35 protein-coding genes and 2 tRNA genes are annotated in these 55,634 nt (G+C 45.6%); 23 read left to right on the plus strand and 14 right to left on the minus strand.

Annotation, left to right across the window (positions count from 1 at the left end):
- Nucleotides 1-305: 305 nt before the first annotated feature.
- Nucleotides 306-2,549: a polyribonucleotide nucleotidyltransferase gene (gene pnp / locus HMPREF3034_RS05085; protein WP_062433741.1), complete on the plus strand. Its 2,244-nt coding sequence runs from the start codon at nucleotides 306-308 to the stop codon at nucleotides 2,547-2,549.
- A 331-nt stretch (nucleotides 2,550-2,880) separates the two neighbouring features.
- Nucleotides 2,881-3,255, plus strand: coding sequence for a desulfoferrodoxin (locus tag HMPREF3034_RS05090; protein ID WP_036896223.1), 375 nt, complete (start codon nucleotides 2,881-2,883; stop codon nucleotides 3,253-3,255).
- 422 nt (nucleotides 3,256-3,677) lie between these two features.
- Here the strand turns inward: HMPREF3034_RS05090 and HMPREF3034_RS05095 are convergent, their stop codons facing one another.
- The 6 genes from HMPREF3034_RS05095 to HMPREF3034_RS05120 form a co-directional block, all read right to left on the minus strand.
- Nucleotides 3,678-4,727: a TlpA family protein disulfide reductase gene (locus HMPREF3034_RS05095; protein WP_062433744.1), complete on the minus strand. Its 1,050-nt coding sequence runs from the start codon at nucleotides 4,725-4,727 to the stop codon at nucleotides 3,678-3,680.
- Nucleotides 4,728-4,847: 120 nt separating this feature from the next.
- A complete protein-coding gene (locus HMPREF3034_RS05100; protein ID WP_036896221.1) occupies nucleotides 4,848-6,485 on the minus strand; it encodes a beta-N-acetylhexosaminidase in 1,638 nt (545 codons plus the stop codon).
- 13 nt (nucleotides 6,486-6,498) lie between these two features.
- Complete coding sequence (locus HMPREF3034_RS05105; RefSeq protein WP_036896220.1) at nucleotides 6,499-7,497, minus strand: glycoside hydrolase family 130 protein; 999 nt, start codon at nucleotides 7,495-7,497, stop codon at nucleotides 6,499-6,501.
- 40 nt (nucleotides 7,498-7,537) lie between these two features.
- Entirely contained in the window at nucleotides 7,538-8,812 is a 1,275-nt protein-coding gene (locus HMPREF3034_RS12545) for an MFS transporter (RefSeq protein WP_062433747.1), read from the minus strand.
- 6 nt (nucleotides 8,813-8,818) lie between these two features.
- Nucleotides 8,819-10,249: a glycoside hydrolase family 125 protein gene (locus tag HMPREF3034_RS12550; RefSeq protein ID WP_197421735.1), complete on the minus strand. Its 1,431-nt coding sequence runs from the start codon at nucleotides 10,247-10,249 to the stop codon at nucleotides 8,819-8,821.
- 64 nt (nucleotides 10,250-10,313) lie between these two features.
- Nucleotides 10,314-12,482, minus strand: coding sequence for a GH92 family glycosyl hydrolase (locus HMPREF3034_RS05120; RefSeq protein WP_036896218.1), 2,169 nt, complete (start codon nucleotides 12,480-12,482; stop codon nucleotides 10,314-10,316).
- A gap of 137 nt (nucleotides 12,483-12,619) precedes the next feature.
- Here HMPREF3034_RS05120 and HMPREF3034_RS05125 point away from each other — a divergent pair, with 137 nt between their 5' ends.
- The 5 genes from HMPREF3034_RS05125 (at nucleotide 12,620) to HMPREF3034_RS05145 (ending at nucleotide 19,553) form a co-directional block, all read left to right on the plus strand.
- Nucleotides 12,620-14,854 carry a GH92 family glycosyl hydrolase gene (locus tag HMPREF3034_RS05125; protein WP_062433752.1) on the plus strand — a complete coding sequence of 745 codons (2,235 nt, stop codon included), beginning with the start codon at nucleotides 12,620-12,622 and terminating at the stop codon, nucleotides 14,852-14,854.
- Nucleotides 14,855-15,764: 910 nt separating this feature from the next.
- Nucleotides 15,765-16,142, plus strand: a complete 378-nt coding sequence (crcB, locus tag HMPREF3034_RS05130) for a fluoride efflux transporter CrcB (RefSeq protein ID WP_036896216.1) — start codon at nucleotides 15,765-15,767, stop codon at nucleotides 16,140-16,142.
- A gap of 144 nt (nucleotides 16,143-16,286) precedes the next feature.
- Nucleotides 16,287-17,459 carry a TlpA disulfide reductase family protein gene (locus HMPREF3034_RS05135; RefSeq protein ID WP_036896215.1) on the plus strand — a complete coding sequence of 391 codons (1,173 nt, stop codon included), beginning with the start codon at nucleotides 16,287-16,289 and terminating at the stop codon, nucleotides 17,457-17,459.
- Nucleotides 17,460-17,592: 133 nt separating this feature from the next.
- Nucleotides 17,593-19,023 (plus strand): sialate O-acetylesterase, encoded by a 1,431-nt coding sequence (locus HMPREF3034_RS05140; RefSeq protein WP_062433754.1) that lies wholly within the window; start codon nucleotides 17,593-17,595, stop codon nucleotides 19,021-19,023.
- A 2-nt stretch (nucleotides 19,024-19,025) separates the two neighbouring features.
- Nucleotides 19,026-19,553 (plus strand): NUDIX hydrolase, encoded by a 528-nt coding sequence (locus HMPREF3034_RS05145; protein ID WP_036896213.1) that lies wholly within the window; start codon nucleotides 19,026-19,028, stop codon nucleotides 19,551-19,553.
- Nucleotides 19,554-19,661: 108 nt separating this feature from the next.
- On the opposite strand, the gene HMPREF3034_RS05150 is transcribed toward HMPREF3034_RS05145, so the two are convergent.
- Entirely contained in the window at nucleotides 19,662-20,105 is a 444-nt protein-coding gene (locus tag HMPREF3034_RS05150; RefSeq protein ID WP_036896212.1) for a D-Ala-D-Ala carboxypeptidase family metallohydrolase, read from the minus strand.
- 160 nt (nucleotides 20,106-20,265) lie between these two features.
- A tRNA-Pro gene (locus HMPREF3034_RS05155) sits at nucleotides 20,266-20,338 on the minus strand.
- A 114-nt stretch (nucleotides 20,339-20,452) separates the two neighbouring features.
- Between HMPREF3034_RS05155 and HMPREF3034_RS05160 the strand changes: the two genes are divergently transcribed.
- Nucleotides 20,453-20,525 (plus strand) — tRNA-Phe (locus HMPREF3034_RS05160).
- Between the two features lie 136 nt (nucleotides 20,526-20,661).
- On the opposite strand, the gene HMPREF3034_RS05165 is transcribed toward HMPREF3034_RS05160, so the two are convergent.
- From HMPREF3034_RS05165 to HMPREF3034_RS05190, 6 genes are all read right to left on the minus strand, one after another.
- Nucleotides 20,662-21,477, minus strand: coding sequence for a DUF3108 domain-containing protein (locus tag HMPREF3034_RS05165; protein WP_036896211.1), 816 nt, complete (start codon nucleotides 21,475-21,477; stop codon nucleotides 20,662-20,664).
- A gap of 10 nt (nucleotides 21,478-21,487) precedes the next feature.
- Nucleotides 21,488-23,488, minus strand: coding sequence for an Ig-like domain-containing protein (locus tag HMPREF3034_RS05170; protein ID WP_082721701.1), 2,001 nt, complete (start codon nucleotides 23,486-23,488; stop codon nucleotides 21,488-21,490).
- A gap of 37 nt (nucleotides 23,489-23,525) precedes the next feature.
- Entirely contained in the window at nucleotides 23,526-25,067 is a 1,542-nt protein-coding gene (locus HMPREF3034_RS05175; protein ID WP_062433757.1) for a GH3 auxin-responsive promoter family protein, read from the minus strand.
- A 215-nt stretch (nucleotides 25,068-25,282) separates the two neighbouring features.
- On the minus strand, nucleotides 25,283-26,374 hold the full coding sequence (locus tag HMPREF3034_RS05180; protein WP_036896276.1) for a glycosyltransferase family protein: 1,092 nt from the start codon (nucleotides 26,372-26,374) through the stop codon (nucleotides 25,283-25,285).
- 8 nt (nucleotides 26,375-26,382) lie between these two features.
- The gene (locus HMPREF3034_RS05185) at nucleotides 26,383-27,324 is read right to left on the minus strand and encodes a glycosyltransferase (protein ID WP_052052735.1); all 942 of its coding nucleotides are present in this window, start codon (nucleotides 27,322-27,324) and stop codon (nucleotides 26,383-26,385) included.
- An 890-nt stretch (nucleotides 27,325-28,214) separates the two neighbouring features.
- Nucleotides 28,215-28,616 (minus strand): sigma-70 family RNA polymerase sigma factor, encoded by a 402-nt coding sequence (locus tag HMPREF3034_RS05190; protein WP_062433762.1) that lies wholly within the window; start codon nucleotides 28,614-28,616, stop codon nucleotides 28,215-28,217.
- A gap of 355 nt (nucleotides 28,617-28,971) precedes the next feature.
- On the opposite strand from HMPREF3034_RS05190, the gene HMPREF3034_RS05195 reads away from it, so the two are divergent.
- From HMPREF3034_RS05195 to HMPREF3034_RS05265, 15 genes are all read left to right on the plus strand, one after another.
- Complete coding sequence (locus HMPREF3034_RS05195) at nucleotides 28,972-32,103, plus strand: SusC/RagA family TonB-linked outer membrane protein (RefSeq protein WP_036896206.1); 3,132 nt, start codon at nucleotides 28,972-28,974, stop codon at nucleotides 32,101-32,103.
- Nucleotides 32,104-32,116: 13 nt separating this feature from the next.
- The gene (locus HMPREF3034_RS05200) at nucleotides 32,117-33,964 is read left to right on the plus strand and encodes a RagB/SusD family nutrient uptake outer membrane protein (RefSeq protein ID WP_036896205.1); all 1,848 of its coding nucleotides are present in this window, start codon (nucleotides 32,117-32,119) and stop codon (nucleotides 33,962-33,964) included.
- Nucleotides 33,965-33,992: 28 nt separating this feature from the next.
- Entirely contained in the window at nucleotides 33,993-36,773 is a 2,781-nt protein-coding gene (locus HMPREF3034_RS05205; protein ID WP_062433802.1) for a SusC/RagA family TonB-linked outer membrane protein, read from the plus strand.
- A 14-nt stretch (nucleotides 36,774-36,787) separates the two neighbouring features.
- Entirely contained in the window at nucleotides 36,788-38,476 is a 1,689-nt protein-coding gene (locus tag HMPREF3034_RS05210) for a RagB/SusD family nutrient uptake outer membrane protein (RefSeq protein ID WP_036896268.1), read from the plus strand.
- A 711-nt stretch (nucleotides 38,477-39,187) separates the two neighbouring features.
- Complete coding sequence (locus HMPREF3034_RS05215) at nucleotides 39,188-40,348, plus strand: DNA-binding transcriptional regulator (RefSeq protein ID WP_062433765.1); 1,161 nt, start codon at nucleotides 39,188-39,190, stop codon at nucleotides 40,346-40,348.
- A gap of 164 nt (nucleotides 40,349-40,512) precedes the next feature.
- Nucleotides 40,513-42,717 (plus strand): GH92 family glycosyl hydrolase, encoded by a 2,205-nt coding sequence (locus HMPREF3034_RS05220; RefSeq protein ID WP_062433805.1) that lies wholly within the window; start codon nucleotides 40,513-40,515, stop codon nucleotides 42,715-42,717.
- 62 nt (nucleotides 42,718-42,779) lie between these two features.
- The gene (locus HMPREF3034_RS05225) at nucleotides 42,780-45,983 is read left to right on the plus strand and encodes a SusC/RagA family TonB-linked outer membrane protein (RefSeq protein ID WP_062433778.1); all 3,204 of its coding nucleotides are present in this window, start codon (nucleotides 42,780-42,782) and stop codon (nucleotides 45,981-45,983) included.
- 47 nt (nucleotides 45,984-46,030) lie between these two features.
- The gene (locus tag HMPREF3034_RS05230; protein WP_036900461.1) at nucleotides 46,031-47,605 is read left to right on the plus strand and encodes a RagB/SusD family nutrient uptake outer membrane protein; all 1,575 of its coding nucleotides are present in this window, start codon (nucleotides 46,031-46,033) and stop codon (nucleotides 47,603-47,605) included.
- A 19-nt stretch (nucleotides 47,606-47,624) separates the two neighbouring features.
- Nucleotides 47,625-48,440 (plus strand): endonuclease/exonuclease/phosphatase family protein, encoded by an 816-nt coding sequence (locus HMPREF3034_RS05235; protein WP_036900444.1) that lies wholly within the window; start codon nucleotides 47,625-47,627, stop codon nucleotides 48,438-48,440.
- Nucleotides 48,441-48,452: 12 nt separating this feature from the next.
- On the plus strand, nucleotides 48,453-49,259 hold the full coding sequence (locus HMPREF3034_RS05240) for a hypothetical protein (protein WP_036900446.1): 807 nt from the start codon (nucleotides 48,453-48,455) through the stop codon (nucleotides 49,257-49,259).
- 92 nt (nucleotides 49,260-49,351) lie between these two features.
- Nucleotides 49,352-50,440, plus strand: coding sequence for an alkaline phosphatase (locus HMPREF3034_RS05245; RefSeq protein ID WP_231725613.1), 1,089 nt, complete (start codon nucleotides 49,352-49,354; stop codon nucleotides 50,438-50,440).
- 13 nt (nucleotides 50,441-50,453) lie between these two features.
- Nucleotides 50,454-52,064, plus strand: coding sequence for an MGH1-like glycoside hydrolase domain-containing protein (locus HMPREF3034_RS05250; protein ID WP_036900450.1), 1,611 nt, complete (start codon nucleotides 50,454-50,456; stop codon nucleotides 52,062-52,064).
- Between the two features lie 4 nt (nucleotides 52,065-52,068).
- Nucleotides 52,069-52,983 (plus strand): metallophosphoesterase, encoded by a 915-nt coding sequence (locus tag HMPREF3034_RS05255; protein ID WP_062433782.1) that lies wholly within the window; start codon nucleotides 52,069-52,071, stop codon nucleotides 52,981-52,983.
- Nucleotides 52,984-52,987: 4 nt separating this feature from the next.
- The gene (locus HMPREF3034_RS05260) at nucleotides 52,988-53,812 is read left to right on the plus strand and encodes an ROK family protein (protein WP_062433785.1); all 825 of its coding nucleotides are present in this window, start codon (nucleotides 52,988-52,990) and stop codon (nucleotides 53,810-53,812) included.
- A 10-nt stretch (nucleotides 53,813-53,822) separates the two neighbouring features.
- Nucleotides 53,823-55,250: a PA14 domain-containing metallophosphoesterase gene (locus tag HMPREF3034_RS05265; protein ID WP_036900458.1), complete on the plus strand. Its 1,428-nt coding sequence runs from the start codon at nucleotides 53,823-53,825 to the stop codon at nucleotides 55,248-55,250.
- Nucleotides 55,251-55,634 lie beyond the last annotated feature (384 nt).

Raw genomic sequence — 55,634 nt, forward strand, 5'->3', positions numbered from 1 at the left:
AATCTTTTCTGCTTCATAATTTAAGAACTTATCAACTCGAAAACTTAATTCCTATTCCCCTTTTTATTCCCCTCCCCTTTTGGGGAGGGCTGGGGTGGGGCTGTTGCAGCGCCTCTTCAACATTGCTGACTCGGCCATGCACAAAAACTGGGGAGGTTAGGCAAGATTGCTGTTATGCCCTTGCAGTAATGTGATAAATTACAAAATAATTGACCATTTAGTCTTTACTTCCCTATTAAATCAGTATCTTTGTCACGAAATATTTTTTAGATGTAAGTCAAAACAATAAAGTTTTAATTTTTTAGATGAACGTAATTACAAAAACAGTTCAATTGCCTGATGGAAGAACCATCACAATTGAGACCGGAAAAGTTGCAAAACAAGCCGATGGTGCTGCGGTACTCCGCATGGGCAACACCGTACTCCTCGCAACCGTTTGTGCAGCTAAGGATGCCGTTCCGGGTACAGATTTCATGCCTTTGCAAGTAGATTATCGCGAGCAGTACAGTGCTGCCGGTCGATTCCCCGGTGGATTTACCAAGCGCGAAGGCAAAGCTAGTGACAACGAGATTCTTACTTCACGTTTGATAGACCGTGCACTACGTCCCCTTTTCCCCTCTAATTACCATGCTGAAGTTTATGTACAAGTGATGCTTCTTTCAGCCGATGGCGTAGACCAACCAGATGCTCTGGCTGGTTTTGCAGCTTCTGCAGCCATGGCTTGTTCAGATATTCCCTTCGATTATTTTATCTCTGAGGTTCGCGTAGCACGCATTAATGGTGAGTACGTGATTAATCCTACTTTCCAACAGATGGCAGATGCCGATATGGACTTGATGGTGGGTGCTACTAAGGACAACATCATGATGGTGGAAGGTGAGATGAAAGAAGTCTCAGAGCAAGATTTGATTGGTGCATTGAAGGTTGCTGCCGAGGCTATCAAGCCTATGTGCGAGTTGCAAGACGAACTCTCTAAGGAGTTGGGCAAAGACACCAAGCGCGAATATTGCCACGAAGTGAACGACGAAGATTTGCGTAAGCAGATGAACGACGAGCTGTATCAGCCCGTATATGATATTAACAAGCAGGCTTTGGAAAAGCACGTACGCCACGATGCTTTCGACAAAATACTGGCCGACTTCATCGAGAAGTACGATGCAGCTCATACCGATCTGACAGCCGATGAGCTGGAAGAAAAGCATGCCGAAGCTGCTCGCTACTACGAAGATGTATTGCGCGATGCCATGCGTCGTTGCATTTTGGACGAAGGAATACGCTTGGATGGTCGTAAGACCACCGATATTCGTCCTATTTGGTGTGAGGTTTCGCCTCTTCCAATGCCTCATGGAAGTGCGCTCTTCCAGCGTGGTGAGACCATGTCTCTGTCTACTTGTACACTTGGTACAAAGCTTGACGAGAAGATGGTGGACGACGTATTAGAGAAGAGTTACATGCGTTTCCTCCTTCACTACAATTTCCCACCGTTCTCTACAGGCGAGGCTAAGGCTCAACGTGGCGTAGGTCGCCGTGAAATCGGGCACGGTCACTTGGCATGGCGCGGTCTGAAGGATCAGATTCCAGCTGAGTTCCCCTACACAGTTCGCTTGGTAAGCCAGATTTTGGAGTCTAACGGTTCTTCTTCTATGGCTACCGTATGTGCCGGAACATTGGCATTGATGGATGCCGGTGTACCTATGAAGAAGCCTGTTTCGGGTATCGCTATGGGATTGATTAAGAATCCGGGCGAAGACAAGTTTGCTATCTTGAGTGATATTCTCGGCGATGAGGACCACTTGGGCGATATGGACTTCAAGACCACCGGTACAAAGGATGGTTTGACAGCTACTCAGATGGATATCAAGTGCGACGGTTTGAGTTTTGAAATCTTGGAACAAGCCCTGATGCAGGCAAAGGCTGGACGCGAACATATTCTTGGTAAGATGATGGAAACCATCTCTGAGCCACGCGCAGAAATGAAGCCACAGGTTCCTCGTATCGAGGCTTTCGATATTCCTAAGGAATTTATTGGTGCTATCATCGGCCCCGGTGGAAAGATTATCCAGCAGATGCAGGAAGATACGGGCGCTACGATTACCATTGACGAGAGCGACGGTAAGGGTCACGTACAGGTATCGGCTCCTAACAAAGACGCTATTGATGCAGCGTTGGCTAAGATTAAGGCTATCGTGGCTATCCCCGAAGTAGGTGAGGTTTACGACGGTACTGTTCGTTCGATCATGCCTTATGGTTGCTTCGTAGAAATTCTCCCGGGCAAGGACGGATTGCTCCACATCAGCGAAATCGACTGGAAGCGTCTTGAGACTGTCGAAGAGGCAGGCATCAAGGAAGGCGATAAGATTCAGGTGAAGTTGGTTGATATTGACCCCAAGACTGGTAAATACAAGCTCTCTCGCCGTGCATTGTTGCCTAAACCTGAAGGTTATGTAGAGCGCGAGCGCCGCCCTCGTCGCGAAAACAACGGCGAACGCCGTCCTCGTAGAGATGGTGATCGTCAGCCACGTCACGAGCATAACGAGAACAACGACTAACTATCGTGTACAGAACTCACGTCGAACATTCATGTTCGATGCTGAAGTTATCGGGAGATAACGGAAGATAAAAGGAGTTAACAGACATTTGTCCGACAACTCCTGCTAACTTCCAATAACTTCTCATAACTCCAAATTACACACCAACTTGCGAAAAGCATATATATAATAAGGTGTAATAAATCCTCCTCATGGTTTGCTGAAAACTGCGAGGAGGATTTTTATTTTTGCTAAAATATTTGCATGTATTGTTTTTTTTATTATCTTTGCAATATCGAATGAGATATATTTTTTAAAATAAACATTATACATTAAAATAAAAACGAACTAGATTATGAAGTTAAATGAAATTTATCGTTCTACTAAATGTGGAAGCCTCGTAGAAGTATTGAATCCTACAGATGGTGAGTTGGCTTGTTGTGGCGAACCTATGGAGCTCCTAAAAGAGAATAGTGTAGACGCAGCCAAAGAGAAACACGTACCTGTTGTAGAGAAGATTGAGGGCGGATACAGAGTAACTGTTGGTTCTGTAGCTCATCCAATGTTGGAAGAACACTCTATCCAGTGGATTGAACTCATCGCTGGCGATATGGTAATGCGTAAATACTTGAAGCCGGGTGAGGCTCCTGTAGCTGAATTCAAGACTGACGCTACCGATGTTTATGCTCGCGAATATTGCAACCTTCACGGTTTGTGGCGTTCATAATACTGTAGAAATATAGAAACTCCCTGCAATCATTCATAAGATTGTAGGGAGTTTTTTTATTGATATACGGGGCAAAATGGGATTCATCCGTGAAATCATATAATAGTATGGGCATTAACAGTCCGTAGGACTACCCATTTCATAGCCGTGGCCTTTTAAACCTACGATGTTGTGTGATGGCAAGTATTCAGTCTGATAAGACTGCCCATCAGCATGATTATCAAAGGGGGACTCTTTCAGACTTGAATATCTTTACCCTTATTTCCGTAGGTTTTCGCTTCGCTCCAACACTACGCCGATTGATAGGGCTGTCCTCCGGACAGTCATTATTCCATCACGCAATTCTTCGGATGAGTGTAATATTTTATAGAAAAACTATTGTATTTGCCTTATATGATTTTGTATATTTGCACATTATTGATTTATAGATTGCCTTTTTGACCAAACAATTTGTCTATGAATTCATAGATACCGTGGCCTCGCGGAGCATTTATTACTTTTCCCTCTGGTGTTATCAGTATCTTTGTGGGAAACTGCAATACGCCATATTGTTGTGTAGTCTTGCCGTCTTTGGGCTGTATGAGATTAAGCCATGACAACTCATGTTTATCAATACACTGTTTCCAGCTATCTGTCTTGTCGTTGCAAGCCACACCGATAACCATCATTCGGTCTTGGTATTGTGTGGCATATTGTTTCAGCCTAGGTAGATCCTTGACGCATGCTCCGCACCAAGTTCCCCAAAAATCCAAGAGTATATACTTGCCACGATAGTCGCTAAGACGATGTATACGACCGTTCGTATCGGGCAAAGCGAAGTCGGGAGCAGACTGGTTTACAATACCGGATTCGGTCTGTTGAGCCTCTTGTACTTTGTTTTCGAAGTCTCTTTTCCATTGCACCAAATCGTAAAAAAACTCTTTCAGTCGTCCTTGCTGTATATCGGGCGACAGCTTCTTATACGTCTCTTCCATCTCGTCGCTCGTCAACAAATAATTTGTTCGCCATTCTGACAAGGCTATGACCGCATTTTCTGAGTCAGCATGAGCCAATGCGTAGTCGATGATAGACTCTCGTGTAACCGGCTTATCTTTGTCTCTTATAACGTGGTTGAGCGTCTGTTCATATACTTGATAGAAGGAGCTGCCCGCAAGATGGCCTTCTTTGTAATCTAACGTTTCCCCCGGAACGGCCAAAAAGCGTTCTATCTGTTCATGGTTGATATTTCTCAGTGCGGATAACGATACAATGTCTACTAGCGTGGAAGTTTTGATGGGAAGTAGGAAGTCGAATGTTCCGTTATGTCGAATAATGGTATCAGCGTATTCCGGATGCATGGGTTGCATTACAACGAGGGTGTCTCCCCACGTTGTTAATGTTCCATGGAAATGGAAATCGTTGTTTTGAGCAGTTGTACCTTGTAAGCATAAAAAAGCTAGAATAATAGTGAAATAGATGCGTAAACCTTTCATGAGTTATAGTTATATTATATATAAATGTCGGAAAAAAATGTAGATAATAACTTGAAATACAGTAAATAAAGGCAAAAAAATCCCAACAATCGAGCAAAAGATTGCTGGGTGAAAGAAGATTTACTTCTTTTCTTGTTGCCAAGCTTCCTTGCAATAAGCCCAACCCTTGGTATCGTAGAGTTTGGTTAGATTGCCTTCGCGCTGCTTAAACGAATTGAAATCTTTCTTATCATTGGCTGTCCAGCCAGTCTCAGCCATTGCCGCGAGACGAGGAAGAAGCTGATATTCTGCCACAGATGCACATGGAATATACTCAGTCCATAGGTTAGCTTGTACACCCACTACATGCTTCTTCAGATTAGCAGAAGCGTCGTCGGGCACTGGATTATAACTATATGTCTTCTCTACAGGGAGGTTTCCACCAATCAACAAGAGGTTGCTCTTGTCCTTTGTCTGATAATAGTCGAGATAATAGTAAGTGGTAGGCGACATGATAACATTCAGACCACGATCAGAAGCGGTCTTTCCGCCCTCAACACCACGCCAACTCATGACGGTAGTAGCAGGGTCTATGTCATCGCCTTCAAGTATTTCATCCCATCCAATAACGTTGCGTCCCTTACCCTTAAGGTATTTAGCAACACGGTTCAGGAAGTACACTTGCAATTGAGCTTCGGCCGAGAAACCATTCTTACCGGTGATGTTGAGATCCTTAATACGCTTCTGACAGAGTGGACATTTCTCCCAACGAACACGCGGAGCTTCGTCTCCACCAAGATGTATGGTCTTAGATGGGAAGATATCGCAGAGTTCGTCAAGAACGTTTTCTACGAATTTAAATGTCTCTTCTTTACCTGCACAGAGGATATCAGGGAATACTCCCCACTCTTCAGCTACTTTGTAAGGACCACCGGTACAACCTAATTCGGGATAAGCACGCAATGCTCCAAGCATGTGACCGGGCATATCTATCTCAGGAATTACAGTTATATAGCGCTTAGCAGCATAGTCTACAATCTCTCGCATCTGCGCTTCTGTGTAGTACATGCCCTCACCATAGGGAGTACCATCGTACAATCCACTACCATAATGTCCCGCCAATGTCTGCTCACGGATAGCACCCAACTGTGTCAACTTAGGATATTTCTTCACTTCCATACGCCATCCCTGATCCTCGGTAAGGTGCCAGTGGAAGGTATTGAGATTGTGGAGAGCCAACATATCAATGTATTGCTTCACAAAAGAAACTGGGAAGAAGTGACGAGCACAATCCAACATACCACCACGATAGCCGAAACGAGGTGCATCGGAAATCTTTGTTGCGGGCAAGTTGACGCTGGCCTCAGTACCTACGGGCAATGATTTGCGTAGTGTCTGGATGCCGTAGAACACACCAGCCGGGGTTAATGCCTCGATAGTGACGTTCTTTCCGTCTACCGTTAATTGGTATCCTTCATTATTGGTGAGCTTCTTATTTAAGCGTAATATGATGTTTCCACTCTTTGCTTTGGTTTTACCTTGAGCCACGGAAACTTGGATTCCGGTGGTCTCTTTGATGAAATCAGCCAAGAATTGAGCATTGCGCTGCATGTCAGCATCGGCATCTGCAACGATAACAGTGTTGGCATCGAGCACAAAAGCCTTGCCTTTGACCATCTCAATGTTTTGAGGTAGCGGCACTACGTTGTAGTTAGCATCAGCTGCCTGCAATGATAATGAGGCCATCATGATAGCTACTGATAATAATGTTTTTTTCATGTTTATAGGTTGATTAAATAATACTGTTCTTCTTAGTGAACTCAATAATCTCAGGGATGTAGCCAAATGCGAGGCCGGTTACGGTGTCAGCGCATCCGTAATAGATGGCTACGCGACCGGTTTCGGGGTCGTGTAACTCGGCACAAGGGAAACAAACGTTAGGTACATCGCCCATACATTCGTAAGGAGTTTGCGGTGTGATGAGGTAAGGACCGCTGCGATAGATGGGTTTCCAAGGCTGTTCAAGGTCGAGAAGAGCCGAACCAAAGGCATATACATAGCCGTTACAAGAATGCAATACACCATGGTAGAAGAGCAACCAACCCTCACTTGTTTCAATAGGAATAGGTCCGGCACCTATCTTCATACACTGCCAAGCACTCTGTTCAAAGGGAGCCGGTGCCATAACATGGCGATGGTGCCCCCAGAATTCCATATCAGGCGATTCGCTGTAGAAAATGTCTCCAAAAGCCGTATGCCCAGTATCGGATGGGCGACTCAACATGGCGAAGTTGCCATTGATTTTCTTTGGGAATAGTACACCGTTACGGTTATAGGGCAAGAAAGCATTTTCCAGCTGGTGGAAAGTCTTGAAATCCTTGGTCCAAGCCACTCCGATGGTAGGTCCATGATAGCCATTGCACCATGTTACATAGTAACGATCCTCGATAAAACAAACGCGTGGATCGTATCCATACACCCATTCGCCTATCTCGGCATTGTCACATTCAAAGCGAAGAGGTTCTTCATTGATGTTCCACTTTACACCGTCGTCGCTGAAACCAACGTGTAATACCATGCGTCGATTAGTGTCGTCGCAGCGGAAAACACCCGCAAAGCCCTTACCAAAGGGTACTACTGCACTATTAAATATACTGTTGCTGGTAGGCAAAAGGTCGCGTGGAATGATAGGATTGCGCTCACTACGCCATACGGTTGTCTTACAGTTGGCGGGACGTTCTTCCCAAGGCATGTTGGGCAATGGCTGCCCTTGGATGATAAGTTTTGTCATAAGGTTATTGAGTTTTTATTTCTTATGTAATTGAATAATCTTATTTTTGGTCTTCGTAAGTGAATGGAACAAACTTCGTAATCAGCAAAGCCGGGATGGTACATACCAATACAAAGACGAAAAACATCTTGTATCCGATGGCATCACTCACCAATCCGCTGAGCATACCGGGCAACATTACGCCCAGATTCATGATGCCGCTGGCGAATGCATAATGCGACATTTGGTGCTTACCGGGAGCTATCTGTTGCATCATAAAGAGCGTCAAACCTACAAATCCGAATCCATAACCGAAGTATTCGAGCGTGATGGCACTACCGATGAAGAACATATTCTCTGGCTGTTCAAACGCTAAGAAAGTGTAAGCCACAAATGGTAGGTTGAACACCAAGGCTAGCGAGAAGAGCGATTTCTTCAATCCGCGGTGGGCAATGTAATATCCTCCGAGGATGGAGCCGATGACAAAGGCTGCCGCTCCAAACGTTCCGTAGCACAGACCGATTTGTTGTTCTGTCATTCCTAGGCCTTGATCGGCACGTGAAGCTTTCAGGAATAACGGCACAATCTTCATCACGAAGCCCTCTGCAAAGCGATAGAGAATAATAAAGAAAACGTAATAAATAATGTGTTTCTTTTGGAAGAACTCCACGAAAACACCCCATAATTCGGTCAACGACTCCTTTAATGTCTTACTGGTTTCAGCTTGTTTCCCCCCCGAAGGGAGTATAAAGATGTGATAAACGCCCAATACTACCATGATAACAGCAATGATGAGCATGATAATCGTCCATGCCTGAGCCACTCCGTAATGGTCGATGAAGAAGCCAGCAAGATACACCAAGCCACCCGTTGCAGCTAATTTGGCGATATTGTAGAATGCTCCTTGCCAACCAATCCATTGTGCTTGCTCCTCGTTATTGAGCACCGACATATACGTTCCGTCCGCTGCTATGTCGTGGGTAGAACCACTTAGCGCCACCACAAAGAGCATAGCAATGGTGATAGCGAAGAAGTCGGGCAGGTGTAAAGCAAATGCTATAAGGGCAAAAAGGAGTCCGGAAAGCAACTGTGTCAATACTACGAAAAACTTCTTGGTGCGATACATCTCTAAGAAAGGACTCCATAGAGGTTTCAATGTCCATGGAAGCATGATGCTACTTGTCCAAAATGCAATCTGCGTATCACTCACGCCGAGTCCTTTATACATCAATGTACACACCATATTGAGTACCACAAAAGGCATTCCCATGGCGAAATAGAGGGTCGGAACCCATGCTATCGGACTGATCTTCTTTTGATTTTCGTTAGTCATCATGTTCCTTTATTTAGCGTTTAGACAGTTCACGAGCACATCGGTCTTACCATCATCAATAAGTTTCAGCACCAGTTCACCGAACAAAGTGTTCTGCCATGCAAACCAAGCACGCGAATAATCCTTCGCATCGTCTTTGTTGAAAGACTCGTGGATAAATCCTGTTCCGGCGTCAGTGGTCAGTAACATGCGCATACATTGGCTGATTTCGGCATCGTCTTTCGATGTGAATGCCTTCATCATAATGCTCATCGGCCACACCATATTCAATCCAACGTGTGGTCCACCGATACCTTCACCTGCCTTACCGCGGAAGAACCATGGGTTATCTTCGCTCCAAACGAAACGTCGAGTATTCTGATAAATGGGGTCGTCAAGGCTTACATCGCCCAAATAACCCATACCTAAGAGACTTGGAACATTCGCATCGTCGGCCAACAAGTGGTTTCCAAATCCGTCAACTTCAAACGCATAGATCTTTCCATACTTCGGATGATTGTATACAGCGTACTTCTTTAAAGCTGCCTCTACTTCGTTGGCGAGTTCTGTACATGCCTTTGCCGTGGTCTCATCCTTATTCACTTTGGTAAGAATCTCTGCTGATTTGCGTAATGAACTTACCGCCATGAAGTTAGAAGGAATAAGGAACGGATAGGTCGTTGCATCGTCCGAAGGACGGAAAACAGACGCTATCAGTCCTACAGGCTTCACCGGTGCACCGTAACCTCCCCATCCCACGGTATCGTAAGTGCGGTCGGTGACACGTAAGAAATGGTATGTACCGCAATCGTTCTTGCGTTGTTGCTCCTTAAAAGTCTTCAGTACGTTGGCGATGGCGGCTTGCCATTCCGAACCAAAGATGCTGCTGTCGCCCGTCACGAACCAATAGTAATAAGCCAGACGAATGGGATAGCAGAGCGAGTCAATCTCGTATTTGCGCTCATACACCTCTTTCTTCATATCGGTCTCATCGTTCTGCCAGCCGTCACCCGTTGGTCCGGGATTGAAAGCATTGGCATACGGATCGATATTAATACACTTAAACTGGCGCAAGATGACACCGCGAATCATCTTGGCAAGCTTCTTATCTTTCTTGGCCAACTGCACATAAGGCCATACTTGAGCCCCCGAATCGCGCAACCACATGGCATGTATGTCGCCCGTATAGACGAATGTATCGTCATCACCCGACGCATTGCTGTAGTGTACGGTGGTCTCTAAGGTGTTTGGAAAGCAGTTACCAAACATCCAAGCAAGCTTCGGATTATCTGCCAGAAGCTTTTGTACTTCCTTAATCTTTTTATCCACAGCCTCCGATCGGAACAGTCTTTCGCTCTCAGGGTGCCGTTTCGATACGTAGTTCGTGGTATTATCAGGAACTACGGTCAAGTATCTTTGCTCTACTTTTACGTCTTGTGCCCACGTCTTCGTGGTGGGCATAGCAAGCAGCAAACCCATGCTTGCTGCTGTTAATAACTGTTTATTACGATTATTCATATCTTCTTTAAGGTCTGTCTTTCTTTGCTGTACCGAATGTAGAAGGCTTGTTGCCCATGGTGAATTCCAATGTTCCACCCTTCACGATGTCGGTATAGTTGATGTACGACTTCGTATATTTCTTTCCATTCAGTTTCACCGACTGGATATAGATATTCTCCTTGCTGTTGTTAACCGTCGTGATACGGAAAGTCTTTCCGCTGCCTACGTTCAACGTAGCTTCATTCCAAATGGGTGAACCGAATACATATTTACCACCGGATGGGTCTACTTGATACAAGCCCATGCTTGAAATCACGTACCAAGCCGACATAGCACCCACGTCTTCGTTACCGCTCAAACCATCAATATCGGTGGTGTACATCTCGTCCATGGTCTGTCTCATGAGCTTGGCACCCTTCCATGGCTGTCCCACATAGTTGTACATATAGAGTACATGGTGACTTGGCTCATTGCCATGAGCGTATTGTCCAATCAAACCTGATATATCCGGAGAAGCCTCTTCACCAAGATCACCTGTCACAACGAACAAAGAATCAAACTTATTCACGAATGCTTTCTCCGATGGGAACAAGTTTACGAGGCCGTGAACATCCTGTGGTACGAGCCAAGTATATTGCCATGCGTTGCCTTCTGTATAGTCGTCTTGGCGGTGAATGGTCTTGAATGGGTTGAATTCTTGACGGAATATACCCTTGGAATCACGTCCGCGCATGAATTCTACAGTTGGGTCGAAGAGGTTACGATACGACTGACTGCGCTTGGTAAATAGCTTGTAGTCGGCTGTCTTGCCCAAGAGCTTCGCTACTTTGGCCACACCGGCGTCGGCAATGGCGTATTCCATGGTCTTAGCCACGGTCTCCATGGTCTCGTCTTTGTCGTAAGGTATGTAGTTGTATTGCTTTAAGAAGCTCTGTCCGCGGTCGTCTTTAAGCGATGTGTTCTTCAAGGCTTCGAAAGCAGCAGTGCGGTCTTTCACAAAACCTTTGAGCACTAAGTCGGCCAACATGATGCTTCCGGGATTACCAACCATACAGTCTGTCTCATTACCTACAAGGTGCCAAACGGGCAGTTTGCCTTGTTCGCGGTAGATATTCATGAAAGTTTGTGCCACATCGCCCATCAGTTTAGGCTGAATCAAGGTCATTAGCGGCCCCCATGAACGATAAGTATCCCACAGCGAGAAAGTGGTATAGTTGACAGAATTACCACTGTGTACTTGTCCGTCTGCACCACGATACTGTCCATTCACGTCGCTGAATACCGATGGAGCGGTCATGGTGTGGTACATAGCTGTATAGAAAATAGTCTTTTGAGCTTCGTTGTCGCTTTGCACGGTGATACGACTTAATTCGTCTTGCCATGCCTTTTGTGCATCAGCCACCACTTGATTGAAGTTCCATCCTGCGATTTCTGCTTTCAAATTTTCTCGTGCATTCTCTACACTTACGGCCGATAAGCCGACCTTTAGAAGCAGTGGTGTACCATTGTTTTCAAATGCAAAAACACCCACAGAGTCTTGATTCTGCACCAATTTCACTGGCTGTGAAAACTCGACAGCAAAATACATCTGCTGATTCTTGGCCCATCCGCTCGACATACGATAACCGCTGATGGTGGTAGCACCGTCTTGTGTGAACTTGCAACTGGTCATTTTGTCCCATCCAATACCCTGTTTCAGGTTCAAAGCGATAAGTCCTTGTTTCACGTTGGCACCGTAATAATAACGGTGAAAACCTGCACGTTTGGTAGCGGTAAGCTCCACCAACACGTTGGGATGCTGCAATTTCACGGTGTAATAGCCCGGACGAACGGTCTCGGCAGCATGTGAGAACTTCACATCTTTCTGGTTTTTGTCGGCCACAGGCAGAAAAGCAATGTCGCCCAAATCACCGATTCCGGTTCCACTCAAGTGGGTATGACCGAACCCTACGAGCACAGAATCGCTGTAATGATAGCCCGAACACCAGTCCCAACCACGGGTATATTCCGTCGGACCTAGCTGTACGAAGCCGAAAGGCACGTTGGCTCCCACGAATACATGCCCGTGACCACCTGCCCCTATCATCGGATTGACGTAATCAATTGCTTGTTTTTCGTTATTCTGAACAGTCGCCATAAGCCCCATAGGCACAATAATGGCTAATGATAACAATATTTTTTTCCTTAATATCATGACTAGGTTTTATAGTTTATAATGACTGCAAATATACTAAAAATAAAGAAAATCGGGTGATGCAAAAGTTCTAAATTTGGGCGATTACCATTTTTTACGTAATTTTACGCTTAAATTTTAACTATCAATCGAACTGCATGAAATTTAAAACCTTATTACCTCTGCTGCTGTTGACAGCTATGCCGATGATGGCAGAGCGAAATGTGGACTATGTAGACCCGTTTATCGGGACAACCAATTTCAGTGTCTGTAATCCGGGGGCAGTACTTCCTCATGGACTGATGTCGGTCGTTCCGTTCAATGTGATGGGCTCCGACCTCAATCAATATGACAAGGATGCTCGCTGGTGGTCGGCTCCTTACGAATACAACAACAAGTTTTTTACCGGTTTTGCACATGTCACTTTAAGTGGTGTGGGATGTCCCGAACTCGGTACATTGCTCACTATGCCCACTGCAGGTAAGCTCGATGTCGACTATCATAACTACGGTTCTGAATATACCGACGAAAAAGCATCGCCCGGTTATTACGCCGTGAAACTCAAGAAATATGGTATCGGCTGCGAAGCAACATCTACCCTGCGCTCTTCGCGCGAACGCTATACTTTCCCAAAGGGTGAAGGTCACATTTTATTGAACGTCGGCGACGGTCTCACCAACGAAGTGGGTGGCATGGTACGCCGCGTTTCCGACACTGAGATAGAGGGCTATCGACTACTTGGCAATTTCTGTTATACCGCGCAAGCAGTGTTCCCCATGTACTTCGTGATGCGTGTGAACAAGGCTCCCAAAAGCTCCGGATACTGGAAAAAGCAGCCGAAGATGACAGGCGTAGAGGGACAATGGGATAAAGACAATGGCCGCTACAAGCTCTATACATCTTATGGTCGCGAACTAGCAGGCGACCAAGTGGGCTATTATTTCGACTTCGACTGCGCTGAGGGCGAACAGATAGAGGTGTCGATGGGTGTCTCTTTCGTTTCCATAGCCAATGCCCGACAGAATCTGGAAGCCGAACAGCCGTCGCTTTCGTTCGACGATATTCGTGCCAAAGCGGTCGAAGCTTGGTCTCAATGCCTTGACCGTATCACGGTAGAGGGCGGTACCGAGGCACAACGTCGGGTCTTCTATACAGCTCTTTACCACAGTCAGATACACCCCAATATCCTTCAAGACGTCAACGGTGAATATCCATTGATGGAGAATAGTGGCAACGGTAAGACCACCACTAATCGCTATACGGTGTTCTCATTGTGGGATACATACCGCAACGTACATCAATTTGAAACTTTGCTCTATCCCGACCGACAGCTCGATATGGTACGCTCAATGGTAGATATGTACCGTGAATGGGGATGGATGCCTAAGTGGGAGCTGTTCGGGCGCGAGACTTGGACCATGGAGGGCGACCCTTCCATCCCTGCCATCACCGATACTTACCTCAAAGGATTGCGCGATTTCGACATCAACACAGCCTATGCTGCTTTCGTTAAGTCAGCTACCACGGCGAGCAAAGACAACAAGATGCGCCCCGACATAGACCCTTACTTGCAGCGCGGTTACGTGCCTCTGGGCGAATATGCAGCCGATGAGTCGGGCGACAACAGCGTTTCCCACGCTTTGGAGTACTATGTGGCCGACAATGCTTTGGCTAATTTGGCCGATGCACTCGGCAAAAAAGACGATGCAAAACGCTTCCGTAAGCAGAGTTTAGGTTATCGTCATTATTACTCAAAAGAGTTTGGAACACTGCGACCTATCAAGGCCGACGGCACATTCCTGACTCCTTTCAATCCCAAAGATGGCGCCGATTTCTCGAATGCGCCCGGTTTCCACGAGGGAAGTGCGTGGAATTATACCTTCTATGTACCCCACGATGTCAAAGGATTGGCTAAACTGATGGGGGGCAATAAGAAGTTTGTAGACCGTCTGCAAATGGTGTTCGACCAAAAACTATACGACCCTGCCAACGAACCGGATATTGCTTATCCTTATCTTTTCTGCCAATTCCCCGGTGAGGAATGGCGCACTCAGAAAGAGGTAACACGTCTTTTGGCACAGCATTTCACCGATAAGCCCGACGGAATTCCCGGAAACGACGATACCGGAACAATGTCTACATGGGCTCTCTTCTCTATGATGGGCTTCTATCCCGACTGTCCCGGCAGTCCGTATTACAGCATTACGATGCCTACTTTCGACAAAGTGACGTTACATCTCGACCAAAAGTATTATCCACAGGGCGATCTCGTGATAGAAAAACAGACCAAAGGTGAACGCATTCGTCGTATGGCACTGGGCGGAAAACCGCTTACCAAGTACCGCATATCGCACGATGAGTTGGTCAAAGGTGGCCGTCTCGTCATCCAATAAGATTATCATTAATTGAGTGCTAAGGCTTTGCAGCGATACTGCAAAGCCTTAGCTGTTTTGTTGAAGAGGCGGAGCAGCAATGCTGAAAAGGCGTTGCAACAGCCCCACCCCAACCCTCCCCAAAAGGGAAAGGGGAATAAAAAGGGGAATAGGGGTCAAGTTTTTGAGTTAATAAGTTTTTAAGTTGTGGGACGGCAAAGGCCCATTTCTTTCTCCCTCTCCCTTTGGAGAGGGCTGGGGTGAGGCCTCTGTAGCGACAGAAAATGAGGGAGATAATGGCTTGGGAGAGGCTTCTGTAGAAACGGAAAAGGTTCATCTTTATCTCCCTCCCCTTTATGGGGAGGGTTGGGGTAGGGCTTTTTATCACCTTAAAATCTACACACTTTCGCATCCCCGAAAGAAATTCTCGTCTTCGTTATACACATTCTCAAGGTCGAAATCGTCCTCATGATGCATCTTCGGTTGTCTTTTCATAACGCATCTCCTTTCTTTGGTTAAACGTATGCAAATATACAAAATACTCTCATACAGGTTGTCAATAAACAAGAAAAAAGCAGGTCTTATTCCTTTAGTGGAATAAAAACCTGCCACATACACAATACGTCATGTAACTTGAGTCATCTATCTTCTAACCCTTAAGAGGTTAACCTAATACCTATGATCAACAGTCTTATCCTGAATTTTATAACTCTCTAATTCTTTATGTTTACTCTCTAATCTTTGTCCGTTGACTGTTTGATGGTTGCAAAGTTACGTAGGTTATGCATCATAGACAAAGGGTTTTCCATATACATAAGGGGGATTTTCCCTATTCTTTCAGAGGTTTTCCCGCACAAGACACTTCCTCTCTACATAAAAAAGTGGCTCCATCGACACGTAAACCCATGAAAATGACTACCTTTACACACTGATGATACGAACTATATTAATAGTAGCTTTGGGCGGAGCCATAGGAACGGTGCTTCGCTTTTTGCTTTCGCGCTTTATTCAGGGCACCATTCTCTCGGCGTTCCCTTACGGTACATTGGTGGTCAATCTGTTGGGTTGTCTACTCATAGGTATCTTCTATGCCCTGTCGGCACGCGTGGCATGGGTGAGTGGCGACATGAAGTTGTTCCTCACAGTAGGCCTATGTGGCGGACTCACTACATTCTCTACCTTCTGTAACGAGAATCTCACGCTTCTACGCGACGGCCATCCGTTCACGGCAGCTCTCTATGCCGGCGTGAGCATAACGGTGGGAATACTGGCTGTCTATGCCGGTTATACACTAATGAAACAATTCTGATAAGTCGGTGGAACGATTCTGATGGAGAACCATGTCATAATGGTTGTTGGTGTCTGTAAAATGGTGTAAAAAACAAAACAATTAATTTTGTGTTTCGCCCCATTTCTATTACTTTTGTATGCAAATCATGAAATAGCCTAATAAATGAGTATATCTAAATTCCACATTGCAGCTGTCATCGTGCTGGCAAGTTTGAGCTTAGTCTCTTGTAACAACAAGAAGTTCCATGTCAACGGCGAAATTACCGATGCTAAAGATTCTATTCTCTACTTTGAAAATATGAGTCTGAATGGTCCGGTAGTCACCGACTCAGTAAAACTAGATGCCGATGGCTCTTTTAGTTTCGACGAAAAAGCCACCAATGCGCCTGAGTTCTACCGCTTACGCATAGCTGGACAGATTATCAATCTGTCTATTGACTCTACCGAAACTGTAAATGTGAAGGCATCATACCCCACGATGGCTTCTAAATACGAAGTAAGCGGAAGTGACAACTGTACGAAGATAAAAGAGTTGGCTTTGATGCAAATGGGACTTCAAGCGCAGGTTAACGCCATCGCCAACAACCCTAGTTTAGGCGTAGAAGCTGTAGAAGACAGTATAGGCAAGGTACTCACAGCTTACAAAGACAATGTAAAGACACGTTATATCTTCAAAGAACCCATGAAGGCATACAGCTATTTCGCACTCTTTCAGGCTTTCACACTGGGCAATATAAACTCGCTTATCTTCAATCCTCGCAATAATAAAGACGACATCAAGGTATTTGCTGCTGTAGCAACTAGCTGGGATACTTATTATCCCAAGGCCGAACGAGGACTGAACCTACACAATATCGCCATCGAAGGAATGAAAGACGTGCGCATACTCGAAGCCAAACAGCAAGCCGCTACCATTGATGCCAGCAAGGTAAAGCTAGCCGGTTTGATTGACGTTCCATTGCGTGACAACCATGGTAACATGCGTAGCCTGACTCAACTAGCCGGAAAAGTAGTGTTACTCGACTTCCATGTGTTCAGTACTCCCGAGAGTCCGAAACGTATTATGATGATGCGCTCGCTCTATAACAAGTATCATGCTGCCGGATTTGAGATTTATCAGGTATCTATCGACCCCGATGAACACTTTTGGAAGACACAAACTGCCGCGTTACCTTGGGTTAGTGTACGCGACGAAAATGGCTTGAACAGCTCTATATTATCGCAGTACAACGTACAAAGCATCCCTACCTTCTTCCTCATTGGTCGCGATAATACACTTGTCAAGCGCGATGCTCAGGTAAAAGACTTGGATGCAGAGATTAAGGCTTTGTTATAAAAGGAATCAAAAACTATTTATATACAAAAGAGACGATGTTTCTACATCGTCTCTTTTGTAATGGTATATAAGAATAAAGATAGCAATTTTTTTCGTAATATTGCATTTGATATATCGTAATAAATAAACGACCATGCTAAAACGAATCGCATTATTATCAGCAGTATTGGCTACCACACTAGGCAACTATGCCAAAGTGAAGCTTCCACAGATGATTGGAGACAACATGATTCTCCAGCAAAATACCAACGCGCGACTATGGGGCTGGGATCGTCCGGGGTCATCTATCAAGGTAACAACATCGTGGAACGGTAAGAGTTATCAAGTAAAAGCAGATAGAAATGGGCGTTGGCTGGTAGAAGTAGCAACCCCAAAAGCTAGTTATACACCCTTCCAAATCACCTTCGACGATGGCGATATTACCACCATCAAGGATGTATTGTCCGGCGAAGTATGGGTATGTGCAGGACAAAGCAATATGGAGATGCCCGTCAAAGGGTTCGGTAACTGCCCGGTAGAAGGCTATAATAAGGCTGTAACAGAAGCTCGTCAATATAGTAGTATCCACTATCTACCCATCCCCAGTACCATGGCTATGAAGCCACAAGAGGACACCCGCCCTTGCGAGTGGAAAGTTATCGGTTCTGAAACAGTTGCCAATGCTTCGGCCACAGGCTATTTCTTCGCACAAGTAGTGAATAAAACTCTTGATATTCCAGTAGGTATCATCATGGCAAACAAAGGTGGCACACGCGTAGAAAGTTGGCTCGACGAAGCCAATTTAAAGAAATACACGCACGAACCCATGGACTCCATACAGATAGTGAAAAAGTTTAGCTATGACTATCACCGTCCGTTACTTTGGGGTAACGGCACTTTCCACCCTATACTCAACTACACCGTCAAGGGAATCATTTATTATCAAGGTTGCTCTAACGTAGGCGATCCGGCCGGACAATATACCAATCGACTGAAGATGTTGGTAGAACAATGGCGTCGCGACTTCAAACTGGGCGAACTGCCTTTCTACTTTGTGCAAATAGCTCCATACAATTACGGTAAGAAAGATGGTGATGACGGAGCCTTGTTACGCGAACAACAATATAACGCTTCGCTTGTTATACCTAACAGTGGCATTATTTGTACCGACGATTTAGTATATCCTTACGAGAGTCAACAGATACATCCGGCACAGAAACAACAAGTAGGGGAGCGACTGGCATGGCAAGCTTTGAACAAAACTTATGGTATGAAGGAGATTATGTGTGAGAGTCCTGCCTTCAAAGACTTTACAATTAGCAACGACACTTGTTATGTCCACTTGAAGAACGACTATAACAGTATCAATCGATACGAGGATTTACAAGGATTTGAAGTGGCCGGTGAAGATCGCGTTTTCCATAAAGCCAATGCATATTATCACTACACCAAGGGTATCATTATCACTTGTCCGGAGGTGAAGAAGCCTGTTGCCGTGCGCTACGCATTCAATAATTGGGGCTATGGTAATGTGAAGAATCGTGCACTACTGCCACTATTCCCCTTTAGAACTGACAATTGGTAAACATGATGTTGCTCGATAAATATAATTATTGTCCTGTCTGTGGCAGCCAAAAGTTTATTGCCAACAGCGAGAAAAGTAAGGTTTGCGGTGATTGCGGATTTGAATTATTCATGAATCCAAGCAGTGCTAACGCAGCCATCATCACCAATGAGCAAGGCGAAATGCTCGTGGTACGTCGTAAAAAGGAACCTGCCAAGGGTACATTAGACCTTCCGGGAGGATTCGCCGACGTACAAGAGACCGTAGAAGAAGGTGTATGTCGCGAAGTAAAAGAGGAGACCGGACTCCATGTAACACGGGCGGAATACCTCTTCAGTCTGCCCAATCAATATGTCTACAGCGGTTTGACAATACCCACACTCGACCTATTTTTCCGTTGTCATGTGGACAATATCACTGACTTAAAGGCTTCTGATGATGCTGCAGAGTGTCTATGGATACCAATAAAAGAGGTTAATCCGGCCGACTTCGGACTACATTCTATTCGGAAAGGAGTAGAGAAATATATTAGAAAATTAAAAAGGGAGTAAAAAAAGAGGATAATAGGAGTTATCAGACATATGTCCATTATCTCCTATTTACTCCCTTTTAACTCCCTATTTACTCCCTTTTAACTTCTCCTAACTCCGTCTTAAACGTCATTTCAGACTTACTACGCCAATCTTTCTTCGATTGTTTCGTGCCCGGTAACTTACGTGTAACCACAGACAACCATTGCTCAGTTTACGCTCAAAGAGCAATTGGTCGAACACTAGATGGTCTTTAATAAAATTAAAGTAGCGCATACTTGTCTCTCGATTCGATATATGTATATCGGCAGCTTGCCCATGTAAATGCTGTGAAGTGGCTACTCCTTTCACCCGATTATTCAATGATTCACACCTGAATCCACTCGTAATGATGATGCGACCGAAACGTTCTCGCAATGGTTCCAACACATTTTTACACAGCAATTTCAAGTTTTCTACTTCTTCATCATTAGGTATATTCTTGATACCTAAGCGTTCTGCTGTCCCCGAACGAGTCATTTCCCAAAGTGAAAAATGAGGAGACAACATCGTGTTTTGATTTTTGTTATCCATACAATGTTACTTTTTGATTTGTTAGTATCACTGCAAAGATATTCTCGTTTGGTCAAAACCATACGCTCGTATCGCATACACTTGTGCATACATAGGGCATAGATACGAAAAAAGACAGCTTGCTTCGCTAATTTAACAACGCTTGCAAACTGTCTAAAAGTCGGGATGAGGCGACTCGAACGCCCGACCCCTACGTCCCGAACGTAGTGCGCTACCAACTGCGCTACATCCCGATTGGTGTTGCAAAGGTACAGTATTTTTTTGAATAAGTATATTTTCTATCTTAAAAATTTGCCAGACTTACGTAAAAACAGTATCTTTGCACTCGCTTTTAAAAAGCTATGTTTGGTGCCATAGCTCAGTTGGTAGAGCAAAGGACTGAAAATCCTTGTGTCCCCGGTTCGATTCCTGGTGGCACCACTCCTCCTTTCATTAGGTCGCTATTTCTCTTCGGAGGGTAGCGGCTTTTTTCTTTTTAAAAGAATAAGAAGTTAACAGACAAATATCCATTAACTCCCTTTTTACTCCAATTAACTCCTACTTACTCCTGTAAAATTTACTTGACTATTGACTGGATAGGATTTCTTAGCCCTTTGGCACTAACTAAAAAGGCCTTGGCAGAACCGAATTTAAGAAACATATCAAGTCTCACAGGCACATGATTAACATCATCTGTGACGTAAAAATCTACTATACGCCTGAATTTTCCTTCATCCCATTCCATATAAGCAAGACGCAAACAGCGGTATTTCACACCGTTATCCCCCTTGACAACGCTCACTCCATCGAAACGAATCTGTGCCGGTGTGCGTCCTTTTCCATCAGCAATAAGGAACTTCACCACGTTTCCTTTCTTCCAATTGGTAGGATCAAACGAGCGAGCACGCATAAAAATACTCACCATATCATAGATACAATCGCTGTAAGAATGACGTTCCCATGAGTGCGTACCGTCGTTGTGCTGACGATGTTGGCGCACATTACACTTGCCACCATCGTAATTATAAAACACCTCGTCAACTGTATAGCGTTTGCCTTCGCGTGCTCCTTTACGATAATAGATGGGTTCCAAATCGAGTGAATTGTAACAAAGTAGTGTATCACGCAGCACAAACAAATTGTCTACTTTATCATTTCCACGTGTGGTAAGACTGCATCTATAAACCGATTTACTCTCAAAACTACTCTGAACTGTCGACATGGAAGCTGTACCGGCCTTGACCCAAACAAACTTCCAGTTATAATATAGATTATAAGAGAGGAACTCTCCCGACTTAAAAGCTGTGTTTCGAAATGAACACTGAGCACGACCGGCTGTTGTAATAAGCAACAACAGCATTGCTCCTATGATTTTTCTAGTGAGTCTGTCCATATATATTCGTTTAAATTCTAGGTATATACTGTTTACCTAATTTCCTTGCTCGTTCAGCATTTCTATGCTGAACGGTGCGTTTCTTATCTGTTTTTTGCTTCGTTATTTCCGCAGGTTTCTGTCTATAGAGAACGGTAGACTTAGGATTCCATGTCTGTGTTATATCCCATTTAGCACGGCATTCCAACTTCTGAGGGTAATAATACACCTCCTCAGCTTGCCTATCTTCATCGTATTTACCGGTATCCCACACACCATTATTATTACTATCTACAAACAATCTCATATAGTATTCGCCCGGAGAGAGGTAAAAAAACTCGGCTTGACCATTATTTGCTTTCACTTCTTTTACCACTTTATCGCCTGAATCAAGCAGTTGTACCACCATATTCAGTGAATCCATACCCTGTAAAGTCACCAATAACGTGCTGTATTCGTCGTTCGATTTCACTTTGAATCCGTTCTTCGACTTACCCGATATATTGCCGTAGATATCTACAAATGCAGCACTATCCACTTCAAGACTATACTCTATATTCGGTCTCCATTCACCTATAAGCTCATATTTCAATCCGTGTCGCAGGCTATCGGGCTGTATCATGGTACCATCGGTAGCTCGTTTTGCTAACTGTCGGAATAAGAATGGAGCCTTATACCACAGTGAGTCGTGCTTAGAATAGAGATGTATTTTCGTAGTATCAACCATCTCTAATGGGGTAGGCGATATGAATCGTATGTTCTTATCGGGGTCTAATTGAGCACTTACTTTAATATCCATAGCCAATGGTTTGAGCGGCATAATACTGTCAAAAGGTTCACCTTTCTTCTTCGCCTTTTCTATTTTCTTCTTCCAATCGGCTATTTCTTTCTGCTTCTCACGCATGCGCTTGGCATAAGGTTGCTTGGAGAGTATTTCCAAAGGTTCGGTTTGACTGACCAGTTTACCCAAACTATCGGTCATCAAATAAGTCATCTCCATACGCAATGTATCTTGATTCACCAGCGCCGTATCCTTCAACCAATAAGTAATCGTATCTTGTTTCACAGTGGTATTAATGATGAAAGCGTCTTTCTCATTGAAGTTAAGTCCGTGAATTTGAGGCAATTGTGCATTACCATAACTAAAAAATAGCGTAAATCTATCAGGGTTCTGTCGCTCATTCTTGATGTAATAACGGTCGGTCAACACCTCGGTAAAGGCCTTCAACACCACATCATCGGGCATATAATGATGATATTGCACTCTGTCGATGGCCGCAATATGCAACGAATCGGTCCATGTAGTATCTTGACGAACATCTTCTTTCACCGATGGAGTGATCATATCATGACTGAAAGCTATCATCTCGCTCTTCTGATTGAATGTATAATTCCCATCCATATCTTGTAAAGCATAGATACGATATTGTCCCGGTTTCACACCTTTGACAACAAAATGGCCACGACTATCAGTTCTACTCACACGTAACATAGGAAGTTTTTGAAAAGCAGAATCGGCCATATTCGCATAGAGACCTACCAAAATACCTTTTACTGGCTCCAAATTTTCGGCCTGTAACACATAACCCGACACCTCCATCGTGTCTATATCACTGCCTGTAGAAAAACTATATGTATAGTTACCAAGCGGATTTCCCTCATTATTATCGCTGATGGCATCGCTGAAATCCACCGTATACGTAGTATTAGGTTTCAACGAATCTATCAGTTTCACGTCTATATATTTGCCCGAAGCTTTAATCTCCGGTGTCTCCAATTGCGGTGGAGAGACAATAACATTTTCACTGGCGTTCTCTATTTTGATGAATTCATCAAACTGAATACGAATATTTTTTGAAGTCACATTCGTACCTCTATCAGCCGGAGTAGCTCCCAACACCTTCGGAGGAGTCTCGTCATACCATCCACCATCTGGATTTCCCATCCTTGCACAAGACACTATTCCGGCAACCACAGCCAATATCACTACGATATATAACTGATTGAAGAGTCGTCTATTTATTCCTTTCATTCGATTCATATATATGTATTGCCGGTTTTGCTTATTCTTACTGTACCTTTGAAGCAGCATCGTAGACCGATGAATTTTGTATTTCAAGTATCTCGTCTATAAACTTTCGCGTATTACTGAGGCGTGGAACCTTATGTTGCCCACCCATCTTACCCTTCGATTTCAACCAGTCGTTGAATAAATTCGGACGTGCTTTCACTATTTCCAAGTGTTGTAGTGTGATGTCGTGGAAACGCTTTGCCTCGTAATCGCTATTGAGTTCCTGCAACTTTTGGTCAAGCAAATCGCCAAATTTGTTTAAGTCGGTCGGCTCTTTGGCAAACTCTATCACCCATTGATGACAACACTTAGCCCGACTATCCATGAATACGGGAGCAGCAGTATATTCAGATACCTCTGCTCCGGTTTGCTCACAAGCATACGCCAAACCCTTTTCGGCATTATCCATGATGAGTTCTTCGCCGAAAGCATTAATGAAATACTTCGTTCGTCCGGTGATAACAAACTTATAAGGATTCTTACTTGTGAAACTCACCGTGTCGCCTATCATATATCGCCACAGTCCACACGAGGTACTAATAAGCATAGCATAATTCTTCCCCACTTCTATTCCTTCGAGCGGAACAATTGTAGGATTATCGCTACCAAATTCATCCATTGGCATAAACTCATAGAAAACGTCGTAGTCAAGCATTAACAACATCGACTTATCCTGTGGATTATCTTGTATACCAAAGAATCCTTCGCTGGCATTATACGTCTCCATATAGTGCATACCGGGCGATGTTATCAATTGTTCATACTGCGAACGGTAAGGCGTAAAAGCAATACCTCCATGGAAGAACACCTCCAAATTAGGCCATACCTCTTCTAGATGCTTCTTTCCACTCAACTCCATGACACGCACCAACACACTCAACATCCACGATGGAACACCTGATATATTGGTAACATTCTTGTTGAATGTCTCACGAGCTATACGGTCGCGCTTCACTTCAAAGTCGCTTAATAGGGCCGTTTGCTTCTTTGGTACACGCACCAAGTTAGCAAATGGGTTGATATTTTCTATCAAGATAGCACTCAAATCGCCCACCATCGAACCGGGCAGGTTGTAGTTTGGCGAGTGACTACCACCGAGAATCAAGCTCTTACCATCAAATAATCGACTATTGGGATTATTGCGTAGATACAACGCCACAACATCTTTTCCCCCTTGATAGTGTATTCTGTGTAGTCCGTTAGACGACACCGGGATGAATTTACTTTTATCGTTGGTTGTTCCCGACGACTTGGCATACCATTTCACTGTACCCGGCCACAACACATCGGGTTCTCCATGACGCATCCGATCGATGTCTTCTTTCAGATCTTCGTACGTATTGACCGGTACGTTTTTTATAAATTCTTCGTATGTATGGGTATGATTGAGTAAATGTTTCCGTCCATATTCCGTGTCCTTACCATGATGAAGTAGTTGTTGCAACACTGCATGTTGCAAATCCATACCTCGCTCTTGATGAAGTTCCAAAGATTTTTGACGCGGAAGAAAAACCTTTCCTACAATACTTGTTAAACTCATGATTGGATAGTTCTCGGTTTAAATTGCAAATTTACCCCAAACTTTTGGAATATAGGGACAATTCACTTAATTTAATAAAGAGTGGAGATTATCAGAAGTTAAGGAATAAAGGAGTTAGAGAGTTAAGCCAAATGTATAGAGTCTTTGATATTCTTGTATGATTTAATACCATGTTTATAAGCATTTGGCTTAACTTCCTAACTTCTTAACTCCCACTAATTCCTAAGAAAAAAATCCTCATATTGCCGTGCCACCTTGATATAATCATGGTGTCGACACACATATATCACGCTTTCTCGTTTTAATTGTGAGATACGTTCAGGATGCAAAACGAGTTGTTCCAAGGCCTCGTACACACTCTCATAATTAGGCAATACATTGATGATGGGACGCAATTCCTCTTCGTTCAATATCTTATAATTCTCAGGTTCTCCACCTCCCACACAGACAATACCTTTCTTCATGGCTTCCAGTGGATTCATCGAAGGTGTGTAACTATATAGTTGATCAAGAATCACATCACTGCCATCCATTCGCTTCCGATACTCCTTAAAAGACAAATCTTCTGCTATCTGTAGTTCCACTTGATTGGGATAACGCTCCTTGACTGCCTTTGCTGCCCGCAACATGATATCTGTTCCTTTATATTCCGAACGTTTTCGGTCAATACCTATGAACAATTTAAGCGGTTCATGAACCGTATAATCAGGCTCATTTTCCAAAGGTACAATTGGAAAAGGGATAAATGTAGTCTTCTTTGGGAACTCCGGATAATAGCAAACCCAATACTCATACAGTCCGGCAATGATACCATCGCAATCATCGGCAATCATTTTATTGAGTAGTCCCTTCTCCGTTCCAAGCCATTCTTCTTTGAATTTGAGGGCATCTTTGGTATTTCGAAGTTCTTTTCCCATATTGAAATCACTGTAACGAAGCGGCATCGTGGTACAACAAGTGTTCACCCAGTAATAGTCATTGCCGTAAGCACCGAGGAAAATCTTCCTATTATATTTGCGTAAATAGCGATAAAACAGAAATATTCGTTCTGCCTTCAATTCTAAAAAGTCAGGATTTATCAGTTGTACTACATCATATCCACGCATTTTAGGTAACAAACTGAGCAGTCTGAATATATAACATAATGTACCCCATTTACCCGGTCGACGTGTTATATCAATATCGCGTGGATAATCTCTCCAATTATTACCATCACTCATGACCGTAACCTCATGTCCCAAAGCTCTCAATCCGTGAGCCAATGTATTGTGAACATTACTGTATTCACCAATAAGAAGTATTTTCATTTTTTGCTTCATACCTTCACAATACTAAACAATCTACATACAAATTTGATTCCCAACAAGCGCAACAAAACTATTTTCAACTTTCCTATCCAATTGAATTCATTCAAAACCTTTGCTCGATAATCAAGAAGGATAGGCTGCTTACCAGTCAACCGGCACACGGTTATCTGTATATTTAATAGGTGTAGATAATAACGGCTCAATGCTTCTGAGTCTTTATAATTCACTAAACCATTGAAAACATTCAGTTGGGCATCGAGCAATGCTTCATAAGCAGCTCCGTCAGCCAATGCTGTTAATCCTTTCGGATTATCATGATAACCATACAATCCTTGTGAAGTGGTAGCCACGCACGATGCTTTCTTTAATAGAATAGGTAATGTATAGATATCTTCAAACAATCTACCTACAGGATACTTGACATCATCAAACAAACTTTTTCTATATATCTTATTCCACGCATAAGCATGTCGATAAGCTTCGGTCTGAAACCAATACATCGTCATATCGGTATAAACAGCCTCTTGAAATGATAATACACATTGGTCATCACTATCATGATGTAGCGACACAGGATATTCCAACATATCGTATTCAGCATGCTGCGCGAGTATATTGAGCAATTGAGAATAAGTATGATCGCTTACTACATCGTCGGAATCGACAAAAGTAATATACCGACCATGCGCTATTGCGATGCCGACATTACGAGCTGCACTCAGTCCAGCATTTGATTGATGCACCACAACGACTCGATCATCCTTTTCCTTCCATTGATGACAGATATCGGCCGAACCGTCTGTAGATCCATCGTCAACCAAAATAATCTCCATAGCAAGTATCTGTTGTCCGGCAATACTTTCCAGACAACGATTTAAAGTATCTTCCACATTGTACACAGGAACAATGACACTTAACTCGATATTTGTTTTTGTCGACTTTTCCAACACAACTTTATTATAATATTTCCTTTTCTTTCTTTTTAAAAAAGAGAAAATGAAGAGTATGATATAGCGTGGATAAGTTGATAACTTTTATCCTTATTTTTTGCTATTTTGCTTATCAACCTTTTACATAAGGTTATACACAGATAGTTTTATATCTTTTCTTTGATAATCAATATATTACGATAGTTTTCCATAAAACTATTGATTTACGTACAAAGTTAATAAGTTTATATCTTTTTTCGGCGTATATCTGTGGAAAACTTACTGAAATCACCGTGATAAACATGTGGATATCCACGATTTAATGGGACTACTAAATAGGATGTGGATATCCACATAGTTATCCTTGAATTATTAGATGAGTTATCCACAGAGTTTTCAACAGATTGTTGATAAATCCGTAATGAGCTATGAATAGGCTATTATTCAGACAAATATATGGTATTCGTTCCCATATATTGAAATTGTCTGATGATATAATATTAATCGTAAGGACGCGACATGTCACGTCAGCAAACTGTATATATACTACAATAGTGGAATAAAGATAGCTATGAATTCCGTGCGGACGCGGCATGCCGCATCCCTACAGAAGCCCCACACCAGCCATTATCTCCCTCATTTTCTGTCGCACCGGATCAGCCGACAACGACAATTCGGTCGATGACCGATGGTTCTCCAAAGGGAGAGGGAGATAGAAATGGCGCTTTTCAGTCCTATAAATAAAAAACTTATCAATTCAAAAACTTAACTCCTATTTCCCTTTTTATTTCCCCTCCCCAAAAGGGGAGGGAGGGGTGGGGCTATTGCAGCGCCTTTTCAGCCTTACTGCCCCGCCCATTCAGCAATGCTGAAGAGACGATGCAGCGATGGTGGGAAGTCTTTGCAGTAATTCAATAATTACCATATCCCCAAATCATAAAGGATAAGATAAGGGCAATATCGGGTTGATTAGCAGCAAAATCTTTAAAGGTTGAGAGGGCACGACTGATATGTCGTTCCACCACTTTAATAGAGATACCGAGTTGTTCGGCTATTTCTCTATTTTTCATACCTTCAAGTCGGCTCATCGTAAAGATTTGTTTTGAACGTTCGGGGAGTGTGTCTAGCACATCATCTATTTGTCTACGCAATTCATTATAGAGTAATTCGTGTTCGGCATCATTGATAAGATTCAATTGGTAGAGAGCTTCACTACCCGGAGATTCAGGTATATGAGTAGAAGGGAAACGGCTGATAAGTGCCTCATGACGAAGATGGTTGAGACATCGGTTGCGGGGGGGAAAAGTAATCAATAGTATGATTGCTCCCTTTTATCGTTTTTAAATGTTACATACTTTCGTATTTTAGAAAGGTGTTTTTATCTTCATTATACGTATTTTCGCTCCTTTTATAACGATGTTAGCATCTTTCCGAAGAGTATAACTGTGTACTATCTTTTGTAAAAAATATGATTATTTATAGTGTGTAAACCACTGTGAGAATGCGGTTTTGTACGATATTGGTATTTTATTGTACGATATTGGTATATAATATATGTATTAGGTTATTATATTTGCAAAAAAGATTATGTCTAATACCTGTTTTTAGGCCTCTCAATTTGAATTGAAGTGGAACTGGGAACATATTTTAAATTTATCAATATATCTAATGAAAAGACGATTTTTTCAATGTAGCATCTTGATGCTATCAATGGGATTTCTACCCTTTTCTGCTGCAAATGCATCACCGAAACCTGTGAATAGCATCACACAAAACGATCAGTTAACTGAGATTCGAGGTACTGTGACAGACGAAATGGGAGCTATTGTAGGAGCTACGGTGAGAGTGGTAGGAGCCAAATCGGGAACTGTGACCGACGCTAATGGTAACTTCCGACTCAAAGCGAAACCGGGTTCGAAAATCGAAATCTCGTGTGTAGGGTATGAGACAAGGACCGTTGTCGTGAAAAACAATGTACCTTTAAAAATTAATCTAAGAGAAGACGCCGTGGCATTGGCCGATGTTCAGGTGATTGCCTACGGTACTACACGTAAGGTTACCGTTACCGGTGCACTCGCATCTGTCAATCAAGGCGAATTGTTGAAGACACCAGTAGCCAGTTTGTCGAACGCGTTGGCCGGTAAAATTTCCGGTTTGGCCAGTATCCAGAGTAGCGGTCAGCCCGGAGCCGACGGTGCCGCGCTGTTCATTCGCGGTGTAGGTTCGTTGAGTACATCACTCTCTCAACCGTTGATATTGGTTGATGGTGTGGAAAGAGCGTTCTCTCAAATCGACCCGAACGAAGTAGACGACATCACAGTATTGAAAGATGCGTCGGCTACAGCGGTGTTTGGTGTACGTGGTGCCAATGGTGTTATCCTCGTAACAACGAAGCGTGGTAGCAAGGAGAGTCCCAAAATGAACTTCTCTACGTCTTTGGCATGGCAGATTCCGGCTCGTTTGCCTGAATTTGTAAACAGCTACGAGTGGGCAAGTCAGTACAACCAAGCTCAGATACACGACGGTGTGGGCGAGGATATGCTAGCCTTCAAGCCCGACGATTTGGAGAAATTCCGCACGCATAGCAGTCCGCTTACCCATCCGGATGTAGATTGGGTAGATATGTTAGTGCGCAAAGCATCGCTCCAAACACAACATAACTTTAATATATCTGGTGGTACCGACCGCGTGAAATACTTCGCATCGTTGAGTGCTTTCACTCAGGATGGCCACTTTAAGGTATTCAAGAATCGTAACGATAAAGGTTTCAACTACAACCGTTACAACTATCGTGTGAACTTGGATGTAAATGTAACGAAGACAACGGCGTTGCAGGTGAATCTCGGTGGATATTTTGGTAACCGACAGGAGCCTTGCTATAACGACGGTACTACGAAGGATATTAACTCACTCTACCGCTATATCTATGCTTCGCCTCCTTTCAGTGGTGCAGGTATTGTAGACGGAAAGCGTATTCGTATCGGCTCCGGAATGTTGCCCATCGGTAACCTTCAGGATGCATTGAACACTTATTATGGTAAGGGTTATGCCACTACAGCTAATAATGTGTTGAACTTTGACTTCAAACTTTCGCAGAAGTTGGATTTCCTGACCAAAGGTTTGACTGTACATTTGAAAGGTGCATATAATAGTGGTGTAACTATCTATAAGCGCCGCGAAGGTCGCGAACCACTCTATGAGTCGATACTTGATGCCGACGGAAAGCCCGACTTGAAGTTGGTTACCAGCTATCAGAAACTTGATTTTAAAGAGTCCGACGGCTTATCGCGCAACTGGTACATTGAAGGAGCGTTGAACTACAAGCGCAACTTTGGTCCTCACCACGTGTCGGGTCTTGCTATGTACAACCAGACGATGAAGTATTATCCCGGTGGAAACTTCATAGGTATCCCTCGTGGTTACATCGGTTTCGTGGGAAGAGGTACATACGACTACATGACAAAGTACTTGGTAGACTTCAGTGTGGGCTATAACGGTTCCGAAAACTTTGCCAAAGGTCATCGATTCGGATTCTTCCCGGCCGGTTCGTTGGGTTGGATTGTATCTGAAGAGAATTTCTTCAAGCCGTTGAAACCGGTTGTAGGCTATCTCAAACTGAGAGCTTCTTACGGTAAGGTGGGTAACGATATTACGAGCGATAACTCTCGTTTCCTCTATCTGCCCGATACTTATAAGATCGTCGACGGACAGTATAGCTTTGGTGTGAACACCAGTACATCGGTCAAGGGTGCCTCTGAAGGTAAGATAGGTAACCGCGACGTAACTTGGGAAACGGCTGTAAAGCAAAACTTCGGTATCGACATGAAACTCTTCAAAGACCGATTGAGCTTGAATTTCGACTATTTCACCGAGCATCGTACCAATATCTTGATTTCTCGTGGAGTGATTCCCGGATACTTGGCAGTACAACTTCCTACAGTCAATCTGGGTAAGGTAGACAACCACGGCTACGAAGTGAGCGTGCGTTGGCAAGACCGTTTCAAGGATTTTAAGTATCATATAGGTGCTAATCTCTCGTATGCAAAGAACAAAATCGTGTTCAAAGACGAAATTAACTATGAATACGAGTGGATGAAACAGACTGGAAAGCCTGTCGGTCAGAACTTCGGTTATGTGTTTGACGGTTACTTCACCGAGAAAGATGTGGCCGACTATGCTGCTAATAAGGGCAAGCCGGGTGCCATTGCCGACCAAGGTAGCGGTTATATCCCTCTTGTCGGCGACGTGATATTTAAGGACTTGAATGGTGATGGAGTCATCAACGAAAAGGATATTCGCGACATCGGCTATTCCATTTATCCTCGCTACACCCTCGGTGTGAACATGGGATTCTCTTGGCGTGGGCTTGATTTGAGCGTTACATTTGCCGGTGCATTCCAGACTTCGCGTATGTTGAGCTCTGTTTATCGCACTCCGTTCGGCGAAATGGACAACTATAGTTTAATGAGATATATGGTAGACGATGCCTGGACACCCGAAAAGGGAAACAGCGCAAAGGCTCCTGCCATCTCTATCCGTAACAAATCGCACAACTATCAGAACTCAAGTCTGTGGTTGCGTAATGCTTCTTACTTGAGATTGAAGAACGTCGAACTGGGTTATAGTTTTCCCAAGACCATTACGAGAGCGCTTCGTCTGAACTCGTTGCGTGTGGCTTTGTCGGGATACAACTTGCTTACATTCGACAATCTGAAAGTCAGTGATCCCGAAGCTAATCCCGATGGTAAGGCATATCCATTGATGAAGGTTATTAACTTTGGCTTAAGAGTTGGATTCTAAAAACGAAATAATCATGAAACTATTTAAACATACAGCAGCAATCGTTACGACTCTGCTACTCTCAGGGTTCGCCGCTTCGTGCGAAGACCTAGCTATTGGAAACGATTTTTTGCAGAAACCACCTAGCACAGACGTTACTATCGATACGATATTTGGCAAGGCTGAGTATGCTCGTCGTGTGCTTTGGCGTTGCTATGAGAACCTGCCTTACGGTATGGAGACCAATGGTCGACGCACGCAGATGTGTTTGAGTACTATCGAAGGACTTACTGATTTGAATTTTGATAATATCGGTTGGTCGTCGTTGGGGAAGACTTATTATCCCGGTCTCTATAATGCATCGATAGAAGACAATACAAATGATAATGGCAGAGTGACCAAGATGCAGTTTACAAGGGCTGGTATTTGGACGGCTGTGCGCCACGCTTGGCTCTTCAAAGAGAATGTAGACCGCGTTCCCGATATGGATGCTGCGGAGAAATCTCGCATGAAATCAGAGGCAGATATGATGGTGGCAGTGCTTTATGCGCACATGCTGCGCCACTACGGAGCTATGCCTATCATCGACCATGCTCTCTCTTCTGAGGATGCGGAGTTCCCTAAGCGTGCTACTTTGCAAGAGACGGTCGACTTTATCGTGAAGCTTCTAGATTCTGTCATAGCCAATAAAGACTTCCCATGGAGTATTCCTGCCGATGAATTGGGCAACTGGGACGGTCGATTTACCAAGGCCGGAGCCATGGCTTTGAAGACTCGTGTGCTGCTATTTGTGGCTAGTCCACTCTTCAACAGTCCTACACCGTTTGCCGAGGGTGAGGCTTCTGAGAAGAAGATGACGTGGTTTGGTAATTACGATAAGAATCGTTGGAAACAAGCAGCCGATGCTTGTAAGACTTTCTTCGATGAATTGAAAAAGGGTGGAAATGGTTATTATAAGCTTGTAGAGAATGGCGATCCCGGCATTAAGTCGGTGCGTGACGCTTATACCAGTGCTTACTTTGATCGTGGCAACACTGAGACGCTCATTTCATCGCGTCGTAATATTCTTATGTTGAAGAACAATAAGACGTTCGATCAAGGACTTCGTTGGGGTGCATATTGCCCCACCAAAGAGTTCTTCGATATGTTTGAAATGAAGGATGGAACCAAGTTTAATTGGGATAATCCGAAACATAAGAAAGCTCCTTTCAAAAATCGTGATCCTCGTCTGTACGAAAATTTCATCCTTGATGGTGACGATTACAATGGACGTAAAGCTGATATGGTGGAGCCAAAGCCCAATGACCCGAAGAAAGAATATCCGAAGGGTAAGGACTGGAGTCAAGGAAGGATTCATAATCTAAGTATCATTACGGGATTGGTATGTCGTAAATGGGGTCTCGACCGCAACAACGCGGCTTACAACCGCCCCGTACAATGGCCTATCATACGCCTAGCTGAGGTTTATCTGAACTATGCTGAGGCTCTCAACGAATACAATGGTGGCCCCACACCGGAGGCTTACGAGGCTGTGAATAAGGTAAGAGCGCGTGTCGATATGCCTCCATTGAAATCGGGCATGACACAGGAAGAGTTCCGCGAAGCTCTCCTTCACGAGCGTGCTGTAGAGTTCGCTTACGAGGAAGTACGCTTCTTCGACCTCATCAGATGGAAAAAATACGATGTCTTCGAGACGCAGTTGCACGGCTTGCATGTGTATCGTCATAAGAAGACAAGGGCTTATGAGTGCGTTCCCTTCAAACTGACCAAGTACTCACGTAGTTGGTGGAAGACCGGATGGCAGCCTCGTATGTGCCTCAGTGCTTTCCCCTCAAGAGAAGTAAGCAAGGGATATGGACTTGTTCAGAATCCCGGTTGGTAATTCCATTCTAACAAAAACGAATAGTAATATGACATTCAAAACATATCTGGTAGGCTTGATAGCCCTGCCGTTATCCCTTCCCTTGCAGGCTCAGACACAGACCGATAGTCTGCAGCGTAGCAAGGATTCATATCCCATCGAGTACGGACGTAATCTCTCGTTCGACTTAAAGGAGTCGACCACAGCAACTGCCTTTACTACCAAAGAGATGCTCTCGCATCGTAAAGGCATCAATCCTCGTGACGGATTCTATGGTTTGATACCCGGTCTTCAATCGTTGCAAAGTCAAGGAACTGCATGGGAGACCTCTGCAGGATTGACCATTCGAGGTCGCAATACGCTCAATGCAAATGCACCATTGTTGTTGATTGACGGTTTCGAGCGTGACCCCGGACAGCTTTCTGTCGATGAGATTGAGTCGGTAACCATTCTCAAAGACGCTCCATCTACGGCTCTCTACGGTATGCGTGGAGCCAATGGAGTGGTCTTGGTAAAGACAAAACGCGGCTTTTTAGGGAAACCTGTGATTAACTTCTCGTACGAGTTTAACATGGCAAAGCCTTTCCGTACGCCGAAGTTGGTCGATAGTTACACCTATGCCAAGGCTCTGAACGAGGGTAGAGTAAGCGATGGTCTCACACCACGATACAATGATGACGAACTGGCTGCGTTCCAAAATGGTAGCGTTCCGGGCATGTATCCCAATATAGATTGGTGGGGCGAGTCGCTACGTGACTATAGTAATGGTCACAATGCCACCTTCTCTGTGACCGGTGGTGGTTCGTTTGTGAAGTATTTCACGCAGTTGAATTACCTTTATGACGATGGTATTCTGAAGCCGGTGAACGACAATGGCGGTTATTCTACGCAGTTTAAGTTCTCTAATCTTAACGTGCGTAGCAACTTGGATATTCACTTGAATCGTAATACCGACTTGCAATTGAATATCTTCGGAGCATTCTCTGAGCACAATCGACCCGGAGCCAGCATTGCCAATATTTTCAATGCGCTGTATAATGTGCCTGCCGGTGCGTTCCCTATTCGCAATGAGAACGGTATATGGGCAGGTACGAAAGACATCGGAACCAACCCCGTTGCCATGATTTCGGGTACCGGTTACGCTCGTTCACAGCAGCGAAACCTCTATGCCGACATGAATATTGTGCATCGATTGGATGCACTTTTGCCCGGTTTGTCGGTGGGAGTACGTGTAGGATTGGATAATATGGCTTCTTATTGGGACAGCAACACGCGCAATTATGGTTACGAACAGACCGATTATGATTGGACAAATAAGAGCTATTCGTATAAGAATCTACGCAACGAAACAGCTCTTAGTTTCAGCCGTTCGGTAGGTTCGTCGCGCAATCACTTCTATCTTGGAGCCTTTGCTAAGTTCGATCGTACTTGGGGCGACCATGCTTTAAAGAGCACATTGCAATATTCCATGGATAAACTTACGGCTAAGGGGCAGAATACTTCTTATGCTTTCATCGACGCCGTGGGGCAAGTACACTACTCATACAAGCAGCGCTACATTGCCGACTTGTCGTTGACGGGTTCTGCTTCGAGCATCCTTGCTCCCGGACATCGTTGGGGTATCTTCCCATCAGTGGGTGCGGCATGGCTCATTTCTGAAGAAAATTTCATGAAAGACACTGCCATCGACCTCTTGAAACTGCGTGCTAGCTATGGTATTTCAGGTGCTGCCGACTTCAATAACGACCTATATATAGATATGTATGGTAACGGTGGAGGCTTCTTCTTCGGCAAGACTCCGAAGAAAGATGGTGGTCTGAAGCTTACACAAGTGGGTATGACCGACCTTACTTATGAAAAATCTCACAAGTGGAATCTAGGTTTCGACCTTCGCGCTTTCCGTCATTTGGCTGTTACGCTCGACCTGTTCTACGATCACCGTACAGATATTCTCGTTGGAGCCAACGGTAAAGTATCGTCTATCTTCGGTAGTCCTATCTCGAAACAGAATGCTGGTGTAGTTGACAATAAGGGCATTGAGACCGACATTCATTGGACAGATGGCAGCCGAGACTTTAAGTATTCGTTTGGCGGAACATTCACCTTTACACGCAACAAGATTGTACAGCAGAACGAAGAGTATCGTCCTTACGACTATCTCTACCGTACCAACGGGCGCATGGGACAGTATTTCGGCTATGTAGTAGAGGGAATTTATCAGAATCAGGACGAGATTGACAACCGCGGTGTCAAGCAGACGCTGTCTGAAGTACGCCCCGGCGACTTGAAATACAAAGACCTTAATGGGGACAAGGTAATCGATGCTCACGACCAAATGGCCATAGGTTATAGCAATTTCCCTGAAATCTACTACTCTGTAGACTTGAATTTGGAATATAAGGGATTCGGTCTCTTCGCCATGTTCCAAGGTGTTGGCAACAGGAGTGTGCTGGCCAGCACGCCTAGCATCTATTGGCCGCTGTACAACAACCGCACTGTTTCGACCGAATATTACAATAATCGCTGGACAGCCGAGAATCCGATGGCCAAGTATCCACGCCTCACATCGACAGGTTCGAGCAACAATTACGTCACTAACTCGTTGTGGGTGCAGGATGGTTCGTTCTTCAAGCTGCGCACACTTGAACTCTATTACCAGTTCAATGCACGTCAATTGAAGTCTCTGCGCTGTGTTCACGGTGCCAAAGTCTATGTTCGTGGCTACGATTTATTCTGCCTCGACCATATCAAAGTGATGGATCCTGAGAATATGGGTACCGGTCATCCATCGATGAGTCGCTATGCTATCGGTTTCAACTTAACATTCTAATGACAATGAGGATTATGAAAAAAAGATATATCCCTACGCTGATGGCAGGCTTGCTCTTTGCCACAGCGTTCACAAGCTGCGACTTTCTTGATACAAGCGAGTCGACCTACTACGATAAAGATGAGATACTCTACGACCCGTCGCGCGTGTATCAGCTCTGTACACAAGTATATACCTACTTGCCAAATGGCCTGACAGGCCTTTCAGGAGCCCTACAAGATGCGGCAACCGACGATGCTATACATGTTTATCCCACTGCTAATGTGCAGCGTTTCGTTAATGGTTCGTGGTCGGCAAACCGTACTGTCGACGATGTTTTCTCTGATTATTATCAGGCAATACACGATGCCAACTTCTATTTGGAGAACTGTTTGGGACTGACATACGACGATTGGAAGAACTCTGATGGTTTCCAAGACACCTATAATAGTTATCTGAATTATGAGCATGAGGTAAGATTGCTGCGTGCTTTCTACTATTTTGAATTGGCTAAGCGTTACGGTAATGTGCCACTTGTCACCAAGACATTAAGTGCCGAAGAAGCTTCTGCCGTGAAACCTACCAATGCTGAGAGCATATTGAAGTTCGTTATCGACGAATGTACGGCTGTTGCTGAGAAGTTACCTGCTAAGGTTACCACGCTTCCCGGAGCCGCTGCCAACATGCAACGTGTAAGTAAAGGTACGGCATTGGCGCTCAAATCGCGTGCAACGTTGTATTTGGCCAGTCCGCTCTTCAATCCTAATAAAGATGTGAAGCGGTGGGAAGATGCTGCCAAAGCGGCTTACGATGTCATTGACAAGTCGTCCGAATTCGGCTACAAACTTGATAGTAAATATAACAATCTATTTGGTCCGACCAACAACCAAAGCAGCGAAGTCATCATGTGTGTACCCGGTGGTGAGACCACATCGTTCGAGTCGAACAACTTCCCTATTGGTGTGAACAAGGGTAATGGTAACACTTGCCCCACCGAGAATCTTGTTGATGCCTACGAGATGGCCAATGGCGATGTCTTCGATTGGAATAATCCTGCGCACGCAGCCAATCCTTACAAGAGTCGCGACCCTCGTATGAAGATGACGATTGTATGTAATGGTGATAAATGGCCAGCTAAAGAAGCTGTCGAAACCTTTATAGGGGGAAAGAACGGACAGCCCCTCCTCAATGCCACTACCACGGGTTACTATCTGCGTAAGTACGTAAATAACAAGGTAACATTTGAAGCCGGACAGACAACCAAAAACTTCCATCACAACTGGGTAGTAATGCGTTACGCCGAGATATTGCTCAATTACGCTGAAGCAGCAGCCGAAGCCTATGGGCCAGACGCAACTCCGGCCGGCTTTACGCTATCGGCTTGCGAGGCTGTCAATATGGTTCGCCAGCGTCCGGAAGTCAAGATGCCTAAGTTCCCCAAGGGTATGACGAAGGAAGCTTTCATCAAACGACTTCGCAATGAGCGCCGAGTAGAGTTCGCATTCGAGGGACAACGTTTCTGGGACTTGCGTCGTTGGAAGGCTCTCGACGAGATGAAGAACATCTATAAGGTAGAGATTAAGAAGGGTAGCGACGGCAAACTCAGTTACGAGCGTCTGCCTTTGACTACCTATGACATCCAAGATAAGTTGTATTTCTATCCTTTTGCCAATGCCGAGCTTTATAAGAATAGAAACTTGAAGCAAAATCCCGGCTGGGAATAACTTTACTATTGATAGTCAAAAATATCGTGTGTCGACTTCTATCGGCACACGATTTCTTTTTATATATAGTCCTTATATATGGGGGCCGTGAGCGGTTATTGGTCTTTAGTAGTTTCTCCGCATAAAGATTTTTGCCGTTATCTATCCTTGCATTCCAGCTTCTTTGATTCATAGAGAAGAGATTGGAATAAGTAGTAAAGCTCTCTTTTCCTTTTGTTGGAGATTAGGGTGAGGCTGTTGCAGCGCCTCTCCACTCTTGCTGTCTCACCCTTTCAGTATTGCTATTCAGCCTCGGCAGGAAGATTGCGGAGCCTTGGCAGCAAATTCATAGAAACTTTATTGGCTATGAATATCATATATATAGCAAGATGAAACCCCTGATATTGATAGCTACTAAACTTATAAATCTTCACTATCTGCAATGTCCCTGTCTTGTATTTTAAGAAGTATGAGAGTGTTAAGGGAGGTTTTCAGGGTGCTTTACTCATAAATGAGGATTGTGTGAATAAGAAAAAGTACATATCTTTGCAACAATCACTTAGTGATTGGAACTTATTATTTAACTGAATATATAGAGGCACGGGACGACTAGAATCGTTTCCGTGTTTTCTTTTTATAAGCCAATATGCGATGAAAAGTGCAGAGAATCAGACGCTAGTTTGGAGTTTTCGACTAAAAAATATAAATTTGTAGATTGCTTATTTCTAGCTTATGATACGACTGATACTATTAACCGACTTTACCGAAGGCTTCTCCCACCGGTTGCTACAAGGCATTTTGCGGTACGCCAAAAAGCTGTCGCACGATGCTTGGGTGGTTTGTCGTATGCCTCCATCGTATAAAGAGAAGAATGGTATTCAGGGCGTGGTCGACTGGGCTTTAAACTGGAAAGCCGATGCCATCGTGGGACAATTCAATCACGATGAAGATGTGGAACTATTTGCCAAGAACGGTATTTTGGCCGTAGCACAAGACTATAAACAGCGGTTCTCACAGCTCTCCAACATCACAAGCGACTACATCACAACGGGTCGTATGGTAGCACGTTATTTCCTCGGCAAGGGCTTTCGCCACTTCGCTTTCTGCGGTTATGAAGACACGGTGTGGAGCGATGAGCGGTGCGAGGGGTATTTCCGGTGTATCGAGGAAGCCGGTTTTGCCGACCATTTCTATACCTATAAGAAGCAGATATTGGAGACGCTGTGGTATTATGACTCCTCCACGCTGACCGAATGGCTCAAGTCTTTGCCACCCCACACGGCTCTCTTCTGCTGCGACGATAACCAAGGCAACAAGATAGAGGAGGCTTGTAAGTCGATAGGCATCTCTATTCCGGGCGACATTGCGGTAATGGGAGTAGACAACGACGAAATTATATGCGAACTATCCGACCCTACACTGTCGAGCGTGAACTTGGATATCGAGACCGGCGGATACCTGACGGCACGGCTCATAGCCGAACACCTGAAGACCCCGGAGGCTCCACTGCACGATGTAGTGATACAGCCGACGGCCATCGTGAGCCGCGATTCCACCAATCTCTTTGCTACCGACGACCCTTATGTGTTCAAGGCACTGGAGCTGATACATCGCAATATCTGCACACAACTCACGGTAAGCGACCTGCTGAAAGAACTTCCACTGTCGCGCCGACTGCTCGAAATGAAGTTCAAACAGGTCACCGGGCAATCTATCTATAACTATATCACCGGCAAACGCATCGACCTTTTCGCCCGTATGTTGGAAGAAAGCGACACGCCAATCAAGGAGTTGGCTTCTACAATGCATGTGGGTAACTACAGCAGTTTGATGAGTCTGTTTAAGAAGATGAAAGGTTGTACACCCTCAGAATATCGCAATCAGCACCGATAATCGTCTTTGTGCGCAAATCATGTACTAAATTACGCAAATGCGTAACTTCTATATAATCCAACCTTGTTATATTTGCAATCAGACTATTAACTATGCCTTTAATACCTACCTAAATGACGAAAAGAATCTATTATCTGTTAACCACGTTTCTACTGTTGCTTCCTATGGGGCTGACAGCAGCCAGCGTTTCAAAGGATTATACCAAATATGTAGATCCGCTGATAGGTTCCGATGGACACGGACACGTGTTTGTGGGTGCCAATGTGCCTTTTGGTGCCGTACAGCTAGGACCTATGAACATCTATAAAGGTTGGGACTGGGTGTCGGGCTACCATTATAGCGACAGCATCATCATCGGATTCAGCCACAATCATCTGAGTGGTACGGGCTGTTCAGACCTTGGCGACGTCAGTCTGATGCCTTATACAGGGACAGAACGTACCCTGCGTGGTGAGCAAAACAACATTAAAGGTTCTGTGGCCTCTTATTTTAAGCACAGCAATGAGCGTGTATCACCGGGCTATTATGCCGTAAAGATGGACAATGGAGTAGACGTAGAACTCACTTCTACCGAACGTGTGGGGCTACACCATTATATATATAAGGAGGCAGGAACGCCGCGCGTGCTAGTCGATTTGGTCAACGACATCGACAGCCGGGTATACGAATCGTATATAAGAAAGGTAGACGACTATACCATCGAAGGCTATCGGTTTGTGAAAGGATGGTCTCCATTGCATAAGACCTTTTTCTATTTGAAGACCGATCGTCCTATCCATGCACTTCGATTGTACGCAGGTGACAAATTCGTATGCACCGATGAGCTACAGACACAAGGCGTGAAAGGCGTCATGACGTTTGCCGATGATACGCGAGAGGTAAATATCAAGGTAGCTCTTTCGTCGGTGAGTTGCACTAATGCACGCATGAATATGGAGGCCGAAGCACCTGTATGGGATTTCGACAGAGTGCATCGCGCTGCTGTGGAGAAGTGGAATCAAGAGCTTGCCTGCATCGATATAGACGGCACGCAGGTGCAGAAGACCATCTTCTATACTGCCCTCTACCACATGATGATAGCTCCCAATCTGTATTGCGACGTCAATGGCGACTTCCGAGGTATCGGAGATAAGGTGATGACGGGCAATCAGTTCCGTAATTACACCATCTTCTCTACATGGGATACTTACCGCACCTTGCATCCACTTTTCACCATCATCAAGCCCGAACGAGTGCCCGACATGGTGAACTCGATGCTGAGCATCTACGACCAAAACGGCAAATTACCTATTTGGCCGCTCCATGCAGGCGAGACCAACTGCATGCCCGGCTACAGCTCGGTACCTATTATAGCCGACGCTTACCTGAAGGGTATCGGTGGATTTGATGCCCATCGCGCCCTCGACGCGATGATAGGGACTGCCACTAATCCCGCCCAAAACGGCATATCGCTGCTCATGAAGTACGGTTATATACCTGCCGACTCGCTACAGGAAGCCACTTCTATTTCGCAGGAATATGCTGCCGACGACTGGAGTATCGCCCTTATGGCCAAGAAGATGGGGCGTATGGACGACTACAAGACCTTCATCCGCCGCGGCCATGCATACGAACACTACTGGGACAAGCGCATCAACAAGATTCATCCGAAGATGGCCGACGGCTCATGGTACGAGCCTTACGACCCGTTCTCGGCCGAACACCATGGCAACGTGGGCGACTTTACCGAGGGAAACGGTTGGCAATACACCTTCATGGTGCCGCAAAACCCTGACGGACTAGTGGCTCTACACGGCGGAGATGAGGCTTTCGTGAAGAATCTGGACTCGCTCTTCGTGGCCGAAGGCGACCTCGGAGCTACGGCAGCGCCCGATGTTTCGGGACTCGTAGGGCAATATGCGCACGGCAACGAACCCAATCATCATATACCATATTTATATGCTTATGCCGGCACACAGTGGAAGACGGCCGCCCGTGTACGCATGTTGCAGAAGGAATTCTACACAGCTAAACCCGACGGACTGTGTGGAAACGAAGATTGTGGACAGATGTCGGCATGGCATGTCATGTCGGCTCTGGGCTTCTATCAGGTCAATCCGTCGAACGGAGTGTACGTGTTTGGCAGTCCGGAATACCGTCGTGCCTCTGTCAAGTTGCCCGGTGGGAAGACATTTACCGTCGTTGCCCGCAACAACAGCGACCGGCATGTGTATATCAAGAGCGCAAAACTCAACGGTAAACCCTACACAAAGGCTTTCATAACCTATCAAGATATCATGAGAGGAGGGACGTTGGAATTCGTCATGAGCGACCGTCCCAACAAGCGATTCGGCCAAGCTCGCGCTGCCAGACCTAAGAGTGCGGAGTGAGAAACCGAAAAGCAATTCATAACAAAAACCTTAGTATATAATTTTAACCAACCTTACTATTAATGAAAAAGAGCAATTTTGTATTAGAGGGCAAGCATCGGCTATTGGGAATAGCTGCCTTGTCATCCCTTACACTGGCTGTACCGATGGTCGCATTTGGCCACGGTTCGGTTTCGACAAGTGTTGTACAGCAAAACGAACGTACAGTAAAGGGTGTAGTAAAGGATTCTCAGGGAGAACCCATTATTGGTGCAACCGTCACGGTTGTAGGTAAGACTGGTGGTACTGTAACTGATATTGATGGCAAGTTCCAGCTACAGGCAGCACGTAACAGCGAACTTAAGATTTCTTCTATCGGCTTTGTCTCACAAACAGTAAAAGCCACTTCGGACAACCTTAACGTCATCTTGAAAGACGACAACCATTCATTGAACGAAATCGTGGTGATAGGTTATGGCAGCCAGCGCAAGCAAGATCTCTCCACAGCCGTATCTTCGGTGAAGCTGGATCAGTCTATGAAGAGCCGTCCGGCCAACATCGCTTCCATGCTACAAGGCCAGATGCCGGGCGTCATGGTGCAGAACAACGGAGGCGACCCGCTTGCTGAATCATCGCTATCTATCCGCGGACGCGGTTCGCGCGGTACGGATGACAGCTACAATAGCGGCGATGGTGTACTCTATGTTGTCGACGGTGTACCCGGCGCACCATACAATGTGGAAGACATCGAGAGCATCACTGTGTTGAAAGATGCCGCTTCGGCAGCCATCTATGGTGCGAGTGTAGGTTCGGGCGGTGTGGTAGTCATCACCACAAAGCAGGCCAAAGCCGGCAAGATAAGAGTAAACTTGAATGTCTCAAAGGGTTTCAAAGCAGCCATGAATAAGCCCTCTACGCTGACATCGGAGCAGTATAATCAAGTGTGGAGCGACGCAGTGAGATTGTATGGAGGCTCATTGCCACTGACAGCCGACGCTACGAAGTATCCTTACGGGGCCGTAACACGTACCGACTGGGTGGATGCTATCTTCCGTCCCGGCTACTTGGAACATTACGCCCTGTCCCTGTCGGGAGGTAGCGAAAACCTGAAGGCATTCACTTCGTTCAACTTCGACAGAGACAAAGGTATCTTGCTGAACACCTTTGCCCGCAAGTTTGGCGGCAAAGCCAATGTAGACTTCCAGATATCCAAGGCCGTGAAGTTCAGCGAACAAGTCACTTATCAGTTCTCAGACGGTCAAGGCAATGTCAACACCGGACACGAGGGAGCATTGGCAAACTCTATTTTCTTCCCGCGTTCGGCAACGGTTTACGACTATGACAAGGAAGGAAATGTAGTGCTGGACAGCCGAGGTGCTCCGCTTTATCATGGCACATTACCCCGCTGGGCAGCTGTCGAGGGCATCAGCGGATACGGTGAATTCCGCAACCCTGTGGCTCTTCTGGAGCGTCTGGACCAAAAACGTCCGTCGCATAAACTCTATTCTACCTCCACGCTGGAGGTTAAACCGATGGCAGCCTTGACGTTGAAGTCGCAGTTTACGGCAGGTATTGTCTCCAACGAGTTCGACGAATTCGTGCATAAAGTGCCGGAACCGGGAAACCCCTCTAACGAGAACAGACATAATATAGAGCACTCTAACCAGTACAACTGGCTGTGGGAGACGACAGCCACCTATGCCCAAGTGTTCGGAGAGCACCACATTAGTGCCATGGCCGGATATACCATGAAGTATGATAAATACAAGATGTATGGTGTATATACATCGGGTTATGATCTGGAAGACCGCCACTCTTCTACTCTCGGACAAGCGAGTGATTGGTCGAAGTATAAACCTACGGAAGAGATTTGGGAAGAATCGCTCATCTCTATGTTCGGCAGGGTGGGATATTCTTGGAACGACCGCTATTTTGCTACGGCCAGCTTGCGTCGCGATGCATCTTCAAAACTTTACAAGGACAATAACTCCGGCATCTTCCCGGCGGCGTCTGCATCGTGGAAAATTTCTTCCGAGCCGTTCTTTGCACCGCTGAAGTCTACCATCAACATGCTGAAATTGCGTGGTAGCTGGGGACAAGTGGGTAACGTGGCATTGGTACCCCGCTACTCATGGAACGTACCGATGGGTAATACAGACTATCCGGTAATCTATGGTAAGATGCTGGCCAAAGAGGCATATGGTACTTATGCCAAGTCTATAGGTACGAAGAACCTGAAGTGGGAAACCACTGAACAGTGGGGTGTAGGTCTGGATCTGGGCATGTTCAACAACGAGTTGACCATTACCGTAGACTACTTCAACAAGCGCACCAAGGATTTGATAGAGCGCGTACCGGTAGCCTCTGTATCGGGTATCGAGATAGAACCATATGGAAACATCGGCGATGTAGTGAACCGCGGTTGGGAATTTGGTGCATCATACAATAAGAAGCTGGGCGATTTCTCATTTGGTTTGAATGCCAACCTCTCTACCGTTCACAACGAAGTGTTGAGCCTTGGTTCGCGCGAAACGCTGGAACACAATGTCGTAGTAAACAGCCAACGGCCGCTAAGATCTACCGTCGGGCATGCATGGTACTCTTATTATGTATTGAAGACAGACGGTATCTTCCAGTCGCAGGAAGAAATCAACAGCTATAAGTGGACTGATCCTAAGACCGGTCTTACCAAGCTGGTGCAGCCAAATGCCAAACCCGGCGACCTGAAATATGTAGATTTCAACCAAGACGGACAGATAAACTCCGACGATAACCAGTATATGGGCAGCTACATGCCGAAGATAACGTTTGCCTTCGGTGGCAATATGGCTTACAAAGGTTTCGACTTCAGTTTCCAATTCCAAGGTGTAGGAAAGTCTACTATCTACAATGCCTTCAAGCAGATGGCGCTGACCGGACGCCAGCAAGGAGGTAATATGCTGAGCGATATACTCAATGCTTGGGACTATGACAAGAATTCCGGTATCCCTCGTCTGGCACTGGTTGACGATAGCAACGGTAACTTCACCAACCCATCCGACTTCTATCTGGAGAATGGCAGTTACTTGCGCCTGAAGAATGTAACCCTTGGTTACACCCTACCGCAGGCTTGGTTGAGAAGTATCGGACTTGGTAATTCTACCCTGCGTCTATACATGAATGCTGAGAATCTGTTCACGGCAACCGACTATACCGGCATTGATCCGGAAGTAGGCAACTTCGGTTTGGACGGTGGTACATATCCTATAGCTCGTACAATAACCGTAGGTTTGAACTTTGGTTTCTAATATTACCCTTAAAACATAATAAGATGAATACTTTGAAAATAAAAAATATGATCCTGACAGCTATGGCAGTGACCTGCCTGAGTAGCTGTAATGACTTCTTGGAGTATGAACCCTACGGGCTTCAGGGGTCTGTAAACTTCTGGAAGACGGAATCAGACGTGCAGAAAGCATTGGACGCTTTTCACGCATTTACGTATGAAGAAGGCGTAACGGGGCGTGGTTTCATGTGGTTCGAGAACTGTAGCGACAACATGGTTACAGGCCGTAATCAGGCAGAAGCTCGCCAGATTAAGAACTTCCAGATGTCTGCTTCGAACGGTCGAGACGCCAAAGACAACTGGCCGGCAATGTATCAGCTCATCGCAAAAGCCAATGATGTGCTGCGCAACGTACCCGGTATGGACGTATCAAGCGAGGTGAAGAACAAGGCCATAGGGCAAGCTCGCTTCTACCGCGCCTTTGCTTATCTGTGGCTGTCTCCTTTCTATGGGGACAATGGACCGAACGGCGGACTGCCTATTGTGACCGAGAAGACACCCACGGCGGAGATAGATCAGCCGCGTCCGGCATCGGTATTGGCCAACTACGATATGATTATCGAAGACATGAAGGCGGCCGGAGAGCTGTTACCTGCTTTCTCTCAATTGGCGGAAGACGATTACGGGCGTCCTCATAAGGCTGCCGCGTGGGCCTTTGCTGCACGTGCTGCCCTCTATGCTGCGCAGTGGAATCCTAAATACTACGACACAGTGATAGAGTATTGTGATAAGGTGATGGGGCTTACCGGTAGCGATAAGCGTGCCTTGTATCCTGATTTTACAAAGCTGTTCCGTCCCGAAAACAACTTCAGTTCAGAGTATATCTTCTCCTTATTGGGCAATGCCACCGAGGGACCTAAGTTCCATGGCATGTCGTTCGAGAATGGCGGATGGGGTTACTACAACACTTGGGGATACTTCCAGCCCACAATGGAGCTCTACAATGCGTATGAAGCGGGAGATGTTCGTCGCGATGCCACCATCTTGTCTCCCGGCCAACATATCACATTTATAGGCCGTAACATTCATTTCGGAGTCAATCCTCAGAAGATATCAAGCCAGTCCGGTATGACATTCCGTAAGTTCATGTCTCCCTTCGAGGCTGCCGATTGCATTGGTAAGACACTGAATCCTAACGGAAACAATGCTAGTAACACCCTCGGAACCGTGCTGATACGTTTTGCAGATGTACTCTTGATGAAGGCAGAGGCCTTGATCTGGTCTAAGGGCGAAGGCAATGCCGAGGCCAAGAATCTGTTGAATCAGATTCGTCAGCGTGCCGGTCTGCCTGCTAACAGCGGAGCCACAAAGGAGCAATTGAAGAATGAGCGTCGTTGCGAACTGGCATTTGAGTTCCAGCCCAGCCGCCATTTGGACTTGGTAAGATGGGGCGATGCAAAGGCCACTTATGCGAAACCGCTTCATGGTTTAAAAACAACGAACGACGGAACACAGATTATCAGTCGTAAGATAGTGGAAATCTGGGAGTCTCGTGTGTTTGATCCGGTGAAGAATCAGGTATTCCCTATTCCTTCGGCAGAAGTGAATAAGAGTAAGAACCTTACTCAGAATCAAGGTTATTAATATAAAAATTAAGAAGCAAATGAAATTAAGAAATATCATCTCTGCAGCCATCTTCCTGTTTGCTCTTCCCCTGTCTATGATGGGACAAGACCAACTGAAGATTGTCACATTCAACATCCGGTCGTTCGAACCCAACTTCGATTTGCAGCCGTATGCCGACAAGTTGAAATCCGAAACGCCCGATATCATCTGTCTGAACGAGGTGGAGAACAGGAGTTCTCGCCAGCAGAAGGACGGAAAATACAGAGATATGGTTGCGGAATTGGCCAACAAGTTGCGTATGTTCAATGTTTATGGCTATTCGTATAATCTCTCTAACAAGGACGGAAAGTTGCCTGAGGCACAGTTCCGTTACAGTACCAACGAGCTTTATGGCAATGCCATCTTGAGCAGATACCCCATTATGTCGGTACAGGCCATACAGTTGCCTCGCCCGGCAGGCTCTGCCGACCAGCGCGGTGTGGTGACTGCCGACATCTTATTGCCTTCTGGTAAGATGATACGCGTGGCATGTTCCCATCTCGACCATATGGGTGGCCAGCTTGAGCAGGCCGAAGTCCTCGTTACGGACAAGGTGAAGAGCACCACCATTCCCACCATCCTTTGCGGTGATATGAATATGGGGCCCGGCTCGGTTGTCATCAATAAGTTGCTTACTGCGTACGATCGCTTGGACAGCAACGAGGGAACTTTTCAGCATGTTGCCAAAATTGACTTCATTCTCGGTTCTAAAGGCCATTGGAAGATGAGCGAGTGTCGTGTGCTTGATAACTATCAGGGCAGGCTTGAACTTTCCGACCACTGCCCTGTAGTCTCTGTTGTTTCACTTAAATAAAGTAATAATAAAATGAAAAACAAGTATATTTCTATAGCGTTCTGCCTTGGTTGTATGTTGCTGTCTTCATGTATCAAAGAAGACTGGGGCGTCATTCCACAGAACGAAAGCATGGCAGAGAATGGCAACGAATGGAATAAGAACAAGACCATAGATGTTTATTTCGTCACCGATTTGAAAGATCAGCAGGCCAATAATATCCCGGCTATTGCCGATTACTTGAAGACAACGAAAGACTTTTCGATTGCCGTTGTCGACCGTACCGACGTAGAATACTATTCATGGGCGGACTATACGACGAACCATTCCACGGAGTTGATGCTTGCCGCAAATCGTTTTAGCACATTCGCTTTCAATCGCTATACCGATATGAATATCGAAGGTAGCACCGTATTATTCAATCATAAGATTAATTCGGCTACCAGTTTTAAGGTCACCGACGATTGCTATATCCAGTTTGTTCCGGTCTTGGCTAAGTCTAATGTCGAGACTCCGGTAGATATAGAGGTGCCGTTTGCAACCACCAGATTCAATAGCGAAGACCAAGTTTCGGCTGCTACCGAAGCCCTCAAATCGTTATCCGACAATACCCATCAGGCTGTTATCATCGGTACAGTGAAGACCACTGCCGTAGAAAAGTTGAAAGCTGTGGCCGAATCTATATCCGGCTATGCCTATACGCCGGTCATCAAAGACGAATCGAATGCTTACTCTCTGTTCATGATAGCTCCCAAGTCATGGGTACTTCGCGAGACAGAGATGAAGTCTACCGGCGGTAGCAATGCTTACCACTTGTCTATCGAGGCAAGCGTAGAATAACCATCATGAGGGGGAGACGGGACCGTTGGTGCCGTCTCCCCCTATGTTTTATAACCTCATTTGATATGAAGAGAAATATTACATTTGCTTTCATGCTGTTGTTTTCAGCAGCTCTCTTTGCGCAAACCACTCAAACCTATATTTTAGACAAGCCTTACAAGGTAGAGCGCATCGCTCCGCCGAAAGGCAAGAAAGTGAAGAATGTCATCCTGATGATAGGCGATGGCATGAGCCTCATGCACATCTATTCGGCTTGGACGGCCAACCGCGGCCATTTATGGCTCGAGAATGCACAGTATACAGGACTTTCCAAGACTTATTGTACCAACAAGTTGATTACCGATTCGGGTGCTGGTGGAACGGCATTAGCCACTGGTCATAAGACTAAATACCATGCCGTGGGGGTCGATCCCGATGGCAAACCGTTGGAATCTCTTTGTACCTTGGCCAAGAAAAAGGGATTGGCAACTGGTATCGCCGTCACTTGCCGACTATGGGATGCCACACCTGCCGACTTCCTCTGCCACAATATAGACCGCGATCAAGAACAAGAGATTACCGCAGATTATGCCAATGTCGACGTAGACTACGTATTTGGAGGTGGTGCTAAGTTCTTTGAACATCGCGACGATGGTCGCAATATCTTCAACGAACTGCAGCAGAAGGGCTATCACATCTCCCGTTCGTGGAACGATTTGCAGCAGTGGAACGGCGGTAAAGTGTTTGCAGTGCCTTATGATGTAGACACGCCGCTGCCCGACGAACGTGGCGATCTCTTGGCACGAGCATCCATGAAGGGCATTGAACTGATGAATCGAAACAAGAAGGGATTCTTTATGATGGTCGAAGGATCGCAACTCGACGATTACGGACACTTCAACCAGCTTGACATGTTGATGAAAGAAACCCACGATTTCGACCGTACCATTGGCCGTATCATGCAATGGGCCGCACAAGACGGTGAGACCCTTGTCGTTGTAACTGCCGACCACGAGACCGGTGGACTTACCCTCTTGGGAGGTGATTTAGCGCAAGGCAAGATAGAGTGCAACTTCTCTACCAAGAGCCACTCAGGCGTTATGGTTCCTGTCTATGCCTTCGGTCCCGGCTCGGAGAATTTCTCCGGCTTCATGGAGAACAGCGATATATTCTGGAAAATCAAGAAACTCATGAACCTCTAACAGCTATTTTGGAATGAGAAAAGTTACCATCATCACAGCCTTATTGCTACAATGCAATCTCTATATGGGCGCACAAAACCTGATACCATCGGGATCTCCGCTCTACAAACTGCCGTATAAGAACACCTATATCATGCAAACCTTGGTGGCCGAGAATAGTTATCGCACCGCCAAAATGGTGCGTACGAAGCCCGGAACCTTTGAACAGGCGCGTCGTATCTTACCCAATCCGCACTGGGAAGGACATGCCAAGGAGATAGAGATGTATTGGAAGGCGTGGCAGATAGGCATATCCAACATCTCACAACCGCTGGATGATTCCGGCTTCATCACGAGTTACATCGGGCCGGCCTACAATGGTAACATCTTCATGTGGGACGATGCCTTCATCACCATGTTCTGTCGGTATGGTCGTAACTTTTTCCCATTTCAGAGTACGCTTGATAATTTCTACGCCAAACAGCATCCCGATGGTTTTATTTGTCGAGAGATACGTGCCGACGGAAGCGATTGTTTCAGTCGTTACGACCCCACCAGTACCGGTCCGAACATCCTTCCATGGTCCGAATGGATGTATTATCAACAGACCGGTGACGACAATCGACTTAACAAAGTGTTCCCCGCTTTGGCGGCATATTATAAATGGTTGAAGCTCAATCGTACGTGGCGCAACGGTATGTATTGGTCTAGTGGATGGGGAACGGGCATGGACAACATGCCGCGAGTACCTGAAGGCTACAATACTATCTATAGTAATGGACACATGATATGGCTCGACGCTTGTCTGCAACAAATTATGATGGCCAATATTCTACTCAAGATGGGCTTCTATTTGGAGCGTTGGCAAGAGATAGAAGACTTTGAAGACGATATCAAAAAGCTCTCGGCTTACATCAATCGGAATATGTGGAGCGAGCGCGATAAGTTCCTCTACGACCAGTTCGACAACGATAGTCTGAGCACTACACAGGGCATTTATGCCTATTGGGCGCTACATACCGATGTGCTACCCAAGTCTCGTCTCGACGCGCTCGTGGCTCATTTGCAAGACACGGCCAAGTTTAATCGGCCGCATCGCGTACCGTCTTTGGCGGCCGATAATCCTAAATATCGCACCAACGGACGCTATTGGGAAGGTGGCGTGTGGCCGGGAACCAATTATATGGTGGTTAGCGGACTGTGGGACAAGGGGTATCTAGACCTCGCACGCAGTATCGCACGCAATCACTACGATAATGTGTTGAAAGTCTATGAGAAGACCGGTACGTTCTGGGAGTACTATGCTCCGGAGTCGGCCGAGCCGGGATTCATGGCTCGTAAAGACTTTGTGGGCTGGACAGGATTGCCGCCTATCTCTTATCTTTTGGAGTATATCTTTGGCATTCATACCAATGCTGTGGAACGACAGATGACCCTTGACGTCACATTGACCGATGGTTACGGCATCTCGCGCTATCCTTTTGGCGAGAAAGGCAGTGTGGATATCAATGTGGCTCGTCGTTCATCGACCACCGATAAACCCCGTATAAACATTCAATCTACCGCACCTTTCACGCTTACCGTGCTTTGGGGTAATGGGCAGAAAGCCACTTATAATGTGAAAGCAGGTACCAATAAATTCTAATTTGATGAAAATTACATATCTTATCATGGCCTTGGCCATGACCGTAAACATAGCGCATGCCGAACGAAAGAGCGATGAATGTACTGTCATCATCGCTTCCGACCTACACTTCGACATGCCTCCTGAGACCGATCAATACGTGAATGTCTTGGCCATGAACCGTTTGGGAGCACAGCAGAAACACGTAGACGGACTCTTGCTTTTGGGCGATTTGTGCGACAAAGCACATCCCGACATCCTCAATCTTTTCCGCCAACGCTATGAGAAAGGAACGGGCGAGCGTACCATCCACTACGATGTGTATCCTACACTAGGCAATCACGATGTGGCACCGGCCAAAGGTCGCCCTTATACCGACCGTTCAGGCAATGAGATTAACATGCATTACATGGACTCAATACTCCATCGTAAGTTGCAACAAAAGCAGATATTAAACCTCGACGAATCAAGCCTCAGCTACTCTTTCAATCTAGGTCATGTGCATTTTGTGAACTGTCAGCTCAGTGCTGGCGAGACTTCTTATTGCCAAAGCAACTTTGAATGGCTCGAAAACGACTTGCAAAAATATGCTTCGCATGGCGAGCCGGTAGTCTATATGCAGCACTATGGCTTCGACGACGACGGACTTACATGGTGGGAAGAGACCAACCGCGACCGATTGATGGAGTTGCTCGGTCGGTATAATCTTGCCGGCTTTTTCGTTGGGCACGCCCATGCCGCCACCCTACGATACTATCGTAAGACGCCTATTTTCCAAGTTAACAACGGTTGGAAAGACGGCGATGGGCAGTCATCGTTCGTATTATTACACATCAAAGGAAACCAAGTCACCGTGAAGAATTATCGCATAGAAGATAAGCAGGGACATGTTCGCCTCGAACAGCCCGTTCTTCGCATGACAGCACCGGTAAATCGATAACTCCATGTCAACAATCGCAATAGATTTAGGTGGCACTAACATCCGTGCAGCCCGTGTAGATAACGGCATTATTTTGGCACAGAATACGGTTGAATGCAAGGCCGATGGCACACAGCAAGAGGTGCTCGACCAGATATTCGAGCTGGTAGATGCGGTCGTCGACGACTCGGTAGAGCGCATAGGCGTAGGAGTTCCGTCGGTGGTCGACTATCGGTCGGGTACCGTTTTCGACGTTCAGAACATCCCTTCGTGGCGCGAGGTGCATCTCAAAGCGTTGATGGAAGCACGCTATCACATCCCTGTATCGGTGGATAACGACGTGAACTGCTACGTACTGGGCGAGAAACACTTTGGTATAGCCGCTCCCTACGATAGCTTTGTTGGCATCACACTGGGCACAGGTGTGGGAGCTGGTATCTTTGTCGATGGTCGCTTGTATCGCGGACACAACACCGGTGCCGGCGAAATAGGTTGTCTTCCTTATCTTCAAGGCAACTACGAACAGTATTGTAGCAGCCAGCTCTTCAAGCAGATGAGGCTTACCGGCTACGAGCTATCGCGGAGTGCGGCACAAGGTAATACCGATGCTCTCCGCATTTGGCAGGTGTTTGGTCAACATTTGGGAAAACTCTTGCAAGTGATACTCTACACCTACGACCCACAGGCCATCGTCATCGGTGGCGGTATAGCGGCTTCGTCTCCTTATTTTGAGGATGCCATGCTGGCCTCAATGCGCCACGGTTTCCCTTATCCACATGTGGCCGAGCGTGTCAAAATACATTTTTCTACCTTGCAACACAGTAATTTGCTGGGTGCCTCGACATTATAATCAATCTGTTATGTTACGCAAAATACTTTTCATATTATCGTTTTTAACGACCACAGTCTACGCACAACAACGCCTCATGTTCCACAATGGGACGTTCAAAATAGCACAGTTCACCGACATTCATTGGGATGAGAAATCGCCTAACTGCCCTCAGACCATCGCAGCCATCAACTCTGTAATAGCCGATGAGCATCCCGATATGGCCATGTTGACGGGCGATATAGTGACCGAAAAGCCGGGTGTGCAGGGTTGGAAATCAATTATAGCCATCTTCGAGCGTGCCCGATTGCCCTTCGCCGTGATGATGGGCAACCACGATGCCGAAGTAATGGACAAAGATTCTATCTACACCATGCTGCTGGCTTCGCCTTACTATGTGGGCAAGCGAGGCGATACCGACATCTTCGGGCGCGGCAATTGTGCCATTCCTGTGTATGGCGGACAGGGCATCGAGGCCTTGCTTTACTGCTTGGATTCTAACGATTACCAGCCTGTGAAGGAGTTTGGACATTACGACTGGATTCACTTCGACCAAATACAGTGGTATCGCGAGCAGAGTCGACGATTCACTCAAGCGCATGCAGGCAAGCCGCTGCCGGCCTTGGCATTCTTCCATATCCCCTTGGTAGAGTATAAGGACATGCTCAAAGCAGGCACTTATCTAGGCCATTATGAGGACGAAGGCGTGGCATCGGCTAAGTTGAACAGTGGTATGTTCAATGCTTTTGCTGAACAGGGCGACGTGATGGGCGTGTTCACTGGGCACGATCACAGCAACGACTTGATAGATACGTATAGCACCATCGCCTTGGCGTACGGCAGGGTGAGCGGATTCGACGCTTATGGTAAGCTGCCACGAGGCGGCAGAATCATCCAACTTTACGAGGGAAAGCGTAAGTTCGATACGTGGATTCGCGCTGCCGGCAAGCAAGAAGACATTTTCTACTATCCTTCGGGCATCACTTCGCGCGACGAAGAAATACTCCCCTTCTTGGCAGGAGTGGATAGAAAACCGCGCCGACAGGGTGTGGCCTACACTTACTATGAGGGCGTGTGCAAGAAGATTTCGCAAATATCGCATTGCATGCCTATAAAGTCGGGCAAGCTACCCAACTTCTCTCTTGCGCCGGCGAGGATTCCCGATCATTTCGCTTTTGAATTCCGCGCCTTCATCAAGATAGACAAACGCGGTGTATATAAGTTCTATACCTATAGTGACGATGGCTCACAACTGTTCATAGATGGTAAGTTGCTGATCGACAACGATGGTGGTCACAGCGCTCGACGAGTAGAAGAGAAGGTGGCACTCGAAGCTGGTTACCACGAAATACGCATCCCCTATTTTGAAGATTACATGGGGCAGACGCTCGAAGTGGGCTATGCTAGTCGCGACATAGAGGAGACTCTCATCCCCGACAGCGTCTTGTTTGTGGAGTAAAAGAGAGTACTTATCTACTCAAAGACTTACAAACTTCATCCTCTTTTATCTTCCCTCCCCTTTTGGGGAACCCTCGGTCATCGACCGAGTAGTCGCTGTCGGCGTAGCCGGTGCGACGGAAAGCGAGGGAGGTAATGGCTAGGGTGGGGCTGTAAAAGGGTGGGGTGGGGTTACTGCAGCGCCTCCGCAATCTTGCTGTCTCGGCTTTTCAGCAATGCTGAATGGGCGATGCAGTGTTGCTGGCAAACCACTGCAGCAAATTAAATTCTTTTTGTTTTAAGGTTATAGATTATCGCATTGGGATTTAAGAAAGGCATAATCACTCTATAACAATGAGGATATAGGGAAATATAAAAATCCCGGTTACTCTCCTTACGATATACT

Source organism: Prevotella sp. DNF00663 (genome assembly GCF_001553265.1).
Classification (GTDB): domain Bacteria; phylum Bacteroidota; class Bacteroidia; order Bacteroidales; family Bacteroidaceae; genus Prevotella.

Bases quoted from the DNA above. Each gene is read 5' to 3' on its own strand.
- HMPREF3034_RS05105 (WP_036896220.1), bottom strand. From the start codon at position 7,497: ATGACAAAACTTATCATCCAAGGGCAGCCATTGCCCAACATGCCTTGG.
- HMPREF3034_RS05140 (WP_062433754.1), top strand. From the start codon at position 17,593: ATGCTAAAACGAATCGCATTATTATCAGCAGTATTGGCTACCACACTA.
- HMPREF3034_RS05235 (WP_036900444.1), top strand. From the start codon at position 47,625: ATGAAATTAAGAAATATCATCTCTGCAGCCATCTTCCTGTTTGCTCTT.
- HMPREF3034_RS05175 (WP_062433757.1), bottom strand. From the start codon at position 25,067: ATGAGTTTAACAAGTATTGTAGGAAAGGTTTTTCTTCCGCGTCAAAAA.
- HMPREF3034_RS12545 (WP_062433747.1), bottom strand. From the start codon at position 8,812: ATGATGACTAACGAAAATCAAAAGAAGATCAGTCCGATAGCATGGGTT.
- HMPREF3034_RS05195 (WP_036896206.1), top strand. From the start codon at position 28,972: ATGAAAAGACGATTTTTTCAATGTAGCATCTTGATGCTATCAATGGGA.
- HMPREF3034_RS05125 (WP_062433752.1), top strand. From the start codon at position 12,620: ATGAAATTTAAAACCTTATTACCTCTGCTGCTGTTGACAGCTATGCCG.
- HMPREF3034_RS05095 (WP_062433744.1), bottom strand. From the start codon at position 4,727: ATGAAAGGTTTACGCATCTATTTCACTATTATTCTAGCTTTTTTATGC.
- HMPREF3034_RS12550 (WP_197421735.1), bottom strand. From the start codon at position 10,249: ATGCCCACCACGAAGACGTGGGCACAAGACGTAAAAGTAGAGCAAAGA.
- HMPREF3034_RS05260 (WP_062433785.1), top strand. From the start codon at position 52,988: ATGTCAACAATCGCAATAGATTTAGGTGGCACTAACATCCGTGCAGCC.
- HMPREF3034_RS05240 (WP_036900446.1), top strand. From the start codon at position 48,453: ATGAAAAACAAGTATATTTCTATAGCGTTCTGCCTTGGTTGTATGTTG.
- HMPREF3034_RS05265 (WP_036900458.1), top strand. From the start codon at position 53,823: ATGTTACGCAAAATACTTTTCATATTATCGTTTTTAACGACCACAGTC.
- HMPREF3034_RS05200 (WP_036896205.1), top strand. From the start codon at position 32,117: ATGAAACTATTTAAACATACAGCAGCAATCGTTACGACTCTGCTACTC.
- HMPREF3034_RS05225 (WP_062433778.1), top strand. From the start codon at position 42,780: ATGAAAAAGAGCAATTTTGTATTAGAGGGCAAGCATCGGCTATTGGGA.
- HMPREF3034_RS05220 (WP_062433805.1), top strand. From the start codon at position 40,513: ATGGGGCTGACAGCAGCCAGCGTTTCAAAGGATTATACCAAATATGTA.
- pnp (WP_062433741.1), top strand. From the start codon at position 306: ATGAACGTAATTACAAAAACAGTTCAATTGCCTGATGGAAGAACCATC.
- HMPREF3034_RS05170 (WP_082721701.1), bottom strand. From the start codon at position 23,488: ATGAAAGGAATAAATAGACGACTCTTCAATCAGTTATATATCGTAGTG.
- HMPREF3034_RS05250 (WP_036900450.1), top strand. From the start codon at position 50,454: ATGAGAAAAGTTACCATCATCACAGCCTTATTGCTACAATGCAATCTC.
- HMPREF3034_RS05215 (WP_062433765.1), top strand. From the start codon at position 39,188: ATGATACGACTGATACTATTAACCGACTTTACCGAAGGCTTCTCCCAC.
- HMPREF3034_RS05230 (WP_036900461.1), top strand. From the start codon at position 46,031: ATGATCCTGACAGCTATGGCAGTGACCTGCCTGAGTAGCTGTAATGAC.
- HMPREF3034_RS05165 (WP_036896211.1), bottom strand. From the start codon at position 21,477: ATGGACAGACTCACTAGAAAAATCATAGGAGCAATGCTGTTGTTGCTT.
- HMPREF3034_RS05145 (WP_036896213.1), top strand. From the start codon at position 19,026: ATGATGTTGCTCGATAAATATAATTATTGTCCTGTCTGTGGCAGCCAA.
- HMPREF3034_RS05205 (WP_062433802.1), top strand. From the start codon at position 33,993: ATGACATTCAAAACATATCTGGTAGGCTTGATAGCCCTGCCGTTATCC.
- crcB (WP_036896216.1), top strand. From the start codon at position 15,765: ATGATACGAACTATATTAATAGTAGCTTTGGGCGGAGCCATAGGAACG.
- HMPREF3034_RS05100 (WP_036896221.1), bottom strand. From the start codon at position 6,485: ATGAAAAAAACATTATTATCAGTAGCTATCATGATGGCCTCATTATCA.
- HMPREF3034_RS05135 (WP_036896215.1), top strand. From the start codon at position 16,287: ATGAGTATATCTAAATTCCACATTGCAGCTGTCATCGTGCTGGCAAGT.
- HMPREF3034_RS05245 (WP_231725613.1), top strand. From the start codon at position 49,352: ATGCTGTTGTTTTCAGCAGCTCTCTTTGCGCAAACCACTCAAACCTAT.
- HMPREF3034_RS05150 (WP_036896212.1), bottom strand. From the start codon at position 20,105: ATGGATAACAAAAATCAAAACACGATGTTGTCTCCTCATTTTTCACTT.
- HMPREF3034_RS05210 (WP_036896268.1), top strand. From the start codon at position 36,788: ATGAAAAAAAGATATATCCCTACGCTGATGGCAGGCTTGCTCTTTGCC.
- HMPREF3034_RS05180 (WP_036896276.1), bottom strand. From the start codon at position 26,374: ATGAAAATACTTCTTATTGGTGAATACAGTAATGTTCACAATACATTG.
- HMPREF3034_RS05120 (WP_036896218.1), bottom strand. From the start codon at position 12,482: ATGATATTAAGGAAAAAAATATTGTTATCATTAGCCATTATTGTGCCT.
- HMPREF3034_RS05255 (WP_062433782.1), top strand. From the start codon at position 52,069: ATGAAAATTACATATCTTATCATGGCCTTGGCCATGACCGTAAACATA.